Annotated in this window: 58 protein-coding genes (2 of these 58 running past the window's edge); 49 read left to right on the plus strand and 9 right to left on the minus strand. The window is 35.4% G+C overall.

What is annotated here, in order from left to right:
• Both QA612_RS03320 and QA612_RS03325 read right to left on the minus strand, forming a co-directional pair.
• Window positions 1–84, minus strand: partial view of a Na(+)/H(+) antiporter subunit B gene (locus QA612_RS03320; protein WP_278282333.1) — the 5' end (the start) only. The gene continues 342 nt to the left of window position 1, outside the view; the window shows 84 of its 426 coding nt (coding positions 1–84); it begins with the start codon at window positions 82–84; its stop codon lies beyond the left edge, outside the window.
• Complete coding sequence (locus QA612_RS03325) at window positions 81–2,480, minus strand: Na+/H+ antiporter subunit A (RefSeq protein ID WP_278282334.1); 2,400 nt, start codon at window positions 2,478–2,480, stop codon at window positions 81–83. Before QA612_RS03325 ends, QA612_RS03320 begins: the two co-directional genes overlap by 4 nt.
• A 572-nt stretch (window positions 2,481–3,052) precedes the next feature.
• Between QA612_RS03325 and QA612_RS03330 the strand changes: the two genes are divergently transcribed.
• The gene (locus tag QA612_RS03330) at window positions 3,053–3,292 is read left to right on the plus strand and encodes a hypothetical protein (RefSeq protein ID WP_278282335.1); all 240 of its coding nucleotides are present in this window, start codon (window positions 3,053–3,055) and stop codon (window positions 3,290–3,292) included.
• Window positions 3,293–3,411: 119 nt separating this feature from the next.
• Here the strand turns inward: QA612_RS03330 and QA612_RS03335 are convergent, their stop codons facing one another.
• Window positions 3,412–3,552, minus strand: a complete 141-nt coding sequence (locus QA612_RS03335) for a sporulation histidine kinase inhibitor Sda (protein ID WP_278282406.1) — start codon at window positions 3,550–3,552, stop codon at window positions 3,412–3,414.
• A gap of 552 nt (window positions 3,553–4,104) precedes the next feature.
• Between QA612_RS03335 and yqeH the strand changes: the two genes are divergently transcribed.
• The 7 genes from yqeH to QA612_RS03370 are packed head-to-tail and all read left to right on the plus strand — an operon-like array spanning window position 4,105 to window position 8,700.
• Window positions 4,105–5,223, plus strand: coding sequence for a ribosome biogenesis GTPase YqeH (gene yqeH, locus QA612_RS03340; protein ID WP_278282336.1), 1,119 nt, complete (start codon window positions 4,105–4,107; stop codon window positions 5,221–5,223).
• 57 nt (window positions 5,224–5,280) lie between these two features.
• Complete coding sequence (gene aroE / locus QA612_RS03345; protein ID WP_278282337.1) at window positions 5,281–6,120, plus strand: shikimate dehydrogenase; 840 nt, start codon at window positions 5,281–5,283, stop codon at window positions 6,118–6,120.
• A gap of 4 nt (window positions 6,121–6,124) precedes the next feature.
• Window positions 6,125–6,418 carry a ribosome assembly RNA-binding protein YhbY gene (yhbY, locus tag QA612_RS03350; protein ID WP_278282338.1) on the plus strand — a complete coding sequence of 98 codons (294 nt, stop codon included), beginning with the start codon at window positions 6,125–6,127 and terminating at the stop codon, window positions 6,416–6,418.
• A 12-nt stretch (window positions 6,419–6,430) separates the two neighbouring features.
• The gene (locus tag QA612_RS03355) at window positions 6,431–7,009 is read left to right on the plus strand and encodes a nicotinate-nucleotide adenylyltransferase (protein WP_278282339.1); all 579 of its coding nucleotides are present in this window, start codon (window positions 6,431–6,433) and stop codon (window positions 7,007–7,009) included.
• Window positions 7,002–7,574 carry a bis(5'-nucleosyl)-tetraphosphatase (symmetrical) YqeK gene (gene yqeK / locus QA612_RS03360; protein ID WP_278282340.1) on the plus strand — a complete coding sequence of 191 codons (573 nt, stop codon included), beginning with the start codon at window positions 7,002–7,004 and terminating at the stop codon, window positions 7,572–7,574. Before QA612_RS03355 ends, yqeK begins: the two co-directional genes overlap by 8 nt.
• 7 nt (window positions 7,575–7,581) lie before the next feature.
• Window positions 7,582–7,938 carry a ribosome silencing factor gene (gene rsfS, locus QA612_RS03365; RefSeq protein WP_278282341.1) on the plus strand — a complete coding sequence of 119 codons (357 nt, stop codon included), beginning with the start codon at window positions 7,582–7,584 and terminating at the stop codon, window positions 7,936–7,938.
• A 30-nt stretch (window positions 7,939–7,968) separates the two neighbouring features.
• Window positions 7,969–8,700 (plus strand): class I SAM-dependent DNA methyltransferase, encoded by a 732-nt coding sequence (locus QA612_RS03370; RefSeq protein WP_278282342.1) that lies wholly within the window; start codon window positions 7,969–7,971, stop codon window positions 8,698–8,700.
• Window positions 8,701–8,817: 117 nt separating this feature from the next.
• On the opposite strand, the gene comER is transcribed toward QA612_RS03370, so the two are convergent.
• On the minus strand, window positions 8,818–9,696 hold the full coding sequence (gene comER, locus QA612_RS03375; protein ID WP_278282343.1) for a late competence protein ComER: 879 nt from the start codon (window positions 9,694–9,696) through the stop codon (window positions 8,818–8,820).
• 65 nt (window positions 9,697–9,761) lie between these two features.
• On the opposite strand from comER, the gene QA612_RS03380 reads away from it, so the two are divergent.
• The gene (locus QA612_RS03380) at window positions 9,762–10,379 is read left to right on the plus strand and encodes a helix-hairpin-helix domain-containing protein (protein ID WP_278282344.1); all 618 of its coding nucleotides are present in this window, start codon (window positions 9,762–9,764) and stop codon (window positions 10,377–10,379) included.
• Between the two features lie 519 nt (window positions 10,380–10,898).
• On the opposite strand, the gene QA612_RS03385 is transcribed toward QA612_RS03380, so the two are convergent.
• Window positions 10,899–11,117 carry a hypothetical protein gene (locus QA612_RS03385; protein WP_278282345.1) on the minus strand — a complete coding sequence of 73 codons (219 nt, stop codon included), beginning with the start codon at window positions 11,115–11,117 and terminating at the stop codon, window positions 10,899–10,901.
• 145 nt (window positions 11,118–11,262) lie between these two features.
• Between QA612_RS03385 and QA612_RS03390 the strand changes: the two genes are divergently transcribed.
• Window positions 11,263–11,826: a ComE operon protein 2 gene (locus QA612_RS03390; protein ID WP_278282346.1), complete on the plus strand. Its 564-nt coding sequence runs from the start codon at window positions 11,263–11,265 to the stop codon at window positions 11,824–11,826.
• A 218-nt stretch (window positions 11,827–12,044) separates the two neighbouring features.
• Entirely contained in the window at window positions 12,045–14,333 is a 2,289-nt protein-coding gene (locus QA612_RS03395) for a DNA internalization-related competence protein ComEC/Rec2 (protein ID WP_278282347.1), read from the plus strand.
• Between the two features lie 104 nt (window positions 14,334–14,437).
• On the opposite strand, the gene QA612_RS03400 is transcribed toward QA612_RS03395, so the two are convergent.
• Window positions 14,438–14,575 (minus strand): YqzM family protein, encoded by a 138-nt coding sequence (locus QA612_RS03400; RefSeq protein ID WP_278282348.1) that lies wholly within the window; start codon window positions 14,573–14,575, stop codon window positions 14,438–14,440.
• A 319-nt stretch (window positions 14,576–14,894) separates the two neighbouring features.
• On the opposite strand from QA612_RS03400, the gene holA reads away from it, so the two are divergent.
• Window positions 14,895–15,923, plus strand: coding sequence for a DNA polymerase III subunit delta (gene holA / locus QA612_RS03405; protein ID WP_278282349.1), 1,029 nt, complete (start codon window positions 14,895–14,897; stop codon window positions 15,921–15,923).
• Window positions 15,924–16,096: 173 nt separating this feature from the next.
• Here holA and rpsT read toward each other — a convergent pair whose 3' ends face one another.
• Window positions 16,097–16,363 (minus strand): 30S ribosomal protein S20, encoded by a 267-nt coding sequence (rpsT, locus tag QA612_RS03410; protein ID WP_278282350.1) that lies wholly within the window; start codon window positions 16,361–16,363, stop codon window positions 16,097–16,099.
• A gap of 155 nt (window positions 16,364–16,518) precedes the next feature.
• On the opposite strand from rpsT, the gene gpr reads away from it, so the two are divergent.
• The 13 genes from gpr to deoC all read left to right on the plus strand — a co-directional run bounded on the left by gpr (window position 16,519) and on the right by deoC (window position 32,112).
• Window positions 16,519–17,649, plus strand: a complete 1,131-nt coding sequence (gene gpr, locus QA612_RS03415; protein WP_278282351.1) for a GPR endopeptidase — start codon at window positions 16,519–16,521, stop codon at window positions 17,647–17,649.
• Between the two features lie 571 nt (window positions 17,650–18,220).
• Window positions 18,221–19,408 (plus strand): stage II sporulation protein P, encoded by a 1,188-nt coding sequence (spoIIP, locus tag QA612_RS03420; protein WP_278282352.1) that lies wholly within the window; start codon window positions 18,221–18,223, stop codon window positions 19,406–19,408.
• Entirely contained in the window at window positions 19,408–19,839 is a 432-nt protein-coding gene (locus QA612_RS03425) for a hypothetical protein (protein ID WP_278282353.1), read from the plus strand. Before spoIIP ends, QA612_RS03425 begins: the two co-directional genes overlap by 1 nt.
• A gap of 239 nt (window positions 19,840–20,078) precedes the next feature.
• Window positions 20,079–21,908 (plus strand): translation elongation factor 4, encoded by a 1,830-nt coding sequence (gene lepA / locus QA612_RS03430; RefSeq protein WP_278282354.1) that lies wholly within the window; start codon window positions 20,079–20,081, stop codon window positions 21,906–21,908.
• 86 nt (window positions 21,909–21,994) lie between these two features.
• On the plus strand, window positions 21,995–23,131 hold the full coding sequence (hemW, locus tag QA612_RS03435) for a radical SAM family heme chaperone HemW (protein ID WP_278282355.1): 1,137 nt from the start codon (window positions 21,995–21,997) through the stop codon (window positions 23,129–23,131).
• 119 nt (window positions 23,132–23,250) lie between these two features.
• On the plus strand, window positions 23,251–24,279 hold the full coding sequence (gene hrcA / locus QA612_RS03440) for a heat-inducible transcriptional repressor HrcA (protein ID WP_278282356.1): 1,029 nt from the start codon (window positions 23,251–23,253) through the stop codon (window positions 24,277–24,279).
• A gap of 176 nt (window positions 24,280–24,455) precedes the next feature.
• On the plus strand, window positions 24,456–25,031 hold the full coding sequence (gene grpE / locus QA612_RS03445; protein WP_278282357.1) for a nucleotide exchange factor GrpE: 576 nt from the start codon (window positions 24,456–24,458) through the stop codon (window positions 25,029–25,031).
• A 34-nt stretch (window positions 25,032–25,065) separates the two neighbouring features.
• Entirely contained in the window at window positions 25,066–26,907 is a 1,842-nt protein-coding gene (gene dnaK, locus QA612_RS03450; RefSeq protein WP_278282358.1) for a molecular chaperone DnaK, read from the plus strand.
• Between the two features lie 229 nt (window positions 26,908–27,136).
• Window positions 27,137–28,267 carry a molecular chaperone DnaJ gene (gene dnaJ, locus QA612_RS03455; protein ID WP_278282359.1) on the plus strand — a complete coding sequence of 377 codons (1,131 nt, stop codon included), beginning with the start codon at window positions 27,137–27,139 and terminating at the stop codon, window positions 28,265–28,267.
• A 47-nt stretch (window positions 28,268–28,314) separates the two neighbouring features.
• Window positions 28,315–29,256, plus strand: a complete 942-nt coding sequence (prmA, locus tag QA612_RS03460; RefSeq protein ID WP_278282360.1) for a 50S ribosomal protein L11 methyltransferase — start codon at window positions 28,315–28,317, stop codon at window positions 29,254–29,256.
• A gap of 9 nt (window positions 29,257–29,265) precedes the next feature.
• Window positions 29,266–30,018 carry a 16S rRNA (uracil(1498)-N(3))-methyltransferase gene (locus QA612_RS03465; RefSeq protein WP_278282361.1) on the plus strand — a complete coding sequence of 251 codons (753 nt, stop codon included), beginning with the start codon at window positions 29,266–29,268 and terminating at the stop codon, window positions 30,016–30,018.
• 5 nt (window positions 30,019–30,023) lie between these two features.
• Window positions 30,024–31,370 carry a tRNA (N(6)-L-threonylcarbamoyladenosine(37)-C(2))-methylthiotransferase MtaB gene (mtaB, locus tag QA612_RS03470; RefSeq protein ID WP_278282362.1) on the plus strand — a complete coding sequence of 449 codons (1,347 nt, stop codon included), beginning with the start codon at window positions 30,024–30,026 and terminating at the stop codon, window positions 31,368–31,370.
• Between the two features lie 67 nt (window positions 31,371–31,437).
• Window positions 31,438–32,112, plus strand: coding sequence for a deoxyribose-phosphate aldolase (gene deoC / locus QA612_RS03475; protein ID WP_278282363.1), 675 nt, complete (start codon window positions 31,438–31,440; stop codon window positions 32,110–32,112).
• Between the two features lie 45 nt (window positions 32,113–32,157).
• Here deoC and QA612_RS03480 read toward each other — a convergent pair whose 3' ends face one another.
• Window positions 32,158–33,090 (minus strand): Na/Pi symporter, encoded by a 933-nt coding sequence (locus tag QA612_RS03480; RefSeq protein ID WP_278282364.1) that lies wholly within the window; start codon window positions 33,088–33,090, stop codon window positions 32,158–32,160.
• A gap of 187 nt (window positions 33,091–33,277) precedes the next feature.
• Between QA612_RS03480 and rpsU the strand changes: the two genes are divergently transcribed.
• From rpsU to QA612_RS03505, 5 genes are all read left to right on the plus strand, one after another.
• On the plus strand, window positions 33,278–33,451 hold the full coding sequence (gene rpsU / locus QA612_RS03485; RefSeq protein WP_013488195.1) for a 30S ribosomal protein S21: 174 nt from the start codon (window positions 33,278–33,280) through the stop codon (window positions 33,449–33,451).
• 17 nt (window positions 33,452–33,468) lie between these two features.
• On the plus strand, window positions 33,469–33,912 hold the full coding sequence (locus tag QA612_RS03490) for a GatB/YqeY domain-containing protein (protein WP_278282365.1): 444 nt from the start codon (window positions 33,469–33,471) through the stop codon (window positions 33,910–33,912).
• Between the two features lie 258 nt (window positions 33,913–34,170).
• A complete protein-coding gene (locus QA612_RS03495) occupies window positions 34,171–35,514 on the plus strand; it encodes an NfeD family protein (protein ID WP_278282366.1) in 1,344 nt (447 codons plus the stop codon).
• A 30-nt stretch (window positions 35,515–35,544) separates the two neighbouring features.
• Complete coding sequence (gene floA / locus QA612_RS03500; RefSeq protein ID WP_278282407.1) at window positions 35,545–36,531, plus strand: flotillin-like protein FloA; 987 nt, start codon at window positions 35,545–35,547, stop codon at window positions 36,529–36,531.
• A gap of 68 nt (window positions 36,532–36,599) precedes the next feature.
• Window positions 36,600–37,106, plus strand: coding sequence for a hypothetical protein (locus QA612_RS03505; RefSeq protein ID WP_278282367.1), 507 nt, complete (start codon window positions 36,600–36,602; stop codon window positions 37,104–37,106).
• A gap of 83 nt (window positions 37,107–37,189) precedes the next feature.
• Here the strand turns inward: QA612_RS03505 and QA612_RS03510 are convergent, their stop codons facing one another.
• Window positions 37,190–37,705, minus strand: coding sequence for a hypothetical protein (locus QA612_RS03510; RefSeq protein WP_278282368.1), 516 nt, complete (start codon window positions 37,703–37,705; stop codon window positions 37,190–37,192).
• Between the two features lie 604 nt (window positions 37,706–38,309).
• Here QA612_RS03510 and yqfC point away from each other — a divergent pair.
• The 19 genes from yqfC to QA612_RS03605 all read left to right on the plus strand — a co-directional run.
• Window positions 38,310–38,588: a sporulation protein YqfC gene (gene yqfC / locus QA612_RS03515; RefSeq protein WP_278282369.1), complete on the plus strand. Its 279-nt coding sequence runs from the start codon at window positions 38,310–38,312 to the stop codon at window positions 38,586–38,588.
• A gap of 24 nt (window positions 38,589–38,612) precedes the next feature.
• Window positions 38,613–39,800, plus strand: a complete 1,188-nt coding sequence (gene yqfD / locus QA612_RS03520; protein WP_278282370.1) for a sporulation protein YqfD — start codon at window positions 38,613–38,615, stop codon at window positions 39,798–39,800.
• A 5-nt stretch (window positions 39,801–39,805) separates the two neighbouring features.
• Window positions 39,806–40,789: a PhoH family protein gene (locus QA612_RS03525; protein WP_278282371.1), complete on the plus strand. Its 984-nt coding sequence runs from the start codon at window positions 39,806–39,808 to the stop codon at window positions 40,787–40,789.
• Window positions 40,790–40,827: 38 nt separating this feature from the next.
• The gene (locus tag QA612_RS03530) at window positions 40,828–43,089 is read left to right on the plus strand and encodes an HD family phosphohydrolase (protein WP_278282372.1); all 2,262 of its coding nucleotides are present in this window, start codon (window positions 40,828–40,830) and stop codon (window positions 43,087–43,089) included.
• Complete coding sequence (gene ybeY / locus QA612_RS03535) at window positions 43,082–43,552, plus strand: rRNA maturation RNase YbeY (protein ID WP_278282373.1); 471 nt, start codon at window positions 43,082–43,084, stop codon at window positions 43,550–43,552. The genes QA612_RS03530 and ybeY overlap by 8 nt, the downstream gene beginning before the upstream one ends.
• A complete protein-coding gene (locus tag QA612_RS03540) occupies window positions 43,536–43,925 on the plus strand; it encodes a diacylglycerol kinase family protein (protein WP_278282374.1) in 390 nt (129 codons plus the stop codon). Before ybeY ends, QA612_RS03540 begins: the two co-directional genes overlap by 17 nt.
• A 22-nt stretch (window positions 43,926–43,947) precedes the next feature.
• Window positions 43,948–44,346 carry a cytidine deaminase gene (locus QA612_RS03545; RefSeq protein WP_278282375.1) on the plus strand — a complete coding sequence of 133 codons (399 nt, stop codon included), beginning with the start codon at window positions 43,948–43,950 and terminating at the stop codon, window positions 44,344–44,346.
• A gap of 7 nt (window positions 44,347–44,353) precedes the next feature.
• A complete protein-coding gene (era, locus tag QA612_RS03550; protein WP_278282376.1) occupies window positions 44,354–45,247 on the plus strand; it encodes a GTPase Era in 894 nt (297 codons plus the stop codon).
• A gap of 365 nt (window positions 45,248–45,612) precedes the next feature.
• Window positions 45,613–45,759, plus strand: coding sequence for a YqzL family protein (locus QA612_RS03555; protein WP_278282377.1), 147 nt, complete (start codon window positions 45,613–45,615; stop codon window positions 45,757–45,759).
• Window positions 45,760–45,800: 41 nt separating this feature from the next.
• On the plus strand, window positions 45,801–46,544 hold the full coding sequence (recO, locus tag QA612_RS03560) for a DNA repair protein RecO (protein WP_278282378.1): 744 nt from the start codon (window positions 45,801–45,803) through the stop codon (window positions 46,542–46,544).
• A gap of 391 nt (window positions 46,545–46,935) precedes the next feature.
• Window positions 46,936–47,829 (plus strand): glycine--tRNA ligase subunit alpha, encoded by an 894-nt coding sequence (gene glyQ / locus QA612_RS03565; RefSeq protein WP_278282379.1) that lies wholly within the window; start codon window positions 46,936–46,938, stop codon window positions 47,827–47,829.
• Window positions 47,822–49,915, plus strand: a complete 2,094-nt coding sequence (glyS, locus tag QA612_RS03570) for a glycine--tRNA ligase subunit beta (protein WP_278282380.1) — start codon at window positions 47,822–47,824, stop codon at window positions 49,913–49,915. Before glyQ ends, glyS begins: the two co-directional genes overlap by 8 nt.
• Before the next feature lie 81 nt (window positions 49,916–49,996).
• Window positions 49,997–50,647: a transcriptional regulator CcpN gene (gene ccpN, locus QA612_RS03575; protein WP_278282381.1), complete on the plus strand. Its 651-nt coding sequence runs from the start codon at window positions 49,997–49,999 to the stop codon at window positions 50,645–50,647.
• Window positions 50,648–50,723: 76 nt separating this feature from the next.
• Window positions 50,724–51,533, plus strand: coding sequence for a pyruvate, water dikinase regulatory protein (locus QA612_RS03580; RefSeq protein ID WP_278282408.1), 810 nt, complete (start codon window positions 50,724–50,726; stop codon window positions 51,531–51,533).
• Between the two features lie 677 nt (window positions 51,534–52,210).
• Window positions 52,211–52,678, plus strand: a complete 468-nt coding sequence (locus QA612_RS03585; protein WP_278282382.1) for a YaiI/YqxD family protein — start codon at window positions 52,211–52,213, stop codon at window positions 52,676–52,678.
• Window positions 52,679–52,741: 63 nt separating this feature from the next.
• Window positions 52,742–54,556 (plus strand): DNA primase, encoded by a 1,815-nt coding sequence (dnaG, locus tag QA612_RS03590; protein ID WP_278282383.1) that lies wholly within the window; start codon window positions 52,742–52,744, stop codon window positions 54,554–54,556.
• A gap of 47 nt (window positions 54,557–54,603) precedes the next feature.
• Window positions 54,604–55,719 carry an RNA polymerase sigma factor RpoD gene (gene rpoD / locus QA612_RS03595; RefSeq protein WP_278282384.1) on the plus strand — a complete coding sequence of 372 codons (1,116 nt, stop codon included), beginning with the start codon at window positions 54,604–54,606 and terminating at the stop codon, window positions 55,717–55,719.
• A 750-nt stretch (window positions 55,720–56,469) separates the two neighbouring features.
• Window positions 56,470–57,207 carry a glycerophosphodiester phosphodiesterase gene (locus QA612_RS03600; RefSeq protein WP_278282385.1) on the plus strand — a complete coding sequence of 246 codons (738 nt, stop codon included), beginning with the start codon at window positions 56,470–56,472 and terminating at the stop codon, window positions 57,205–57,207.
• Between the two features lie 150 nt (window positions 57,208–57,357).
• On the plus strand, window positions 57,358–57,671 hold the 5' portion of the coding sequence (locus tag QA612_RS03605) for a c-type cytochrome (RefSeq protein WP_278282386.1). 61 nt of this gene lie beyond the right edge of the window; the window shows 314 of its 375 coding nt (coding positions 1–314); it begins with the start codon at window positions 57,358–57,360; the stop codon falls past the right edge of the window.

Below are 57,671 nucleotides of genomic sequence, written 5' to 3' on the forward strand. Positions count from 1 at the left end.
AAAAAATAGAAAGATGGAGAAGGAAAGAATGATAAATGAAACGACTCTAGTAATTGTATGAAGCATTAAATAGTTCGTTTTCATATGTCTTGCCCCTCCTTCATTTTCAACTTAATTAGAGCAACGATACCAAGTGCTGCAACTCCCAACACTAATACCTCAAGCATAGTATCAAGTCCACGGAAATCAACAAGAATAACATTTACCATGTTGTAACCACCAGCAAGTGGTACGGAGTTTTCTACAAAGTACTGAGAAATAGGTTCAAAGCTTAAACCATGTCTTGCTGCATGTGCACTAAAAGCAATAAGTGTAACAATAGCTCCCATACCTACTGATATGATAAGGTTTGTCATTTTAAATCTAGCTTTAAAGGACTCTTTGCGTAGCTCTGGTAAGTGGTAAAAGCATAGTAAGAACAACACTACCATGACCGTTTCTACAAGAAGCTGTGTTAACGCTAGGTCAGGTGCTCGGAAAACTACGAAAAGGAGTGCAATTAAAAAGCCAATAACTCCAACGACAATGATAGCTGTAACACGATGCTGAATAAACGGAACACTAATTGTAGCTGCAATTAATGCTAAGGTAATAATCCATAAATATGGAGAAATCTCAGAAACATCAACAAAGTTAAATGCCACAGCATCGTAACGGAAGAACGTCCAACCTAGTAACAAGATCATAAAAACCATCATATAAGCAAAATAGTCTCTTAATAATCCTGTTAACTGTAAGTTTGTCACACGTTGTGATCCAGCTACGAGACCTTCTAATCCACCATCATAGAATCTGTTTAATGGATCTCTTTCATGAAGGAAGAAGGTAGTTTCTTGCCAACGTTTTAAATTTAAAAACACGACTGTACCAAAAAGTACAACACCGATGGTCATAAATAATTCAGCATTAAAACCATGCCAATGATAAATGTTGATGTAAGGATCAGACACATACGGTAATACGGACTGCATTGCAGGTTCAATTATTGTATAAGAAAGCATATTTGGGAACAATCCAAAGATAACCACAAGTGATGCAAGAACAATCGGTGATATTAATAAACCAATTGGTGCTTCATGTGCCTTCTTTTCAAGTTTTTCTGGCTGATATTTTCCTGTAAATGTTTTAAAGAACATAATCATACAATAAGCAAAAGTGAAAACACTAGCTATCCATGCCACAATTGGAAAAATGAAGCCTAATGTTTGCACATTAAAGATGTTTAAGGTAGTTGCTTCTAAAACACCGGTAAAGAACATCTCCTTACTCAGGAACCCATTAAATGGTGGTAAGCCTGCCATAGAGGCAATACCAATAATGGAAATGGTAAAGGTAATAGGCATGATTGCCATTAACCCACCTAGCTTCCGAATATCCCTTGTGCCAGTTTCATGGTCAACGATACCAACAACCATGAAAAGACTTCCTTTAAACGTTGCATGGTTAATTAAATGGAAAATAGCTGCAATGATTGCTACCTCTGCAACATTATCGATAAAGGAAGCAGAACCTAGTCCTAGTAAAGCCATAATTAATCCTAATTGACTTATCGTTGAGAAGGCTAAAATGGCTTTTAAGTCTACTTGCCTAATCGCTGAAATAGAACCCCAAATTAATGTGAGGAGACCGAAGCTCGTAATAATCCAAAACCATTCTGGTGTTCCTCCAAATACTGGGGTAAATCGGGCTACTAAATAAATCCCCGCTTTTACCATTGTTGCTGAATGAAGATAAGCACTTACAGGTGTTGGTGCTTCCATTGCATCTGGTAACCAAATATGGAATGGAAATTGTGCAGATTTCGTAAATGCTCCAAGCAAAATAAGGATCATAGCAGGTAAAAATAATGCTTCATTAAAGATTGCGCCACTTTCTGCAAAGAACGAAATGATTCCTTGAATACTGAAAGTTCCAGTCATGATATACAATAGACAGAAACCTGCAAGCATTGCAAACCCACCTGTTACAGTGATAAGCATTGATTTTTGAGCACCATAACGAGATTTTTCTTTGTGGAACCAATAAGCGATTAAAAGTGAGGAAGCTAAACTTGTTAACTCCCAGAATACATAAATGACAATAAGATTGTCTGATAAAACAACTCCAAGCATGGCTCCCATAAACATTAGTAAGTATACATAGAAGTTATTTAATGGTTCGTCTTTCTTATTTGCTATGTAGAAGATGGAATAAAGAACGACTAATGTTCCTATACCAGTAATTAAAAGAGCAAATAATAAACTTAAACCATCAAGATAAATGTTAAAGCCAATACCTAATGAAGGAACCCAATCCATTGTTTCTTTTACCACTTGTAATGGTTCCCCTATTGGAATAAACCGCAAAAGGTAAATAAATAATAGTAATGGAAGTGCTAAAACAAACCACCCTGTATGAATACGACGAAAGCCTTTATAAAAAAAAGGAACGAATATCGCCATAATAAAAGGTGCTAATACTAATAAGTGAAGCGTTGACAAATGATTTACCTCCTTTATTTTTCTAAAAATAATTACACGTCCTGAAAATAACTTCTATCCTTTTCCTTATAAACGCAAATAAAATTATAATATAAATTACATAACCTTGCATCTTTCGTACAATTAGCCTTTGCAAATATTTAAGAATTTATTAAATATGTAGAAACTCAACTTTTATACATAAAAAATTTTTTTTGAAAGACGATACTTTTTTAACTTTTTATGAATTTTTGTTGCTTTGTATAGGGGATTACTCCTATAAAATTCATGGAGTTTTTAATTATAAAAATTATATATTGATAATATTTGTTTAACTGTTTTATGTTTTCTATCCTGTAAATAAGTATTGGTTCAATAGTGAAGGGTGACGACTCCAGTGGGATCAGCACGAGGGCGAAAATCCCTTAAAAGCTTACTGTGTAAGTTTTAGGAAGTTGAGGCCGTGCCCTACGGAAAGCGACATTACTATAAGTAAAGAGACTGAGACATCTTACTTTTTTCTTTGAATTTATTAAGTATAAGTATAAAAAAAAGAAAACCGTATCATCCTTAATAATAAGGTGGTGATACGGTTGAAGAAAAAATTCTCTTATACAGTTTCCATGTTCATTTTCCTTTTAATGGTTTTAATGGCGTTACCATTTCACCAGGATTCAACAAACAGAATTATTGAAAGACAAAATGTTAATCAAGAAATTGGTGGTTTTTTTCTTACTGAAGATCAAAAAAGAGAAAAACGATTTAAGCCACGAGAATATATTCATAAGCAAGAACAGCTACAACCTAATATAATTGAAGACATAGAGGAATGATAAAGTATAACCTTTATTCACTTAGCTTCGTGTTTTAAAGTAGAGAGAACGTAATAAGGTTAAATAAATACATTCGTATATAATTCTATTCTTATTTTGAGTTCTCTCGATTTTTCCTATTAGGATGTTATTTGATCATTATTTAAGTGTGATCTTCTATTTATTTCTTGTTTAATTAAAGAAATGAAATCCTCACTTAAATCTAGTTCTCGAGCTTTATAATAGGTTTCCAAAAGCAAGGCATCCGACAAATATTTCATACCTCCTTGCCGCCCCATGGCAGCTCCACCTCCTTTTGTTTATCCATATTCAACTAGAAGGTTAAAAAAATGAATAGTTACATTCGACAGGACAATTCAATTTTATATACGTTCAAAAATTTTGTAGAAAGTAGTTTTTATTTACTTTCTATTTGCTTGAGTAGATGATAACACGTAACAGAAAGGTTCTCAACGCGTCTTTTTTCCACAGAGAACAGTGGATAAGTTGTGGATATACTGTATATAAAAATGGGAAAAGTAGACAGGTTATAGGTGGATATGTGTATAATGTTATCCACAATTGTTTGTGAATGGTAAAATTTGTCGAAAAATTTTTATCATATTTAATTAATTACCTAGTAAAGGGGAATAAGAGAATTAAAATGTAAACATAGAATCGTATAAGTAAGCAATAATACACCTTTGTTTAAGTTTGAAATCATTGATAAAATAAATGTATGATAGATAGGAATATCTTACCTATTAAATAAGCTGTCTTCATAGAGACTTGTATTGAGAATTTTTATTTATATTAAGAGAGGATTGTTTGAAATGGATGAATTTGAAGAACGTTCCGTTATTTGTTCCGGTTGTGGAATTAAGATACAGACGAATGACCCCAAAAAGATAGGCTATACACCAAAATCAGCTATAAATAGAGAGGTAATTATTTGTCAACGATGCTTTAAGTTAAAGCATTACAATGAAGTTCAAGATGTTTCATTAACAGATGATGATTTTTTAAAAATATTAAATGAATTAGGTAAAAAGGATGCATTGATTGTAAAAATAGTAGATATCTTTGATTTTGATGGTAGCTGGTTACCTGGATTAAATCGTTTTGTAGGAAATAATCCGGTTTTATTAGTTGGAAATAAAGTTGATCTACTACCAAAATCAGTGAAACGTACAAAGCTCATTAACTGGATGAAACAAGCAGCCAAAAATTATGGACTGAAAACGGAAGATGTTCATTTAATGAGTGCAGAAACTGGTGAAGGTGTAATAGAGACAGCTAATTTAATTGACCAATTTCGAGGTAATAGAAATGTGTACATTGTAGGAAGTACAAATGTGGGGAAATCAACGTTTATAAACCGATTACTAAAGGAATTTGGTGCTGAGGATGAATTTTTAATTACAACATCCAATATTCCAGGTACTACGTTGGATATGATTGATGTACCACTTGAAGACGGTGCATCGTTATTTGATACACCTGGAATTATTAATCACCATCAAATGAGTCATTTATTAGATAAAAAGGAGTTAAAGACTATTTCTCCTAGAAAAGAGATAAAACCGAAAGTATTTCAGTTAAACTTAGGTCAAACGTTGTATTTCGGGGGAATGGCAAGAATTGATTTTGTGGAGGGGGAACCTCAATCCTTTGTCTGTTATTTTTCAAATGACTTACAAATTCACAGAACCAAGATAGAAAAAGCTGATGAATTATATACAAATCATCTAGGTGAGCTACTTTCGCCACCAATGAAAGAAAACGCAAGTAACTTTCCTTCATTAGTAATGCAAGAATGGCAGTTGAAGCAAGAGAAGACTGATATCGTTATTTCAGGGTTAGGATGGATCACTATACATGGCAAAGGGGCAAAGGTACGGACGTATGCTCCAAAAGGAGTCCATGTCATTCGTCGCGATTCTATTTTTTAAACAGTAATTATATCCTTCATCGGTAAAAGATGAATTGGTGGAGAGGAGAGAACCAAAATGAATATGGTTATGGGGGTAATCGGCTATCCAATAAAGCATTCCCTTTCACCTGAAATGCATCGTTCAGCATATAAAAATTTACATATAGACTATGCCTACCATGCATTTGAGGTTTCACCTGCTAATCTCAAAAATGCAATAGATGGAGTGCGGGGATTGGGGTTAAAAGGCTTGAATGTGACAATTCCACATAAGGTAGAGGTAATGGCGCATTTAGATGAAATTGATGATTTAGCAGTTGAAATAGGTGCTGTAAATACGATCGTTAACGTAGATGGTAAACTAAAAGGATATAATACAGATGGAGAAGGGTATTTGAAATCCTTAAAGGAATATGTAAACAAGGATATTCGCAATTTGAATACGCTAATTATTGGTGCTGGTGGAGCTGCTAGGGCAGTTGCATTAACATTAACAAAAGATGGTGTAAACAATTTAGTAATTACAAATCGAACTTTATCAAAGGCTGAAGATCTTGCAGAAAGGTGTGCTAAGTTTTCTGAAGCTACCGTACAAACGATAAAGGACATAGAAACGAATTTACAGGATTTTGATATTATTATTAATACAACTTCAATTGGAATGTCACCGAATATTGATGAGATGCCAATAAAATTAGATAATTTGAAAGAAGGAACCTTTGTAAGTGACCTTATTTACACCCCCTTTAAGACAAAATTACTCATTGAGGCTGAAAATAAAGGCGGTAAGGTGTTAAATGGATTAGATATGTTTGTTTATCAAGGAGCATTGGCATTCGAAAAATGGACAGGATTACAAGCTCCTACAGACATCATGAGAAGTACAGTATTAAACCATTTGAAAGGAGTCAAATGAATATATGTTAACTGGAAAACAAAAGAGGTTTTTAAAGAGTAAAGCGCACCACTTAAAGCCAATATTTCAAGTTGGTAAAGGTGGTGTAAATGAAAACCTAATAAAACAAGTAGAAGATGCATTAGAAGCACGTGAACTAATTAAAGTTAGTATTTTACAAAACTGCGATGAGGATAAAGATGAAGTGGCAGATGCACTATCATTTGGAGCAAAAGCAGAAATTGTACAAATCATAGGGAATACGATTGTTTTTTATAAAGAATCAATAAACAAAAAAACGATAGAATTACCTTCCTAAGAGGTGCAACTTATGAAACGTATTGGAATACTAGGAGGTACGTTTGATCCTCCACATATAGGGCATTTATTAATGGCTGAAGAATCCCGTATAAAAATGAACTTAGATGAAATATGGTGGATGCCAAATAGAATTCCTCCCCATAAAGAAACGGCTACCGATTCACTATTAAGAGAAAGATTAATGATGGTACAACATATGACAGATTTGCATGAAAAATACATCCTATGTGATGTTGAATTAAAGCGTAATGGACCATCCTATACTGTGGATACTATGGAGTTGTTAAATGAAAAATATGCTCACTATGAATTTTTCTTTATCATTGGAGAAGATAGTTTACAAACATTAGATAAGTGGCATAGAAGTGATTACTTAAAATCACTTGTTTCATTTATTGTGATTCGTCGTCCAGGCTACGAACATGAGATGGAGAAAGCGAATAATGGTATATTATTTATAGAGGGTCCAACAATTGATGTTTCATCTACAGATATTCGAAAAACTCTAAAAGAAAAAAAAGAAGTTAATCGTTTTTTATTAACGAAAGAGGTTTATGAATTAATAAAGGAGCACCAATTGTATGAATGAAGACCAAGCATTAGCTGCAGTAGAGAAAAGTTTAAAGAAAAGAAGGTTTGAACACACGCTTCGAGTTACAGAGGAAGCAGAAATATTAGCTAGGCGCTACAATGTGGATGTAAAAAAAACAAGACTAGCAGCTATCCTTCATGATTATGCAAAATATCGCCCAGTTGATGAAATGAAAGAGACTGTAAAACAAAATGGACTGTCACGTTCACTTTTAACTTATAGTGATGAAATCCTTCATGCTTTCGTTGGTGCATTTTATGTTGAAAAAGAATTACATGTAACAGATAGGCAAATATTATCTGCAATACGTTACCATACTACAGGTAGAGCAAACATGACACCGATAGAAAAAGTAGTCTTTTTAGCAGATTATATTGAACCTGGAAGAACATTTAACGCAGTAGAAATAGTAAGGGACATGGCTAAACTGGACTTAGACAGGGCTTGTTTCTTTGCACTAAAAAATATTATACAATTTATCGTAAGTAAGGATGAAGCTGTTTATCCAGAAACGTTTGAAGCGTATAATGACTTTGCTTTATTATTACAAAGGAGGATTTGAAACGTACATGCAAAAAAATGAATTGTTAGATTTAGCTGTAAGAGCTGCAGATGACAAAAATGCAGCAAACATTATTGTATTAAATATGGCTGGAGTATCCTTAATTTCAGATTATTTTGTTATTTGTCATGGGAACTCTGAAAAGCAGGTTGAAGCTATTGCTCGGGAAATAAAAGATCGAGCTCAAGAAGAAGGTATTGAATTAAAGAGGTTAGAAGGTCTTCAAGAAAGTAGATGGGTATTGATTGATCTCAATGATGTTATTGTACATGTTTTTCATAAGGATGAAAGACAATATTATAACTTAGAAAAGCTTTGGGGAGATGCTCCTACAATTTCTGTTGAACAAGTATTAAACTCTTAAATGAAGGATAGATGAATAGGAGAAAGATATATGAATGAGCAACATTTTGCGAACATTTATGATGAATTAATGCAGGATGTGCCGTATGAAAAATGGGTTAGTTATACGAAAAAGTATATACAAACCGGGAGTAAAGTGCTTGATGTTGCATGTGGGACAGGTACTTTTGCTATGGCTCTTCAAAGAAATGGTTACAATGTACAAGGAACAGATATTTCACAAGACATGCTAACAATTGCAGAAAATAAAATGAGAAAAGAAAATATAACATTTCCTCTATTTAAACAAGACATGAGACAATTATCAGGTTTTTCTAGCCTAGACGGTGTGACACTATTCTGTGACGGGTTAAATTATCTATTACAGGAGGGGGATGTTCAAGAAACCTTTCAACGAATAGGGCGTATTTTACGTCCAGGTGGTGTGTTTTTATTCGATGTTCACTCCATTTATAAAATAAAGACAATTTTTAATGACCACTTATTTGGCGAAAATAACGAGGACATATCTTATTTATGGTTTTGTACTCCTGGCGAATATTCTAATAGTGTGGAGCATTGTTTAACCTTTTTTGTGAAAACTGAGGATCAAACTTACGAACGGATGGATGAAGAACACGAACAACGTACTTTTTCACCTCACCAATATTGTAGCTGGTTAAAGGAAGCTGGTTTTTCTGATATTGAAGTAACGAGTGATTTTGGACGTACTTCTATCAGTGAAACGGATGAACGGATTTTTTTAAAAGCTATAAAAAAATAAAGCAGGATTTATTTGATTTATGACGAATACGAATAAAGAGCATATGGAAACATGCTCTTTATTCGTTCAGTTAAAATGGTTTTCATTACATTAATTTTTTCTATAATACGGTTTCTCCTATTTCCCCTTACTCTGACTATTCATTATTTTTTCTTGGTCTTCTAATTGCCTCTTTACTAAAAGTCGATCTTCATCGAATTTTTCGTGGGTTTTTTGAAACAACAAATTAAATTGGTCTTCAACCTCATTTCTTAAAACATTTAATCCTATCCCTGTAACCCCTCCAGGAACAGTAACCTTTTCTCTTAATGATTCAAGTGTGAAAACCTTTTTCTTCAGCAGTTCCCCGTACCCTATTAACATAGACTCCATAATATTCGTTGCTTCTTCTTTTGTGATATTCGTCTCTTTAACTGCGGCATCAATCATTTCTTCAATCAAAAAGGTTACAAAGGCAGGTCCGCAACACCCAATATCAGAAGCTACTCGTGTAATATCATCTCCTATAATTTCAGGCCTAGAAATAAATTTGAAAAAGCTCAGCAGTTCTTCCTTTTCTTCATTAGAAAATTTTTTTCCAAATGTGACTAACGAAGGGCCATTTAGGGCGCGATTTACAATACTTGGTATAAATCGTACAACGGATAGGTTGGTGATTTTTTCTAACTCGTCAACTAATATTGGACTGGTAATAGAAATGATGGTTTTATCCTCTGAAAGTGTATCCTTAACTTCCTCTAATAATGGAATCATTTGAAGAGGTTTGACACAAAGAAAAATCCAATCACTCTGCTGAATGACTGCTTTTGCATCCTTTACAACATGAATCCCTTCGTATGATGTTGCTAAGTCGAATGCTTTCTCAATCGTTCGATTCGTAATAGTCACATTATTTGGGGTGATGGCACTAGCATCAAGAAATGATTCAATTAAGATCTTTCCCATGCTTCCAGTACCGATGAAGCCTATTCTCTTCAACCGTTCCCCCTCCTTCATATACATATACTCCTTACATTGTATGATTAAAAAAATTGATTATGATTTTTTATGAGGTGATGTTCATGCAATTATTAAATTTAAACCGAAAAATAGTTATCATTGTATTATGTTTATGTTTTTTCATCGTAGGAAGTGTTGTCTCTATGTTTTTACAAAGTATGTGGTCTTCGTCAAGTGATGAGGAGTGGGAAATTCCTTGGATGATGAATGAGAATGAAGAAGACCTAAATAATGATAACGAAAATAATATAGTGCAAACCATCTATGTAGATATTAAAGGGGAAGTAAAGTTCCCAGGTATCTATCAATTAAATCTCGGAGATCGAGTGTTTAATGCAATCGAAATGGCTGGCGGATTTTCAGATAATGCACAAAAAAATGCCATTAACTTGGCTGAAAAATGCTATGATGAAATGGTGATTTATGTTCCATCATTTGATTCTGACAATGGAGAGGGTTTGAGCTACACACATTCTCAAGGAGACAGTAAAATAAGAATTAACCAGGCTTCTCTTTCAGAATTAACGGAATTACCTGGAGTTGGTCCTGCTAAAGGCGAGGCGATAATTCGTTATCGAGAGGAAAACGGTCCTTTCTCCACAGTAGATGAATTAACTCAAGTCCCTGGAATCGGAGAAAAAATGCTAGAAAATATAAGAGATTATATACGCATTCCATGAAAAACAATATATATTTTTATAATACAAAATTTGTTTGACGAAGGATAAGTACTTTGACTACACTGAAAAGAAGGTTTTCCATACTATAAGAGTTTCTTCAATAGAGGACACCTTCGGAAAATAAAATGTTTTAGTAGTGTAGAAATCATTTGCAAGCAAAACTTGTACCATGGGGGATGAAAATATTCTAACTAAGAGGAGTTCATCCGTTGCAGGCGAACACTTTCCACGGTGGAACGAATGATTAACATAACCTTTATTTGTTAATACTGCTAAGTTCGATAACACTTATTTTCAGGGTAGACCGCCGATGCAAGTGAAGATTTGCACCATGGGAGATGAAAATATTTCTATCTAGCGGCTTCATTCTCACCGTATATTCGTTTTTCCACCGTTTGTGGGAACAAAAGCGGCTTCATTCATCCCGCATTTTTGTTTTTCCACCATTTGTGGGAACAATAGTGGCTTCATTCATCCCGCATTTTTGTTTTTCCATTATTTGCGGGAACAAAAGCGGCTTCATTCTTCCTGCATTTTTGTTATTCCATCATTTGCGGGAACAATAGTGGCTTCATTCATCCCGCATTTTTGATTTTCCATTACTTGCGGGAACAATATCGAGTCTTCTTTCGTATTTTCAGGGTAGACCGCACATGCAAGTGGAAATTTGCACCATGGGGGATGAAAATACTCATCAAGTAGTTCATCCGTTTTAGGTGAACGCTTTCCCTGGGGCACGGCCTCAACTTCCTAGCGCTTACTCGGTAAGTGCTAGGGGATTTTCGGACTCGTGCTGATCCCACTGGAGTCGTCACCCTTCACTCCTGAACCGTTCTTATTTTCAGGGTAGACATATAAATTATAAAAAAGGAGGAATAGATTCGTGGAAAGATTATCATGGCATCAATACTTTATGGCACAAAGTCATCTACTAGCACTTCGAAGTACATGTACTCGTCTTATGGTAGGTGCAACAATTGTAAGAGATAAACGAATAATAGCAGGAGGTTATAACGGTGCAATTTCCGGAGGAACTCATTGTTCAGATGAAGGCTGTTATGTAATAGATGACCATTGTGTGAGAACGATTCATGCAGAAATTAATGCTTTACTTCAGTGTGCAAAATTTGGTGTTGCTACAGAAGGGGCTGAAATATATGTTACACATTTTCCGTGTCTTAATTGCTGCAAGGCCCTTATTCAAGCTGGTATAAAAACGGTGTATTATGCAACTGACTATAAAAATCACCCCTATGCAGAAGAATTATTTGAACAAGCAGGAGTTAATTATGAACAAGTGGAATTAGAAGAAATGATTCTAGATTTAAATAATAAAGAAAAGCTTAGTTTTACAGCAGAGCTTTTATCTAAACTAGATCAGCTTGGTATTGAAACTTCAGAACTTCAAAAATTAAAAGAAAAAGCAAACAAACTCTACACTTCTTAAAAAAAGAATAGTTTCGAATATCTACATAAACCTTCGTGGGAGAATGAACAGGTAGGAGCCTGTTGTCCTTGTGTTCATTCTCCTCCTCCTATATACTCCTGAGCAATTCTGTTACCTTTCATAGTGAACAATTAGTTTCTACATATATAATCTTTATTACCTAGATCGACTGCTGTAAAAATATGTGTGCTTAAGTACATAGTCAAGGGGGTTAGTTATTGTTAAAACGAATATATTGTTATTCATTACTATCTATCTCTGGACTGCTATTTGCATTTATCGGAACCTCAATTTGGAGTTGGTCCTTTACTGTTCTTGGTTTTTTACCTTTAATAATTTCTATAAAAAATCGAAAAGATTGTTTATCTTTATTATTTGGATTTTTCATTTTGGGAGTTTTTTATTTGTATGGACAATGGAGTATAGATCAATCTAAGTCTTCCTATTACGGAGATGAATTGGGCTTTATAGGCAAAGTTATTACTGAGCCAATGATTACTACAACAGGCAATTGGTCATATGAAATAAAAGAAAAAAGTGGAGAAAAGTTACAAGCGTTTTCCCGTACTGACTTAGGCCCCCCTTTATTTGGTGAAACTTGCTATTTTGAAGGAGAATTACAGACACCTTCTCCAACTCGAAATCCTTATGGCTTTGAATACGATATATATTTAAAACAAAAAGGCATACATTGGATTTTAAATACGAAAAATCTACAGTGTTCCACTTACCTAGAACCTAAGAAATGGAGTATTGACACCACACTTCGTAAATTAAGAATAGCGGGAATAGATGGAGTAATGGACATTGATACTAACAATGAAGCTTCTTCCATTATTGTTGCACTTGTTTTTGGTGAAAGACAATTTCTAACGGATGAACGTATTACTAGTTATAGGCAATTAGGTGTATTACACCTCTTGGCTGTTTCTGGACTTCATGTTGGACTAGTTATATTTGCTATTAATTATATTTTGAGTCGTTTTGGGTTGACTAACAGAATGACTAGTATTATTCTCATCCTATTTTTGCCATTATATATCGTTATTGCAGGAGGTGCCCCGTCAGTTATACGAGCATCTCTCATGAGTATGACTTTCCTTATTGTATCTACTGTTAGATGGAAGCTTAAAGGAATTGATGTTATATCATTAATTTGTATTGCTCTTCTCTTGTACGATCCATTTTTAATTTTCCATCTAGGTTTTCAGTTATCGTTTTTAACAAGCTTTGCACTAATTGTTTCTAGTAAGTTGTTCCTAGTAAAGAATCCTTTTAGGTTACTTATGAAAGTAACCTTCGTAGCACAATTAATCTCATTACCGTTAACGCTATACCACTTTTATGAAATATCCTTACTGACTTTACCTGTAAATTTAGTATTAATTCCTTTTATCTCTTTATGGATTCTTCCTCTTTCATTTCTTACGGTCATTCTTCACTATACTATTCCACCTTTGACAGTTTTACCTTATCATTTCATTTCTTTTAGTTTAAAAGTAGTTCATTATATGATGGATAGTATTGTTAGCTGGAATTGGGATATGGTTGTTTTTGGAAAACCGTCTAATTGGATGACAATCATACTTTTTATAACAATCATTCTATATTTTATTGTCTTAGAGTCTAATAAAAGGATAAATAGTATGCTTATAGGCGCATTATTAACGTTTCTTTTATTTTTTCAATTGTTAACTCCATACTTTCGTACATATGCCACTATAACTGTTCTAGATGTAGGACAAGGTGATGCAATTGTAGTGGAGTTACCGAGAAGAAAAGGGGTGTATTTAATTGATACTGGAGGTGTAATTCGTTGGGGAGAAGTGGAGGATGCAAATTCGTCTGGTCCTGGAAAAAGAGTAATTGAACCATTTTTAAAAGGGAATGGTGTTAGTAAGATAGATAAGCTAATTTTAACTCATGGTCATCAAGACCATATTGGTGAAGTGTGCGTGATCGTAGAAGCGTTTAAAGTGGAGACTGCATATTATCCACTGTCAAATGATATTCCAGAAGAAGCTAGATCAAAATTAGAATGTATATTGGAGAAAGGTATTCCTTTGGTAAGAATGAAGGAAGGGGATAATTGGATGGTAGGGGGACAACGTTTTGTTGTCATTCACCCACAAGGGCACGAAATGGAGGAAAATGAAAGGTCCATTGTTATTTATGCGAGGATAGAAGGAATTACATTTTTATTTACTGGAGATATTGAGGTGGAATCGGAGAAAAGAATTGTAAGGGATTATGCTACTTTAGATGTAAATATATTAAAGGTTAGTCATCATGGGAGTAGGTCCTCCTCTAGTGAAAGCTTTCTAAACCTAACGAACCCAAATGTTGCTGTTATTTCAGCAGGTAGAAATAACATTTTTGGCCATCCCCATTCGGAAGTAATAGAAAGGCTGCATAGCAAAGGGATAATAATATATAGAACAGACCAAAATGGAGCAGTACAAATGAAAATAAAGGAAAAGAAGCTAAAGATAAACACGTTACAATAAAAGAAAAAGTATTAATTTAAAAAAATAACCAGTAAAAGGTTATTTTTCCTATAAAAAGAATAAAACACGCATCCGATAGGAAGCGTGTTTTTATGTAATATGTCCTACCGTGTTCCAAAAAATTCGATTACTTGAGCAATGATGAAGATAGTCATAAAGAACCCGAAAGTGACAATAAAGCCAACAGCACTATCAATGGCGTCATTTCTCTTTGTTTGAACTTCCTTTTCAAATTCATTCATCATAAATCCCCCCTGTCACACATTTAGTATACGGCAATAGTGTAAAAAAATCCACAAAAAAGTCATGTCTCAAATGATTCAATAATTATGACTGTAAAGAGTTGTCACCTATATTGTTTAACTGCATAGGATATGATAACGAATAGAGAGAAAATAATAAGCAAAAAACAAATGGTTGATCATCGCCATGGTGAAGGATCCTAGGTACTTTACAATGGCGTTTATCATAAATGGGGAGGGAACATATACTGTTTTCCTCCCCTCTTACTTTATTTATGGTAAACTACATAAATAAAGTATACTGAAGGGGGAATAAACCTTGGCGTACATAGATATTATTAAACGCATTAAGAAAGGATCCCTATCTCCTGTTTATCTACTTTCTGGAAGTGAACAATATTTGATCGAAGATACAATCCATCAATTGATTGATCATACCTTAGCAGAAGGGGAACAGGAATTTAATTTAACGAAATACGATATGAAAGAATATCCAATAGAAGTGGCAATAGAAGATGCATACACATTTCCCTTTATGGGAGGTAAACGTGTTGTGATAATAAATGATGCGTACTTTTTTAGTACTGTTAAGGAATCAACAAAAATAGAGCATGATCTAAAAAAGCTAGAGAATTACTTGGAAAAGCCAGCACAAGAAACAGTTTTTATAATACATGCTCCATATGAAAAATTAGATGAAAGAAAAAAAATAGTGAAGCTTGCAAAGAAAAGTGGAGAGTATTTAGATGGTTCTCCTTTGACAGAGCAAGAATTAAAACGTTGGATCGAGGAGAGAGGTAAAGAAAGCAATATCCAGCTTCAAGATGATGCAACAGAAAGTCTATTGATGTTAACTGGTGGTAATTTAATGCTTTTATCATCTGAATTAAAGAAGATATTTGTTTTTGTAGGTGAAAATGGTGTGGTTACCTCAGAGGTGGTAGAAAGTCTTGTACCACGTTCACTAGAGCAAAATGTTTTCACCTTAGTTGATGGTGTGGTGAAACAAGATATTAATAAAGCTTGGAAAATATATTTAGATTTATTAAAACAAAAAGAAGAACCTATAAAAATTATTTCATTGATGGTGAGGCAGTTTCGCATTTTATATCAAGTAAAACAAATGACACAAGAAGGATACGCACAAAAGCAAATAGCAGCACAATTAAAACTTCATCCTTATGTTGTCAAGCTAGCCATGGGCCAAACTAGAAATTTTCAAGATGAAGAGCTTCTTCTTTTATTAGATCAACTAGCAACGATGGACTATGAAATTAAAACGGGGAAAATTGATAAAAATCTGGCAGTTGAATTATTTTTCTCTAAACGTAGCAAAGCTAATGTTTGAATCGAAATAAAAGAAAATGAACAAATAGTCCATTTCTTATGAATGGGCTATTTTGTTTTTTTTTTTTGAAAAAAACCATCCTATCTAATGAATATAACGACGTTGCTTTAGTAAAAGCTACTAAAAATGCAAGAAAAAAGGCATTCAACCTTTACAGTGAATGCCTGTCTGCTTTATGCAGATACTTCGTTTAAACGTTTTTGTAAGTTAGACTTTTGACGGTTTGCTGCGTTTTTATGAATAAGCCCTTTGTTAGCAGCTTTATCAATCTTTTTGGTTGCCACCAAGAATGCTTGCTTAGCACCTTCAACGTCGTTGTTCTCAGCTTTTGAATTAAATGATTTTACCGCTGTACGAAGATCTGATTTAAAAGCAGCATTTTGAGCGCGTCGCTTTTCACTAGTTTGAACACGTTTGATAGCAGATTTAATGTTTGCCATCCGATTCACCTCCTTGATGCAACCTTATGCGTAATAACGTTTCATTTTCCGTGCAACAATAAGGATTGTACCAAAAGCGTTTTTAAAAAGCAATAGAAAATATTAAACGTGTCAAGTTAAAGTACTTTATAATACAAAAATTGAGGTGAAAGATCATGTCACAAGAATTAGACTTAAGCCAATATCAAGTTAGGACAGACCTTGCTGTCGAAGCTCATGAAATGGTATTAGAACAAGAAAAACAAAAGGAAGCAGAAAAACAGCAAGAAAATCAAAGTGCTATTGATGGTGTTGTAGTAAAGGAGCAGGAACTAGATGGTATCACAATTACAAAAGTTGATATTTCTGAAGAAGCAACAGAAAAAATTGGAAAAAAAGCAGGTCAATATTTGACTTTTGAAGCTCAAGGTATAAGGCATAAGGATACAGAGTTACAAGATCGTGTATCGGAAGTGTTTGCGAAGGAATTTAGCCAGTTTTTAAAAGACCTAGGAGTTAGTCCTGATGCACGTTGTTTAGTAGTAGGCTTAGGGAATTGGAATGTTACCCCGGATGCATTAGGTCCACTTGTAGTGGAGAATTTATTAGTTACTAGTCATCTTTTTGAACTTCAGCCAGAAAATGTAGAGGAAGGATTTAGACCTGTAAGTGCCATTACCCCAGGTGTAATGGGAATAACAGGAATTGAGACGAGTGATATAATTAATGGGGTTGTGGAAAAGGTTAAACCGGATTTCATTATTGCAATAGATGCTTTAGCATCACGATCTATCGAACGGGTAAATACGACCATACAAATTTCTGATACAGGTATTCACCCAGGTTCTGGAGTAGGGAATAAGAGGAAGGAACTATCGAAAGAGGTGTTAGGAATACCTGTAATTGCTGTTGGTATTCCTACAGTAGTTGATGCTGTTTCCATTACGAGTGATACAATTGATTTTGTTTTAAAACACTTTGGAAGAGAGATTAGAGAAAAAGATTCTCCAAAAAGATCTTTAGTTCCTGCAGGTATGACATTTGGAGAAAGACGTAAATTAACTGACGAAGATTTACCTGGAGAACAGGAGAGACAACAATATTTAGGGATAGTTGGCGGTCTAGAGGATAATGAAAAACGTCAGCTTATCCAAGAAGTTTTATCACCTCTAGGATATAATTTAATGGTTACACCTAAAGAAGTGGATGATTTTATTGAGGATATGGGCAATGTCTTAGCTCAAGGATTAAACGCCGCATTACATGGAAATATTGATCAAGAAAATGTTGGTGCATATACGCATTAACATAAACATGCTTTAGCAAAAGCTTAAATACTCCCATGTAAGTGAAAATTTGCACCATGGGGTATGAAAATTTTCTTTTCATGGGGCTTCATACGTTTCAAGCGGTCGCTTTGCTTCACAGGTATAAGCAACATCTGTTTATGCTTCACAGTGTCTTCTTCACTACGGGCAACGCTAGACTCCACACTTCGTACTGATGTACTGAAGTGTGGAGTCTTCACCTGTTACATTCCCCTATGGAGTCACCGCACTTCACTCGTGAAGGTTTTTTATTCTTAGGGAACCCCAAAGACATGAAAAAGAATCGACTTTGTAGGTCGATTCTTTTTTTATTTATTGAGAGAGAATTTATAAATATTTTTCTAACGATGTCTAGGAGTCAGGACGACGATGAATTAGCCGTTGCCCACAGGACGTGGACAATGGTGTATTTGGGGCGCCTTTCGCTTTTCTATTATCAAAAATTCTAATCATCTCGTTCTAGCTTGTCCTTTTCTAGCATACATATGGTCAAAGAGAGAATGACGATATATATATACTTTGCCTATAGTTAGGAAGGATGAAATAAAAAATGAAGAAACACCGTATTCGAAACAAAAGGAGAATCAACCAATGGAATAGGACAAGCATAAAAAGTGGCGTTTTTTCCACTGTATTTGGAGTGATTGGGCTATTTTTTTTAATAGCGTTGTTAACGGCTTTTGGACCTAGCTATTCCTTGTCCTCTGCCTCCATCAATGAGGCTAGTAGAAATTTATCAAACGAAATGTTCGTTTATATGATGGGGATGGAGAATCAGTACTTTACTCAATCTCTTCCTGAAGATGCATCGCCGCCTTCTATAACTGCAACTGCCTTTCAGTTAGCAACAAGCATAAATCCTCAGGATCATCGAAGCTTACTAGGGAGGGAACTGCCTGGATTTGCTCTGTTTGATGGTAGAATAATCGTGGCAGGAGAAGGGGTAGATTATACACAAATGCCAATCGAGTCTGCTCCACCAATGGAAGTATTATTAGCAGAGAGAGAGGCAGCTGAGGAACGGTTAGAAGAAATGGACAAGCTAAGAGAGGAAATGGCTAATCAGGAGGAATTAGATAATGTCGTTCATATAATGCACTCTCACAATCGTGAATCCTTTTTTCCTGAGTTGAACATAGATGATGATTCAAATGCTAGTTTAGCCAATCATGGTTCAGTAAATATAACTTTAGCAGGAGAAAGGTTAGGGATGGAGCTTGCAAAATACGGAATAGGCTCTATCGTGGATACGTCAGATATTAGTTCAAAGCTAAATGACAGGGGCTGGCAATTTGTTGACTCTTATAGAATGTCTAGACAGGTTCTTGAATCGGATATTGAGGAGCATGGAGGTTTTGAGTTTTACTTTGATCTTCATCGGGATGCACAACGAAGAGAAACGACAACAGTAGAAATAAATGGAGAAATGTATGCAAAAATACTGTTTGTTGTAGGGAGTAATAATCCTAATTATGAGCAGAATGAACAGGTAAAGAAAGAGTTGCATAGCCGAATTGAAGAAGATTATCCTGGTTTAAGTAGAGGTGTATTTGATCCTGTGAAGGCTGGGGGAAATGTTAATGGAGTGTATAACCAAGATATGTCTCCAAACTCTATTCTCGTTGAATTTGGTGGTGTCGATAATTCTTTGGAAGAAGTGTATCGTTCCGTTGAGGTATTTGCAGAAATATTTAGTGAATACTATTTTGAATTAAAGGCTACGGAGGATGAAGGATAATGGGACATATTTTGAGTAGAGGCTTTATCTTAGCTTTCATACTTATGTTTGGGTTTATTTTAGGGATTATTTATTCTAATCATTTTTCGCTGAACGATGAAAGTAGTAATCGGGTACTACAACGAACGGAGGATGAGCTAGATAGTAAACAAGAAAATATTGACCAATCGTCACCATATAGTGGGTTAATCAAACAAGAAGAGAATATTATAGAAATGGAAGATGGAGAGGGTCTTGTTATTTATAACCATGGTGATGAAAAAATACGCGAAGAATTGATAGAAGAACCTGATTTGAAAAGAGACTTACTTGATAAACAAATGTATTCGGCTGAAGATGGGCAAAACTTATTCTCTCAAACGGGTATTAGAACAGCAGATGCATTTGAAAGTTTATTTAAAGGGTTTTTCTCCATATTTGCCCTTAATTAAATGTTAAAATTAATCCCAGAAAAGCTTGGCTTAATGCCAAGCTTTTCTGTTGTATTGCCATGTAATGATAAAGTTGAAAAAAGTTTCAAAAGAATATTTGATGATGTAGCAAACTTATTGCTATAATAATTGTTAGTGTATTTCTCGGATAATACAATTTAATTTTTTTTTAGCCTCCATTTTAATCTTTTAGATTGAAAATAGGTGAGTTTCTTGAGAATAGTAGGAGTGATAGCGCTATGAAGCCTGAAGATCGTATAAAAAGAAGAGAAAAGATTCGTAATTTCTCAATCATTGCCCATATAGATCACGGAAAGTCAACATTAGCAGACCGTATTTTAGAAAAAACAAGTGCTTTAACACAACGAGAAATGAAGGATCAAATTCTTGATGCTATGGACTTAGAACGTGAACGAGGTATTACAATCAAATTAAATGCAGTTCAATTAAAATATAAAGCAGAGGATGGGGAGGAATATATATTCCATTTAATTGATACCCCAGGTCATGTTGACTTCACATATGAAGTATCTAGAAGCCTTGCAGCCTGTGAAGGGGCATTGTTAATTGTTGATGCTGCACAAGGGATTGAAGCACAAACTCTAGCAAATGTTTATCTCGCTTTGGATAATGATTTAGAGATAATTCCAGTTATAAATAAAATTGATTTACCTAGTGCTGAACCTGAAAGAGTTAAACAAGAAGTAGAGGACGTTATTGGATTACCACAAGAGGATTGTGTGTTAGCGTCTGCGAAAAATGGTATTGGTATTGAAGGGATTTTAGAAGCTGTTGTGGATAAAGTACCACCACCATCAGGTGATCCGTCAGCACCATTAAAGGCTATGATTTTCGACTCTCTATATGATCCATACAGAGGCGTTATCGTTTATATAAGGATCGTTGAAGGAACGGTAAAGCCTGGTGAAAAGGTAAGGATGATGGCTACTGGAAAGGAATTTGAAGTTCAGGAATTAGGGGTATTTACTCCCAAGCCAGATATTCGTGAAGAGCTAACGGTTGGAGACGTAGGATTTATGATTGCCTCCATCAAAAATGTAGGTGATACAAGAGTAGGGGATACGGTGACTAGTGCTAAGAATCCTACAACGGAACCACTTCCAGGGTATCGTAAATTAAATCCAATGGTGTTTTGTGGATTATATCCAGTAGATACAAATGATTACAATGATTTAAGGGAAGCATTAGAAAAGTTAGAGTTAAACGATGCATCACTACAATACGAAGCAGAAACTTCTCAAGCATTAGGCTTTGGTTTCCGTTGTGGATTTCTTGGGTTACTTCATATGGAAATTATCCAAGAAAGAATTGAACGTGAATTTAACATTGATTTAATCACAACAGCCCCAAGTGTAATATATAGCGTTCATTTAACGGATGGTGACATTCTTACGATTGATAACCCATCCAAAATGCCTGATCAACAAAAAATAGAACATGTTGAAGAACCTTATGTTAAAGCACAAGTAATGGTACCAAATGATTTTGTCGGTGCCGTGATGGAGCTATGTCAGAAAAAACGTGGAGATTATATTGATATGCAGTACATGGATGAAAACCGTGTAACCATAACATATGAAATCCCATTATCTGAAATCGTATTTGATTTCTTTGATACATTGAAATCCACTACAAAAGGTTATGCTTCCTTTGATTATGAACTAATTGGATATAAGGAAAGTCGACTTGTTAAGATGGATATATTATTAAATGCTGAACAAATTGATGCCTTATCTGTAATTGTTCATCGAGACAGTGCTTTCCAACGTGGTAAAGCCATTGTAGAAAAACTAAAGGAACTCATTCCGCGCCAACAATTTGAAGTTCCAGTACAAGCGAGTATTGGTCAAAAGATAATTGCTCGTTCTACAATTAAAGCTATGCGAAAAAATGTTTTAGCAAAATGTTACGGTGGAGATATTTCTCGAAAGCGTAAGCTTCTTGAAAAGCAAAAAGAAGGAAAGAAGCGAATGAAAAGTGTAGGTAGTGTTGAAGTTCCACAAGAAGCATTTATGTCAGTTCTTAGTATGGACGAAGGAAATAATTAAACGTGTATGGCAAATAAAACTACGGATATTTATCCGTAGTTTTCCTTTTAAAAGATTTACAAACTTTCTCTTGGAGGTGAAACCAATTGAATACAAGAGCAGTATATATACATGTGCCATTTTGTGAGCAAATTTGTCACTATTGTGATTTTAATAAATTTTATATAAAAAATCAGCCAATCGAAGAATACCTTGACCTTTGTGAAAAAGAAATGGCTAATACGATAGAACGATTTCCCACTTCTGAAGTAACATCAATTTATGTTGGAGGAGGAACGCCTACTTCTTTATCAACAGAACATTTATCAAAGCTCCTACGTGCTATTAGGACACACTTTCCTATTAGAGATGACTATGAATGGACAGTTGAAGTGAATCCAGGAAGTGCAGATAATAAAAAGCTAGAGATGATGAAGGAAATGGGAGTAAACCGCCTTAGCATCGGTGTTCAGACATTTGATCAAGAACTTCTAAAAACCATTGGACGTGATCATAACCCTGAGGATGTATCAAATACAATAAAGTTAGCTAGAAATAATGGATTTAGCAATATTTCATTAGATCTAATGTTCGGATTACCTAATCAAACGATGGATCAATTTAGAGAAACTCTCGAAAGAACCATGGATATGCAAATTGAACATGTTAGTGCTTATTCCTTAAAAATTGAAGCAAAAACAGTTTTTTATCAACTCATGAAAAAAGGGAAACTTTCTCTACCCTCTGAGGATCTAGAAGCTGATATGTACCATGTGTTGAGGGAACAGCTTGAAAAGGCTAACTTACAACAATATGAAATAAGTAACTTTGCGAAAAGAGGTTTTGAAAGTAAACATAATTTAACATACTGGAATAATGAAAGCTATTTTGGAATTGGTGCAGGATCCCATAGTTATATTAATGGTGTTCGGCGAGCAAATTATGGCCCACTTCCTAAGTATATGAAGGCTGTTCAGTCATTAGGATTTCCTTATATAGAAGAGCATGAAGTAACGTTTAAAGAGAAGATGGAAGAAGAAATGTTTATGGGTTTAAGAAAGATTTCTGGTGTTTCATTTAAGACATTTCGGGAAAAATATGGGATGGAGATAGAAGATACATTCAAAAATATCATACCTCCATTAACGGAAAAGGGTTTATTAATTAATGACGGTACTTCCATACGGTTATCAAATAAAGGATTATTTTTAGGGAATGAGGTTTTTGAAAAGTTTTTGATGTGACTTCTTATTTGGAAGTGTTTTCATTAATTGTCTTGATTGACAACAACATTCCTAATTTGGTAAGTTATTATATAGATTTAGCACTCGACAATAGAGAGTGCTAACAGGAGGGGATGCATATGTTGACAGAACGTCAGTTGCTCATACTAAATGCAATAATTGATGACTATATTACTCATGCTGAACCTGTAGGATCACGTAGTGTATCTAAGAGAGAGGATATTGAATTTAGCCCAGCTACGATTAGAAATGAAATGTCTGATTTAGAAGAGTTAGGTTTTTTAGAAAAACCACACAGCTCAGCTGGTCGGATCCCATCTCAAAAGGGATATCGATATTATGTTGATCATCTACTCTCTCCGAAAAAACTAACGAAAAATGAAATTCATGGAATACAATCCGTTTTTCGGGATCGATTTAGTGAAATGGAACAGGTTATTCAGCAATCGGCTAAAATTCTTTCCAGTTTAACAAGTTATACTTCTATTGTCTTAGGACCAGAAGTATTTGAATCAACATTAAAGCAAATTCAAATAATACCGATTTCTCATGAATCTGCGGTAGCCATCATTGTTACTGATATGGGTCATGTTGAAAATCAAACAGTACCACTTCCAGAAGGTATAAATATAAATGAGCTTGAAAAGGTTGTTAATATTTTAAATGAAAAGCTAAAAGGCGTTCCACTTATCCATTTGCGCCATAAGCTATCAACAGAGATTGGGAAAGTACTTGAAAAATATATTGATCACTACGATTCAATGATAACTCTTTTAAACCAAACATTTCTTTCACAGCAAAGTGAAAAAGTGTTTTTTGGTGGGAAAACCAATATACTAGCACAACCAGAATTCCATGATGTGGAAAGGGTAAAACGATTGTTTAATATTCTTGAAGAGGATGCCTTAGTTTCAAAATTATTTCGATCCGATTATAAGGGGATAACGATAAAAATAGGACAAGAAAACCGATTTGAGCCTTTTGATGACTGTTCTGTTATTACAGCCACTTATTCTGTAGATGGAAAACACATGGGGACAGTTGGTATATTAGGGCCTACGCGAATGGAATATCCACGAGTTATTGGGATTTTGGATTACCTTTCAAAGGATTTGTCTAAGCTGTTATCAGCCCGTTATCAGAAATAACTACTATGAAATAATACATTTTCATTGACAAAATTTATAATACACTTTATTCTGCTTATTTGTGAATGGAAAACTCTTTCTCTAATTATACTATCAAAGATTATTCTAGTATCGGTGGGAGAGAGTCTTTCCTTACTGATTTTTTCTACGTTTCCGTTTTTGAGGAGGTGAAAGTGATGGAAAAAAACAACAATACAACAACCAATGAAGAGATAAATGAAGAAGTAATAGAAGAAAATCAGGAAGTTGTTGAGGAAACAAATACTCAAACTGATGAGGAAGCTTCAAACGTTGAGGATGAAATATCCCCACAACAGGAATTAGAGCAAAAGCTAGAAGAGACTACCAATCGACTTCTACGTACTCAAGCTGACTATGAAAATCTCCGCCGCCGTACAAGATTAGAAAAGGAAGCGGATGCTAAATATAGATCACAACGCCTTGTTGAGGAGTTGTTGCCTGCCATTGATAATTTTGAAAGGGCACTTATGATAGACGCAGAATCAGATGAAACAAAGAATCTATTACAAGGTGTCGAAATGGTTTATCGTCAAATAAAGGAAGCATTGAGCAAAGAGGGTATTGAAACGATTGAGACAGTTGGTCACTCGTTTGATCCTCATATTCATCAAGCTGTTATGCAGGTAGAGACGGATGAATATGATAAAAATGTTGTGGTGGAAGAGCTTCAAAAGGGCTATAAACTAAAAGATCGTGTTATTAGACCAGCTATGGTTAAAGTAAATTCCTAAATTACATAAAGGAAAAGAATGGAGGCATTTTAAAATGAGTAAAGTTATTGGAATAGACTTAGGAACAACAAACTCTTGTGTAGCAGTTATGGAAGGTGGAGAAGCTACAGTTATTTCAAACGCAGAAGGGGCTAGAACAACACCTTCAGTTGTTTCATTTAAAGACGGAGAACGACAAGTAGGGGAAGTAGCTAAGCGTCAAATGATTACTAACCCTAATACAATTGTGTCTATTAAACGTCATATGGGCACGGACTACAAGGTAGAAGCGGAAGGGAAAGAATACACTCCACAAGAAATCTCTGCTATTATCCTACAAAAGTTAAAAGAAGACGCGGAAAGCTATTTAGGCGAAAAGGTTACAAAAGCAGTTATTACAGTACCAGCTTATTTTAACGATTCACAACGTCAGGCAACAAAAGATGCAGGGAAAATTGCTGGACTTGAAGTAGAAAGAATTGTTAATGAACCTACAGCAGCTGCTTTAGCATACGGTCTTGAAAAAGAAGAAGATCAAACTATTTTAGTTTATGACCTTGGTGGTGGTACGTTTGACGTATCGATTCTAGAACTAGGTGATGGCTTCTTCGAAGTAAAAGCAACTTCAGGTGACAATAAGCTTGGTGGGGATGATTTTGACGAAGTTATTATTGATTACTTAGTGGCTGAGTTTAAAAAAGACAATGGTATTGACTTATCACAAGATAAAATGGCATTACAACGCTTAAAGGATGCTGCTGAAAAAGCCAAAAAAGATTTATCAGGAGTTTCTCAAACACAAATTTCACTACCGTTTATTACGGCTGACGCATCAGGCCCTAAACATTTAGAGCTAAATCTTTCCCGAGCTAAATTTGAAGAGTTATCTTCTGACTTAGTTGAAAGAACAATGGGACCTACTCGTCGTGCTATGCAAGATGCTGGTCTTTCAGCTAGTGAAATTAATAAAATTGTCCTTGTTGGGGGTTCAACAAGAATTCCTGCAGTACAAGAAGCAATTAAAAAATTAACTGGAAAAGATCCTCATAAAGGTGTAAATCCAGATGAAGTAGTAGCACTTGGAGCTGCAATTCAAGCTGGTGTTCTTACTGGTGATGTAAAGGATGTAGTATTACTTGACGTTACTCCACTTTCCTTAGGTATTGAAACAATGGGTGGTGTAATGACGAAGTTAATTGATCGAAATACAACGATTCCTACGAGTAAGTCACAGGTATTCTCAACTGCTGCTGATAACCAACCTTCTGTTGACATCCATGTTTTACAAGGGGAACGGGAGATGGCAGCTGATAATAAAACATTAGGGCGATTCCAGTTAACGGACATTCCACCAGCACCACGTGGAGTACCTCAAATTGAAGTGTCCTTTGATATTGATGCGAATGGTATCGTTAATGTCCGTGCTAAAGACTTAGGTACGAATAAAGAGCAATCAATCACGATTACTTCTTCATCAGGATTATCTGAAGAAGAAATTGAAAAAATGGTAAAAGACGCAGAAGAAAATGCAGAGGCAGACAAAAAGCGTCGTGAAGAAATAGATCTTCGTAATGAAGCTGATCAGTTAGTTTTCACTACGGAAAAAACGTTAAAAGATCTTGGAGAAAATGTAGATGCTGCTGATAAAGAAAAAGCAGAAACAGCAAAAGATAAAGTGAAAACTGCCTTAGAAGGTCAAGATATTGAAGCAATTAGAACTGCAAAGGACGAATTGCAAGAAGTTGTACAACAGTTATCAACAAAGCTTTATGAGCAAGCAGCACAACAAGCCCAAGCACAACAAGAAGGGCAAGGTGGCGCACAGGACGGTGCACAGGGAAATGACGACGTTGTAGATGCAGAATACGAAGAAGTAAATGATGACGAGAAAAAGTAATATTTAAAAATTTTCTCATTGATAAGTCAAAGTCAGGTTGCCCTTGGCTTTGACTTTTATCATTAAACAGGAAAAAAAGGATATGAGGAATGATTAAGGAGAGGGGAAATACCTTATTATCCTCTAAGAAATAGTAGAATATAAAAGCTATTACCTTATTCTTAACCTTGCCTGTTTAACACGAGGATGTTAACATATTCGTTATGGATTAAAATCGGGAGTGGATATAATGAGCAAGAGAGATTTTTATGATGTACTAGGTGTGGAAAAAGGTGCATCAGAAGCAGAAATAAAAAAAGCTTATCGAAAGTTAGCGCGTCAATACCATCCAGATGTCAATAAAGAAGCAAATGCTGAAACAAAATTTAAAGAAGTAAAAGAAGCTTACGATACCTTAAGTGATTCACAGAAGCGTGCACATTATGACCAATTTGGCCATACAGATCCTAACCAATTCGGTGGTTTTGGTGGTGGTGCTGGTAACGGTGACTTCGGTGGCTTTAGTGATATATTTGATATGTTCTTTGGTGGTGGTGGAAGACGTGATCCGAATGCCCCAAGGCAAGGTGCAGATCTACAATATACAATGACATTAGATTTTAAAGAAGCAGTCTTTGGGAAAGAAACGGATATTGAAATTCCACGTGAAGAAACATGTGATACTTGCAATGGATCAGGAGCAAAGCCAGGTACGACACCTGAAACATGTAAGCATTGTGGAGGTTCTGGTCAATTAAATATTGAACAAAATACACCATTTGGTCGGGTTGTAAACCGACGAGTATGTAATCACTGTCAAGGAACTGGTAAGGAAATCAAGAATAAATGTAGAACTTGTGGCGGAGAAGGTAAGGTAAAGAAACGAAAGAAAATACACATTAAAATACCAGCTGGTGTAGACACCGGACAACAAATTAGAGTTTCTGGTCAAGGTGAACCTGGTGTAAATGGAGGTCCTTCAGGGGATCTATATGTGGTGTTCTCCGTTAATTCACACGAGTTCTTTCAACGTGATGGAGATGACATCTACTGTGAAATGCCTATTACCTTTGTACAATCGGCATTAGGGGATGAAATTGAAGTACCAACGTTAAATGGTAAGGTTAAATTGAAAATACCTGCTGGCACACAGACAGGCACTCATTTCCGATTACGTGGTAAAGGTGTACCAAATGTTAGAGGTATGGGGCAAGGAGATCAGCATATACAAGTAAGGGTTGTAACGCCGAAAAAGCTTTCTCAGAAGCAAAAAGACTTACTCAGGGAATTTGCTGAAATTAGTGGGAATGAGGCACCGGACGAACAAAATGATAATTTTTTTGCAAAGGTAAAACGGACATTTAAAAGCTTTGGAGAATAAATCAGCTTGGTGACAGGAATGATCTGATCGAAAGGGAGTTGGTCTGTGTGAAATGGTCGGAAATATGTATTCATACGACGCAAGAAGCGGTTGAACCAGTAAGTAACATTTTGCATGAAGCAGGTGCATCAGGTGTTGTAATAGAAGACCCTCATGACTTAGTAAAAGTTTGGGATACTAATTTTGGAGAGATATATCAATTATCTCAAGATGATTACCCAGAGGAAGGTGTACTTGTAAAAGCTTATCTACCTATGAATAGCTTTTTAGGTGAGGCAGTAGATGCAATTAAAGAGTCCATTAACCAACTCCTTTCATTTGATATTGATTTAGGGCATAATACAGTCTCCGTGAGTGAAGTTAACGAAGAGGAGTGGGCCACAGCTTGGAAAAAATATTATAAGCCTGTGAAAGTTTCCAATTTAATAACGATAACACCTACATGGGAAGACTATGAAAAAGTACACGATGATGAATTAATCATTGAGTTAGATCCCGGGATGGCTTTTGGTACAGGAACTCATCCTACAACAGTATTATGTATTCAAGCACTAGAAAGATATCTTACTACTGGAGATGCTGTCATTGATGTAGGAACAGGTTCTGGCGTACTAACTATTGCTGCTGCAAAGCTAGGTGCATCTCATATACTAGCATTGGATTTAGATGAAGTGGCAGTAAATTCAGCTAAAATTAATGTAAAGCTAAATAAAACACAGGAGTTTGTAACAATTAAGCAAAATAATTTATTAAAAACGATAGATTATACTCCTAATTTAATCGTTGCAAATATCTTAGCTGAAGTTATTGTTCAAATGACGGATGATGCATTCTCATTGTTACAAGCTAGAGGTAAGCTTATTACTTCCGGGATAATAAAAGGTAAAAAAGAAGAAGTGAAAAATGCACTAGAGAATAGTGGATTTACTATTATAGAGACGATTGTAATGGAAGATTGGTTAGCTATAATAGCAGAGAAACCAGAATAGGTGACAAAGATGCAACGTTATTTTATTCAAAAGGAATATTTTAATAAAGATCATGTAACGATTACTGGTGATGCATCTAAGCATATTCGCCGTGTGATGAGAATGAAAAATGGTGATCAAATTATTTGTTGTACTGAAGAAGGTACGTGTTATGTTTGTGAGCTTGAAGATATTACAGATGAATCAGTAAAAGGGAAACTAGTTAAAGAAGAATTGAAAAATGTGGAGTTACCTATTCATGTTACGATTGCCCATGGTTTGCCTAAGGGTGATAAATTTGAGTGGGTTATTCAAAAAGGAACAGAGCTTGGTGCTTCACAATTTATACCATTTGAAGCAGAACGTTCTATTGTAAAATGGGATGAACGAAAATCAGTAAGGAAATTAGATCGTTGGAATAAAATTGCTCTTGAAGCTGCAGAGCAATCCCATCGTCAATTTTTACCTACGGTTTCTAATGTACATTCCCTTACACTTTTTCTAAAAGAGTTTAGTCGTTATGATCAAGTGATCGTAGCTTATGAAGAAGCTTCTAAAGTGGATGAGAAAAGCCAATTATTTTCCGTTTTAAATAAGATGAACGTTGGAAATACTCTCTTATTTATTGTTGGACCAGAGGGTGGTTTTTCTGATCGGGAAATAAAGTTAATGGAAGAGCATGGAGCTATTATTTGTGGATTAGGACCACGGATTCTTAGAAGTGAGACAGCTCCATTATATGGCTTAGCAGCCATTTCCTATCATTTTGAATTAATGGGGTGATGAATATGCCAACGGTTGCTTTCCATACATTAGGATGTAAAGTAAATCATTATGAAACAGAAGCCATTTGGCAGCTGTTTCAAAAAGCGGGTTATGAAAAAACGGAATATGAAAATAGTTCCGATGTTTATGTTATAAATACTTGTACAGTTACAAATACTGGGGACAAAAAAAGTCGTCAAATTATCCGTCGTGCTATACGAAAAAATCCAGATGCTGTTGTTTGTGTTACGGGATGTTATGCACAAACATCTCCTGCAGAGGTTATGGCGATTCCTGGTGTAGATATCGTTGTTGGTACTCAAGATCGTCATAAATTACTACCATACATTGAACAGTTTCAAAAAGAACGGGAGCCAATCAATGGGGTAGGAAATATAATGAAGGCACGTGTATATGAAGAACTAGATGTACCTCAATTCACAGATCGTACACGGGCATCATTAAAAATACAAGAAGGCTGTAACAATTTTTGTACGTTCTGTATTATTCCTTGGGCACGTGGATTAATGCGTTCTAGAAAGCCGGAGGATGTAATTAAGCAAGCGGAGCAGCTTGTAGAAGCAGGATATAAAGAAATTGTATTAACAGGTATTCATACAGGTGGTTATGGGGAGGACATGAAGGATTATAGTCTGTCCCATTTATTATTAGATCTTGAAAAGGTAGAAGGGCTAAAACGTATTCGAATTTCATCCATTGAAGCTAGTCAAATTACCGATGAAGTAATTCGCGTAATTGATCAGTCTGAGAAAATTGTGAATCATTTACATGTTCCATTGCAATCTGGCTCTAACAGTGTGTTAAAAAGAATGAGAAGAAAGTATTCCACAGAGTTCTTCTTTGAAAGAATTGAAAAATTAAAGATAGCACTACCTGGTTTAGCTGTAACTTCTGATGTTATCGTTGGCTTTCCTGGTGAAACAGAGGATGAATTTGAAGAAACGTATGAGTTTATACGAAAAGTCGGATTTTCAGAACTTCATGTTTTTCCATATTCAAAGCGTACAGGAACACCTGCAGCTAGAATGGAAGACCAAGTGGATGACGATGTTAAAAATACACGTGTCCATAAATTAATATCATTATCTAATCAATTAGCAAAAGAATATGCATCTAGGTACGAAGGTGAAGTTTTAGAAGTAATACCTGAAGAAGCTGATAAGGATAATATAGAAAAAGATTATTTCATTGGCTATTCGGATAACTATTTAAAAGTTAAAGTTCCTGCAAATGAAAGTTTGATTGGGGAAATTGTAAAGGTTAAAATAGACAAGGCTGGTTATCCATATAATTTTGGAAGCATTGTTAGAGTTGTAAAAAATGAAGTAAAGCAAGCAGCAAATGGTTAAGAAAATTTTGAAAAAATAATAATTATTAAACTCCCAGTCTGATGGTAAGTTTGAGAGGATGAGAAAAATGACTTCAGAATTAGCTCGAATGATTGACCATACGTTATTAAAGCCTGATACTACAAAGGAACAAGTAATTATTTTAGCGAATGAAGCAAAGGAGTACAGCTTTGCATCCGTATGTATTAACCCTGCATGGGTAAATACAGCATATGAAATTTTAAAGGAGTCACCTGATGTAAAAGTATGTACTGTTATAGGATTTCCATTGGGGGCATCAACTCCTGAGGTAAAAACATTTGAAACGAAAAATGCAATCGAAAATGGTGCAACAGAAGTGGACATGGTAATAAATATAGGGGCACTTAAAGATGGGGAAAATGATCTTGTTTTAAGGGATATTGAAGCAGTTGTTAATGCAGCAAAAGGGAAAGCATTAACAAAAGTTATTATTGAAACCTCTTTATTATCAGATGAAGAAAAAATAAGAGCCTGCGAACTTTCAGTAAAAGCAGGAGCTGATTTTGTAAAAACATCTACTGGTTTTTCCGGTGGAGGAGCAACAGTAGAAGATATTAAACTAATGAGAAAAACAGTAGGACCAAATATAGGAGTCAAAGCTTCGGGCGGTGTCCGTGATCGTGAGACTGCAGATGCAATGATAAAAGCAGGAGCAACTCGTATTGGGGCTAGTTCTGGTATTGCCATCGTTCAAGGGGTTAAAGGCGAAGGAGACTATTAAAAATAATTTTTATTGAAAAAACCAGGTGAATTAACTACCTGGTTTTTAGTCTATAGATGTTTTATGGATCCACTGAACAAAGACTGCGAAATGGTTTATAAAAGGAAGAAAAATAGTAGAACTTATGACATTAAAGGCTAGTGCAGCATGTGCAAGTTGTTGAGAAGGAGAAATTGCTAATCCTTCTATTACCGCAGAGAACAAACTGATAAATGGTAGAAAGAGTACTATTCCAATTAAATTCACCCAAATATGAGTATAGGCCGTAAGCTTTGCTTCTTTACTTCCTCCAAGACTAGCAAGCCATGCAGTTACGCAAGTACCTAGATTAGCACCAAGCATGATGAGGATAGAGGAGGTTAAGATTAATAAATTTTCATTCATAAAACTCATTGCAATGGCAGTGACAGCTGAACTAGATTGGATGATTGCACTTAATATTACACCTGCTGAAAGAGCAACAATGTTATACTCATTCGTTGATAGTAACCACTCATAAACGATAGTTAAAGATGAAAGTGGATATGCTAATGTTTCAAAACCATGCATTGCAATAAGGATACAACTAAATCCGAAAAAGAAGCATCCTATGCAAAATAAAACTTGTTTTTTTGTGAATAATAAGGGTACTCCCAGTATTAAAAATGGGAATATTAGCCATGTTAAGTCGAATGCTAAAATCTCTAATGTTACCACAGTTCCTATATTTGCTCCTAAGATAATTCCAATAGAATGACGAAAATATATAAAGCCTGCTGAAACCAACCCTATTGTAATAATCATTACTGCTGAGCTGCTTTGTAGAATTGCTGTTACAATTATCCCGACTCCAAAACCTTTAAGAGGATGATTGATAGTATTATGTAGCCATTTCTTCATACGTTCTCCTTGGATATGGAGAAGCCCTTGACGCATGACGGTCATTCCAAATAAAAATAATGCAATATAGATTGCGAACATAGATAAAATGTGGTTCATGAATGTCTCCTCCTCTCTTTTTATATGTATGGGAGAAATAGGACGAGGATGACAAGCAATTATATATACATAAATTTATACTCTTTTATGAGATAAAAGTTGACCGATAGACGTCATTCGTTTATAATCAACAAAGACATGCAAATAAGTGTGTCTTCGATTGGTTTTTTGGAGGGAGGGATATAGAATGGCAGAAACACGTGTACGTAAAAATGAATCCATAGATGCTGCTCTTCGTCGCTTCAAGAGAACCATGTCAAAAGAGGGCACGTTGGCAGAAGTTCGGAAGCGCAAGCATTATGAAAAACCGAGTATTAAGCGTAAGAAAAAGTCTGAAGCAGCTCGTAAGCGTAAGTTCTAAGGAGAGGGTGTAGTTCCTTGAATCTTCTTGATCAATTAAATCAAGATATGAAGGATGCGATGAAGAAAAAGGAGAAGCAACGTCTAACTGTTATCCGTTCACTAAAGTCAGCTTTACAAAATGAAGCAATTGACTTAGGGAGAGAATTATCAGATGATGAAAGCTTAACTGTTCTAAGTCGTGAAATGAAAAAACTTAAAGAATCCCTCCAAGGATATGAACAAGCCAATCGTGAAGACCTAGTGGAAAAAACGAAGGTTGAGATTGAATTAGTAGAAGTTTATATGCCATCACAGCTTTCTGACGAAGAGTTGGAACAAATCGTTAAAGAAACAATTAGCGAAGTTGGTGCAACCTCAAAAGCAGACATGGGGAAAGTGATGGGAGCCATCATGCCAAAGGTTAAGGGAAGAGCAGATGGTAAAAAAATTAATCAACTTGTTCAAAAATTGCTAACGTAATATGAACGCCTTGCAAAAGCAAGGCGTTTTTTATATACATAACGAAGTAAGCATTAATAGTAACTAGAAATTAATTGTATTCTTACTTCATCGTTTTAAATTTTGAGCTTTATTAGTATAATATATAGGTGGGACGAGTAAAACATACTTATATATGGGATGCTGTAAAATCGTTCTGAAAATATTTATTGAAACTTTATTTAAGCCCTTTCGTATTTACAAGTAAGGTTCATTCCCTAGAAAGGAGGAAAGTTTATAATGAAACGCTTAAGAGTTGGGTTCTTTTCCTTTTTACTTCTTTTTAGCTTAGTGTTATCTTTACTACCTACACAAGCAGACGGAGGTGGGGAAGGGAGACTAGTCTATTATATCCCAGTTGAACAGGCTGTAGAACGAGGTTTGTTAGCTTTTTTAGAACGATCAGTTGATACAGCCATTGAAGAAGGGGCAGATCACATTGTTTTTGAAATTAATACTCCCGGTGGACTCGTAGATGCAGCAGGTGAAATAGCTTCATTAATTGGGGATTCACCAATACCTACCACTGCATTTATTGTTAGACAGGCAATGTCTGCAGGAGCATATATATCTCTTTATGCTGACAATATCGTAATGAAACCAGGTACAGAGATGGGGGCAGCACAAGTCATTGATGGATCTGGTACAGCAGCTGATGATAAAGCTCATTCTGCATGGCTTGCAAGCATGAGGAATGCTGCAGAGCATAACGATCGTGATCCAGTATACGCTTTAGCTATGGCAGATCCATCTATTGATTTGCCAGATTATAATGCACCAGCAGGTGAGCTATTAACTTTAACATCTAGTGAAGCACTGGAGGTTGGTTATGCAGAAGCAGTTGTACAGGACCGAGCTGAGCTTCTCCAATATTTAGGACTTGAAAATGCAGAAGAACGGGATATGGAAATAAGTTTTGCTGAACAAATTGCTCGTTTTGTAACAAGTCCAATTGTCATACCGATATTACTATCTATTGGTAGTATGGGACTCGTCCTAGAATTATACTCACCAGGATTTGGAGTTCCTGGTATTATGGGCTTATCTGCACTTGTTCTGTTTTTCTTTGGACACCTTGTTGCCGGCTTTGCTGGTATGGAAACGTTTATCTTGTTTGGAGTAGGAATTGTTCTATTACTTATAGAAGTTTTTGTGCCAGGCTTTGGAATTTTTGGTATTATAGGTATTGGGTCCATTATCGGCAGTATGGTTCTTGCATCCTATTCGACAACTACTATTTTGTTTTCTTTATTATTAGCTACAGTTTTGACAATCATTATGTCCATTATATTCTTTAAGTACGTAGGCTACCGAGGTCCGTTAAAAAATGTTATTTTAAAAGATGCAACAAAAACGGAAGAAGGATATGTCTCTAATGTGACAAGAGAAGAAATTCTGGGGAAAACTGGCGAAGCTTTAACGGTATTAAGACCATCAGGAACAGCAATTATAAACGATGAACGATTTGATGTAGTATCTGAAGGTGGATTTATCGAACAAGGAAAACTAGTAAAAGTTGTTGCAACTGCAGGATCTCGTATTGTTGTTAGAGAAGTAAGTAATAAGACTAATAAAAATGATTAAAAGGAGGAATTTAAATTGAATAATGAAATAATGCTGATAATAATAATAGGTTTGGTTATTATTGCGTTCGCAATTTTATTCACATTTGTACCAGTTGCACTTTGGATTTCAGCATGGGCAGCTGGCGTAAGAGTCGGTATTTTCACATTGGTAGGGATGAGGTTACGTCGCGTTATCCCTCACCGTGTTGTTAATCCTTTGATTAAAGCTGTGAAGGCAGGTCTAGAAATAAATATTAATAAACTTGAGGGTCACTACCTTGCTGGGGGAAATGTGGACCGTGTTATCAATGCTTTAATTGCTGCCCAGCGTGCAAACATTGATTTAACCTTTGAACGTGCAGCAGCTATTGACTTAGCTGGTCGTGACGTTTTAGAGGCTGTGCAAATGAGTGTTAATCCTAAAGTAATTGAAACGCCATTTATTGCCGGTGTTGCGATGGACGGTATTGAGGTAAAAGCGAAAGCACGTATTACAGTTCGTGCTAACATCGATCGACTAGTTGGGGGTGCTGGAGAAGATACAATTATTGCCCGTGTGGGTGAAGGTATCGTATCCACTATTGGTTCAGCAAAGACACATAAGGAAGTATTAGAAAATCCTGATATGATCTCCCAAACTGTGCTTAAAAAAGGGCTAGATTCAGGAACTGCATTTGAGATTCTATCCATTGATATTGCAGATATCGATATCGGGAAAAACATTGGTGCAGGATTACAAACGGACCAAGCTGAAGCAGATAAGAAGATTGCGCAAGCAAAAGCAGAAGAACGCCGTGCAATGGCCGTAGCACAAGAGCAAGAAATGAAAGCAAGAGTTGAAGAAATGCGTGCGAAGGTTGTGGAAGCAGAAGCAGAAGTACCTCTTGCAATGGCAGATGCGTTCCGTTCTGGAAACATGGGTGTCATGGATTACATGAACATGAAAAATGTAATGGCTGATACCGATATGAGAGAATCTATTGGTAAAGCGACAGATGACGGAAATGATGAAAACACAGATAGACGTAAAAAATAAGATAGTCTTCCTTAAGTAATGGCTATATATGTTAAGAGAGCCTAACTAATAGAAAGGGGACGATTAGAATGAATTTAATTGAATCGTTATTAGGAAACCCTTTCCTTCTATTTTTTCTCATTGCTGCCCTATTGAGCTTTTTCCAAGGATTCGGGAAGAAGAAAGAGGATCAACAACAATCCGGTAATAAAGGTCCACAAGAAAAACCTAAAAAAGAAGAAATAGACTGGCGAGAAATCTTTAAGCAGGAACAGGAGCCACCTAAGCAAGAACCAAAAAGACCTCCAAGTCAACCAAGAAGGCAGGAAACGTATACGGCTTCTATTGATGTTGAACATGAATTGAATAAAGGTAACAAAGAGCTTAATGATCGATATGAAAAAGCGAAACAGCGTAAAAGAGAGGTATTAGAGAGTACTGCTGATCTAAGTGATTCTCCTATCATTAAAGGAGATATTACGAAAAGTAGTTCTAAAATTGATTTAAGCTTTAGTAAAATATCTCGAGAAGAAGCTGTGAAGGGGATTATTTGGTCAGAGGTATTAGGAAAGCCAAAAGCAAGAAAACACTCATAGTTTCAATTAGAACAAGGATGATTCGTTCATCCTTGTTTTTTTATTTTTGTGATGAGATGACGTCTTTTCTGTTCTTATATGATCTAGAAAACAGTAAAGAAGTATAGTGCAGGAAGATAGAAGACCTCCAATGACCCTGCAAGTGGGAAAAAGGAGATTGCAGGTGTATGGAAGGTGGCCAATAAGCCTGCAAATGGGAAAATGATGATGCAGGCATATAGAAGGTGGCCAATAAGCCTGCAAATGGGAAAATGATGATTGCAGGCACATAGAAGGTGGCCAATAAGCCTGCAAATGGAAAAAGGAGATTTGCAGGCATATAGAAGGTGGCCAATAAGCCTGCAAATGGAAAAAGAAGGATTGCAGGCATATAGAAGGTGGCCAATAAGCCTGCAAACGTGAAAAAGGAGATTGCAGGCACATAGAAGCGAGCCAATAAGCCTGCAAAAGGAGAAAAGCGGGATTGCAGGCACATAGAAGCGAGCCAATAAGCTTACAAAAGCAAAAAGAAGAAGTGGTGAAACATTTGTTGAACTATTATTAATTGGAATAAGAATCGGGCAGTTTTTGCTCGGGTGTTCTTTTTGAGAGTTGGTCATCCTTGCCAGTGAAAACTTCCACCATATGGGTTGAAGATACTCATCAAAGAGGTTCACCCGTTACAGGTGACAGCTTTCGCCACAGGCATAAGTACGACATCTATTCTTTCTTCACAGTGTCTTCTTTACTGTGGACACGACCTAAACTTCCTAAAACTAACATATTAGCTATAGAGGATTTTAGGTTTGTGCTTTTCCAACTGGAGCCACCGCATTCCACTCCTGAACCAATACATATTTTTAGGGTAGATCGCCAATGCAAGCAAAAATTTACACCATGTGGAGATGAAAATGCTCATAAAAGAAGTTTATCCGTTCTATACGTAATGTCTCCGGCCTGGCTCTGCAACGCCTCAGCCTCCACATTCACACTATACATTGCTAAAGTACATTAGCCTGTCTCTGACTCTACAGGTGTTGCTCTGTAGTTATTGGCATCGAGACAACTCGAAGTTTATTGGTGAAGCATATGCTCGTCGCTGGAGTCACCGCATTCACTCCTGAACTACTTAATTTTCAAGGTAGTCTTCTTATAAATTTTAACTACTTTTCAGTGATAGGTATAGAAGATCTGTCATACATATGAGTTGAAAGGGGGTTCGTCATGAAACAGCTTAGAAAAAAAATGAAAAGATGGATTACTGATCAAATGGACTTACCACCAGATGTCATGATGGACTTACCGAGAGTTACATTAATCGGTAATTTTCACATATACATTGAAAATCATAAAGGAGTTATCCGCTTTACTAGAAAAGAGCTACGTCTTCGATTAACGGAAGGTGAATTATTAATTGTTGGTGATGAGTTTGTTATTAAAAATATTTTACCAGAGGAAATGCTTCTTGAAGGAGTTATAGAAGACATTCGATTTATAAAATAAGAAGGTATAGGGTAGGGGATAAAAATGAAAAACCAATGGTTGCATAAAGTGACAGGGTATGTACGTATTAAGATCTCAGGACCATACCCTGAGAGTTTTATTAATCAATGTATTAATGAGGGGATGAACATATGGAATATTCATTATGCAGGAAAGAATGTTCTCATATGTTCAGTATTATTGGACGAGGTATCGTATTTGAGGAAGCTAGCGAGGAATTCTGATTGCAAGATTAGATTCATTGATAAAAAAGGATATCCATTTGTTTTACAAAAGTTTTGGAGAAGAAATGGAATAATATTTGGTTGTGTAGCCTTTTTCCTATCATTATTTATTTTATCCAACATGGTCTGGAATGTGGATATTGAAGGTGCTTCTCCTACTGTGGAGAATAAACTTGAACAAGCTGTATCTGAAATTGGAATTAAAAGAGGTGCGTTTCAATTCTTTTTACCTCCCCCAGAGGAAATACAATCCATTGTAACAGATGTGATTACTGATGCTACATGGATTGGTGTGACTAGAAAAGGTACAACCTATCATTTTCAAGTTGTAGAAAAAGACATTGCAGAAAGAGAGCCTGCTGAGGCACCAGGACATATTGTAGCTGCGCATAAAGCGGTTATACAGGATTTATTTGTTGAAGAAGGATTACCGATGGTGGAACTAAATCAAGTTGTAGAAAAAGGGGACTTGCTTGTATCGGGCTTAATTGGCATAGAAGGAAATGAACGACAAGTATCAGCTAAAGGAACAATTTTTGGAGAAATGTGGTATGAGGCTGAAATCAGTGTGCCACTAGAAAGAACACTTTATGCGGTAACTGGTCAAAGCTATAGGAGACATAACCTTCATATTGGAAATTGGAGTATACCAATTTGGGGATGGAATCCTCCAAATTTTGAGCATACTAAAAGGGAAGTGTTTGAATCAAATTGGACAGTATTTGGGTATGAATTACCTTTTCATTACGGTTATTCCGATTACATGGAAGCAGAAGTAATAGAGATGGAATCAGCTGTAGATGAGGCAGTAATAGTAGCGAAGGAAGAAGGAAAAGAAAAGCTTAAAGAACAATTTACTAAAAATGCAGAAATCACTGGAGAAAAAGTTTTGCACCCCAAGGTGGAGGATGGTAAAGTTATAGTAATCATTCACTTTCGTATAGTGGATGAAATTGGTATGAAACAACCCATTATTCAAGGAGACTGAGACGATTGACAGAATTGAAATATACAATGCAACTTCCAATTCAAAATGCTAATGAAGTACAAGCTCTTTTTGGACCGAATGATCGCCATTTAAAGCGTTTAGAGGAAGCTTTTGACACGACGATTTTAACAAGAGGGGAAGAGGTTTCTCTCATTGGTTCAGAAGAAAAAGTAAAAAAAATTGAAGAGATTTTAACAACACTCCTTCAGCTTATTCGTAAAGGAATTCCTGTTCAAGAACGGGATGTAGTGTATGCTACCCAACTTGCTGAAAGAAATATGTTAGATGAGCTTCCAGATTTATTTGAAGATAAAATTACTGTTACTGCAAAAGGAAAACCTATTTTAGCAAAAACATTAGGCCAAAGACACTATGTAAAAGCGATTCGAAACAGAGATATTGTTTTCGGTATAGGTCCTGCAGGAACTGGTAAAACATACTTAGCGGTTGTTATGGCTGTCCATGCACTTAAGGAAGGGTATGTAAAACGAATTGTTTTAACACGTCCAGCTGTAGAAGCTGGAGAGAGTTTAGGGTTTTTACCTGGAGATTTAAAAGAGAAGGTAGATCCTTATTTAAGACCATTGTATGATGCACTTCATGATGTTTTAGGTGTTGAACATACAGAACGCTTAATGGAGAGAGGAACCATTGAAGTAGCGCCCCTTGCATATATGAGAGGACGAACGTTAGATGACTGTTTTGTTATTTTAGATGAAGCACAGAATACAACTCCTGAACAAATTAAAATGTTTTTAACAAGACTTGGTTTTGGGTCAAAAATGGTTGTAACTGGAGATCTTACACAAATTGATCTTCCAAGAGGAAAAGTATCAGGTCTCCATGTAGCTCAAAACATTTTGAAAAAAGTAGAAGGAATTGCATTCTTACATTTAGAGTCTTCTGATGTAGTAAGACATACGTTAGTAAAACGAATTATTGATGCATATGAAAAAGAATACCACGAGAATGATCAGAAATTAAAATAAAAAAAAGATTTCTGTAAGCTTGATGAGGTGGAAAACTAATGGGGAAACGACCTTCAATTGAACATCAAAAATGGTGGCAAAATATTAAAGATCATCGGTATATTCGTTTTATTTTGTTTGTTCTAATTGGTGTATTTACGTATGGGATTATGGTCAGTAATGTAATTCCAGAAACAGTTGAAATTGACACTGGTACTATTTCAGAACAAGATATTCGATCTCCAATAACGATTGAGAATAAGGCGGAAACGGAAAGATTAAGGCAAAATGCTTATGAATCTATTGAACCAGTTTATTCAAAAAATAGTCGCTATGCTCAAAATCAAATTGAACGAATTAATGATATTTTTAATACGATAAAACAAGTTCAACGTGAAGCGTTAGATAGGGAAGTTGAAATTGAAATAATTGAACGTCAATTAGAGGAATCTGAGCTAAACGAGGAAGAAAACAACAATGAAAATAATAATGAAGAAAATACTGTTTTAAATTTAGAAATTCCGGAAGAAATAACTATTGAAGAACAGCTCGAGAGAGTTCGAGATATAATAACTCCACAAACCATTGAACAAATTTCTGATGAAACCATTATCACTTTATTGGAATCATCAAGGGATAATATAGAAATAGCACAGGAAACTACAACGAATGCAGTACACGATGTCATGAGTGAAGAAATTCAAATGGATGACGTTGAGGAAGCTAGAAATGAAGCAGAACGAAAAGTATTAATTACGACATTTGATTCTAGTTTAAATCGTTCTATGATTGAAATTGCGCGCTTTGGTATAACCGCAAATTATTTACTAGATGATGAAGCAACTGAAGAAGCACGACATGATGCAGTAGAGAGTATCGATCCGGTTATGGTTAGAGAAGGACAATTACTAGTAGAAGAAGGACAATTGATCACTTCAGAAATTTCTAATCAATTAGCTTTAGTGGGATTGTTGGATGATCATTCTAATTTATATCCGTATATTGGCTTAGCTTTATTAGTTATTTTATTAATTGGTATGCTTGCTTATTATTTAAGTGATGCCAAAACATCAATTCAAACGAATAATTCTCATTTACTAATGTATGCCATTATTTATATTTTAACTCTTACTATTATGAAGATTATAAGTTACGGTGAAATAATCGATGTTGTTGGACTAACCTATATTGTACCTGTAGCTACAGGAACAATGCTTATTACAATGCTTTTAAATTCCCGAGTGGCACTTTTTACATCTATGATCTTTGCTATTATTGCTAGTGTAATTTTTAATGCTCAAACAACTGGGATACTAGACTATTCGCACGGAATTTATGTCTTTTTTAGTTCAATTGCTGGTGCATTCTTTTTAAGTAAATCTCACCGAGTTATTCGAATTCTTCAAGCAGGTATTTTTGTAGGTGCATTAAATGTACTTGTAATTGTTTCATTAATATTACTGAAAAATGTTCAATATGGTTGGGTGGAAATAAGCTTTAATGTTGGCTTTGCTGCTTTATCTGGCTTTATAGCAGCTGTTTTAACCTTGGGTCTGTTACCGTTCTTTGAAGCTGGTTTTGGTGTTCTTTCACCAACAAAGCTAATTGAATTGTCCAATCCAAATCATCCTTTATTAAGAAAAATATTATTAGAAGCTCCCGGTACGTATCATCATAGTGTTATTGTAGCAAACTTAGCAGAGGGAGCATGCGAGGCAGTAGGTGCTAATGGACTGTTGGCCCGTGTAGGTTCCTATTATCATGATTTAGGAAAAACGAAACGTCCACATTTTTTTATTGAAAATCAAATGAAAATAGATAATCCACATGATAAAATATCGCCACAGTTGAGTAAAACGATTATAATTGCGCATCCTTATGATGGAGCAGATATGTTAAAAGAGTATAAAATGCCTAAGGAAATTATTGGAATAGCAGAACAGCATCATGGTACAAGTCTTCTTAAATATTTTTATCACAAAGCTAAAAACGAATCGGATAAAGAAGTAACAGAGGAAGAGTTCCGTTATCCAGGACCGAAAGCACAAACTCGTGAATCTGCTATCGTTGGTATTGCTGATTGTGTAGAAGCAGCAGTTCGTTCAATGAACAAGCCTACGCCAGCTAAAATAGAAACCCTTGTTAAGAAAATCATCAATGAACGATTAGAAGATGGTCAATTTGATGAGTGTGATTTAACACTGAAAGAGCTAAATAATATTGCTAAATCAATCTGTGAGACATTACAAGGGACATTTCATACTAGAATAGAGTATCCTGAAGAAATTTCTGAAGAAGATGGTGAAAAGAAGGATGAATAATAATCAAATAGGGTTAATTGATGAAACGAATGAATTATCTGAAGAGATGATGAACCTTGTAGGTAATGTCGTGAGTACTGCAATAACGGTAGAAGGAATTAACAGAAATGTAGAAGTATCTATTACATTTGTTGATGATGAAAGAATACAAGAGTTGAATAAAGAATATAGGATGAAAGATCAACCTACTGATGTTTTGTCTTTTGCACTTAACGAAGGGGATGAAGATGAACCTTTTGTTACGGAGGGTATTCCTGAACTATTAGGCGACGTTATTATTTCGGTTCCACGAGCAGTCGACCAAGCAAAGGAATATGGACACGATTTGAAACGAGAACTTTGTTTTCTAGCTGTACATGGTTTCTTGCACTTGATTGGTTATGACCATGATACAGAGGACCGAGAGAAAAAAATGTTTAATAAACAAGAGGAAATTCTTCAAAAGCATGGGATCAAAAAATAAAAATCCCTTTATATCGTGGAGCCGATTAAAAAAAAGCTTTGTTTATGCTTCTAGTGGGATCATTCATACCTGGAAGCATGAGCAAAATTTTCGGATTCATTCATTACTTACTATAGTTATATTTATATTTGCACAAATTCTAAATGTACCAATGAAAGAGCAAGCCATATTAGCGATTGTAATTGGTGGTGTACTAGCATTGGAATTAATTAATACAGCATTAGAACATTGTGTTGACTTAATTATAGAAACCTACGATATTCGTGCAAAGATTATTAAAGATGCCGCTGCAGGTGCTGTTTTTGTTTTTTCAATAACAGCAGTAGTTGTTGGCGCAATGATTTTTATTCCCAAAATTTTGGAGTTATTTTAGTGGAACCTATAGAGGTGAGATAATGAATAAAGACGTGTTAATTTCAGAAGCAAAAAAGGCGATGGAAAAAGCATATGTACCTTATTCTTCCTTTCCTGTTGGAGCAGCACTTCTAGCGGAAAATGGGAAGATATTTCATGGTTGTAATATTGAGAATGCTTCGTATGGTCTTTGTAATTGTGCAGAACGAACAGCCATTTTTAAAGCTGTTTCAGATGGGGTTCGTTCTTTTAAGGGGATGGCTATTGTGGCTGATACGGAAGGACCAGTGTCTCCATGTGGAGCCTGTAGACAAGTGATCTCTGAGATGCTTCCTCATTCGGCAAAAATTATTTTAACTAATTTAAAAGGTGATGTAGCAGAATGGACAGTTGAAGAGCTGTTGCCAGGTGCTTTTTCTCCGAGGGATTTAGAAAGGTGAGTTTAGCATGAAAAAATCAGGATTTGTAGCTTTGATTGGACGACCAAATGTAGGTAAATCAACTCTTTTAAATGAAATGCTAGGTCAAAAAATTGCCATAATGAGTGATAAGCCTCAGACAACACGAAATCGTATTCAAGGTGTGTATACGGAAGATAGGGGACAAATAGTTTTTATAGATACTCCTGGAATACATAAGCCAAAGCACCGACTTGGCGATTTTATGACCAAAATCGCACAAACGACTTTACGTGAAGTAGACGTCGTTCTTTTTCTCGTTGATGCGAAAGAAGGAAGAGGAAGAGGCGATGAATTTATTATGGACAAGCTTAAAAACCTAGAAACACCAGTCTTTTTAGTAGTGAATAAAATTGATGAAGTCCATCCAGATGATCTATTTCTTATAATAGATGATTATCGTAGTCGTTTTGACTTTACAGAGATAATCCCTATTTCCGCATTAAAGGGGAATAATATTTCTACCCTACTTGATCAAGTGTATCGATACTTAGAGGAAGGACCTCAATATTATCCTGCAGATCAAGTAACGGATCACCCTGAAAGATTTTTAATGTCAGAAATGATTCGAGAAAAAGCTTTACATTTGACTCATGAGGAAGTTCCTCATTCTATTGCGGTTGATATAGAGCAAATAGAGAGACGAAATGAAAATACAATCTATGTAGGTGCAGTAATTATTGTAGAACGAAGCTCACAAAAAGGAATTATAATCGGTAAGCAAGGCAAAATGTTAAAGGAGATCGGTCAAAAGGCTAGGGAAGATATTGAAAAAATGTTAGGATCAAAGGTTTTTCTAGAATTATGGGTGAAGGTAGAAAAAGATTGGCGTAATAAGGATAGATATTTAAAGGATTTTGGTTATCGACAGGATGAATATTAAAATTAGGGCAGTATAGAATTTTTAAAAAATAAGTCATGCACTGTAGAAACAATGGAAATAGAGGTGTTTTTATCATAGTTTGTACCTTATGGAATGTTTTAAAAATTATGATAAGTACAAGGAGGCCCATTGTTTTTTTGTAAAAAAAAGTCTATTATATCCTTAAGAAGGAATTTAATTATCTTGGTAATATAAACAATGATTTTTTAGCAAAAGTAAGATCAATCAATCGTTGTCACTTTATTTATACCAATATTATCTAGCCGAATTAATTGTCAAAAATTATATAACATGTTTAAGGCATTTGAGGTCAAGCTATTATTACATGAGGTAAATAAAGTCATGCTTGAAAGGTGGATATACTCATGATCGACTTAACGTGGAAAGTCTTCTCGATGACAGGCAATATTGACTCCTATTTGTTGTTTAAGGAATGTGAACGTGATGGAGCCTTTGTGAGAGAGAAAGAACGGGAATTTGAGTCAGAAGAGTTAGAACCTCCTATGCATTAATCGACCTCTTACTGCCGCCATACTAATTGGTGGTGAAATTGATGCTACACAAAGTTGAAGGATTGGTCATTCGAACGAATGATTACGGTGAAACAAATAAGATTGTAACTATTTTTACAAGGGAAAGTGGAAAAGTTGCGTTAATGGCACGTGGAGCAAAACGGCCTAAAAGTCGATTTGCGTCCAGTGCCCAAATTTTTATTTACAGTATTTTTGTATACCAACGATCTTCAGGAATTGGTACATTAAATCAAGCAGACCTTATTGATTCCTTTAAAAATATTCGAAGTGACCTTAAGCTAACTGCTCATGGAGCATATATTGTGGAATTATTGGATCGTCTTACTGAAGATAATGAACGTAATCCTTATTTATTCGAATTAGTTTATCAAACTCTAGTATTCCTTAATGAAGGAATAGACCCAGATATTTTGACTCGTATATTTGAAACTAAAATGCTTGAAGTAGCGGGTGTATCACTTCAGTTGCGACACTGTATGTTATGCGGAAATCCTGAGTACCCTTTCGTATTTTCAATGCGGCATTCGGGTCTTTTGTGTAATCAATGTAAATATGAGGATTCAAACCATATCAATATACAAGACAGTGTTATAAAATTATTACGTTTATTTCAACAAATTGATATAAATCGAATTGGAAACATTAACGTAAAAGATGATACGAAGCGGCAATTAAAAGACATACTACATCATTACTATGATGAATTTGTTGGCGTTCGTTTAAAGTCAAAACGATTTCTTGATCAAATTGATCATTTATATTAAATGAAGTTGACATGATGTTTTTTTTTGAGTAAGATTTGAATTAATTAAACATGATGCATTGATGGAAAGTAGTACTTAATCTCTCTGTATAAGTAGATAAACACAGCGAACCTAGGACAGTGGAAGCTAGGGATACAGATATTAAGGAAGGCGTTCTGGAGCATATTTTTTAAAGTGGCTTATATTTAATGTTATTACTAGATATAAGCAAATAGGGTGGAACCGCGGGTAATCTCGTCCCTATGTCAAATTTCTGACATAGTGTGATGAGATTTTTTTATTTGTTTTTTATATCCAAAGAAGGGGAGTTGTATAAAAAATTCAAAAGTTAGTTTCTACAAACTATGTGAATATTGCATGAGAAAGTACCAAATTTAATGGAGGGATAAAAATGAATCTGCAAGATATGATTTTGACGTTACAACGATTTTGGGCAAAACAAAATTGTTTAGTTTTACAAGCCTATGATGTAGAAAAAGGTGCTGGGACTATGAATCCCATGACTTTCTTAAGAAGTATAGGACCAGAGCCGTGGAATGTGGCATATGTGGAGCCTTCACGCAGACCAGCAGATGGTAGGTATGGTGAAAATCCAAATCGTCTATATCAACACCATCAGTTCCAAGTAATCATGAAGCCTTCCCCAGACAACATCCAGGAGTTATATTTAGAAAGCTTGAAAGAATTAGGGATAAACCCACAAGAACATGATATTCGTTTTGTAGAAGATAATTGGGAAGCTCCTACGTTAGCTGCATGGGGCTTAGGTTGGGAAGTATGGCTGGATGGTATGGAGATAACTCAGTTTACATATTTTCAACAGGTTGGTGGCTTAGATGCTAATCCTGTAGCCGTTGAAATAACTTACGGGTTAGAAAGACTCGCTTCTTATATTCAGGATAAGGAAAATGTATTTGATTTAGAATGGGTAAACGGGTTTACATACGGAGATGTATTTCTACAAAATGAATATGAACAATCAAAGTATTCATTTGAAGTAGCAGATAGCAACATGCTCTTTAATTTATTCTCAACGTATGAACAAGAAGCTATTAGAACATTAGAAGAAGGATTAGTTATCCCTGCCTATGACTACGTATTAAAATGTTCTCATACTTTTAACCTTTTGGATGCTCAAGGAGCAATTTCAGTAACAGAACGTACTGGCTATATTGGTCGTGTTCGAAACCTAGCACGACAATGCGCAAAGCAGTATTTTGAAATTAGAGAAGGGTTAGGATTCCCTATGCTAAAGAAGATGGAAGGAGATGGAGAAAATGAGTAAGGGGACATATTTATTAGAAATTGGGCTAGAAGAGATGCCTGCTCGTTTTGTAACGAATTCCATGAACCAATTGGCGGAGAAGGTTGAAAAATGGCTGAAGGAAAATTCTTTAAACTGTAATGAGATAAAGCGTTATTCAACACCGCGACGGTTAGCGATCATAATTGAGGGTTTAGATGAAAAACAAGCAGATATGGAAGAAGAAGCAAAAGGACCTTCAAAAAAAATCGCACAAGACAAAGATGGAAACTGGTCACAAGCAGCAGAAGGGTTCTCACGTGGTCAAGGAGTTTCTGTTGATCAATTATATTTTAAAGAAGTAAAAGGTGAGGAATACGTCTTTGTAAAAAAATATACGAAGGGGCAAGATACTGTCTCACTATTAACGGACTTAAAAGAAGTGGTTCAGAACCTACAATTTCCCAAAAACATGAAATGGGGCTCTTACCAACTTCGTTACGTAAGACCGATAAAATGGATCATTTCGTTGTTTGATGATGTTGTTGTTCCTTTTGAAATAACAGATGTACAAGCAGACAATAAATCTGAAGGACATAGATTCCTCGGAGAAAATGTGGTCGTTGAACATGCTCAAGAGTATTTGACTACTCTATTAGAGCAATTTGTTATAGTAGATCCTGTTGAACGGAAAAAAGGAATTGAATCTCAAATTAAGGCAATGGCTGAAAATGAAGGCTGGAGTATCCCAATAGATGAAGATTTGTTAGAAGAAGTAAATAATTTAGTAGAATATCCAACAGCCCTTTTTGGGAGCTTTGACGAAAGATTTTTAGGAATTCCTGAAGATGTGTTAGTAACATCTATGAGAGAGCACCAACGATACTTTCCAGTAAAAAATAAAGAAGGAAAGCTACTTCCACATTTTATTACTATCCGTAATGGGGATCATCGTCATTTAGAAAATGTTCAAAAAGGAAATGAAAAGGTTTTAAGAGCACGTTTAGCTGATGCTGAATTTTTCTATAAGGAAGATTTAAAAACACCATTAGAAAATCAATTAAAAAGATTAGAGTCTATTGTTTACCATGAAGAGCTAGGATCTATTGGAGATAAGGTGCGAAGAATAAAAGACCTTGCAGCTACTATTGGTAAATCTTTAAATCAAAGCACTGATGAATTAAAAAAAGTTGATCGGACAGCACAATTGAGTAAAGCGGACCTGGTAACGCTAATGGTAGGAGAATTTCCTGAATTAGAAGGGCGTATGGGAGAAGAGTATGCTTTAAAGTCTGGTGAAGACAAGGATGTCTCAAAAGGGATATATGAGCATTACCTACCGAAGCAATCTGGTGACAGCATCCCGACTACTACAAATGGTTCCATCGTAAGTGTCTCCGATAAAATTGATACAGTAGTAACAAGTTTCGGTATTGGTTTAGTTCCAACTGGTTCGCAAGATCCACATGGATTAAGACGACAAACAGCAGGTGTTTTACAAATTTTTAATGGAAAGTCTTGGACAATCGATCTTCTACAATGTTTTGATGAAGGATTAACAGTAGCTGAAAAAAGGGGATTACTTAAACGTGACAAGGAAGCTGTGAGGGACGACCTTATAGATTTCATAATGTTAAGGTTAAAAAACCTTTTACAAGAACAAGGAATTCGTTACGATGTTGTTGAGGCTGTTTTGAAAAATGATGACATTGGTCAGGTTCATACATTAGTGAAAAAAGCTAATTTCTTAAATAGTCAATTGAAAAAACCAGAATTTAAACAGGTTGTTGAAGCCTTCAGTCGTGTTACAAATATTTCGAAAAAAGCATCCCAGAATGGGGAATTTGATAAAGGTTTATTAAAAGAAAAAGAAGAAATTGCTTTGCTTGAGATTAAAGAGGATGTTGCTTCAAAGGTTAGGTCATTGTTGGGTGAAGGAAGCATTGAAGAAGCGTATAATGAGTTAAGAAGATTAGAACCATTCATTCATCAGTATTTCGATAATATTATGGTAATGGCTGACGATGCAGCAATTAAAAATAATCGTCTAAATCATATGAGAGATACAGCCTCATTAATTACGACTTTTGCTGACTTCCAATCGATCGTCTTTCACTCAGGAGAGTAATATTGACGATTTTCAAGAAACACTATTTCGGTTATAATAAAACGAAACTATCGTATCACATTTCCCTGTGAGAAGAGGGCGGTGAGAATCATCGAATTAAACAATAGACAAGAACATATTTTACAAATTGTAAAGGATAACGGGCCAATTACAGGTGAACAGATTGCAGATAAACTTTCCTTAACACGTGCGACTCTAAGGCCAGATTTAGCTATATTAACTATGGCTGGATTCTTAGATGCTAGACCAAGAGTAGGGTATTTTTATACAGGTAAAACAGGCTCACAGTTGTTTTCAGAAAAAATAAAGAAGTTCACAGTAAAGGATTTTCAATCGGTTCCAGTAGTAGTAAACGAATCTGCATCTGTTTATGATGCGATTGTAACGATGTTTCTTGAGGATGTTGGTACGCTTTTTGTAGTAAACGAAAATTCTCATTTAGTAGGTGTTTTATCTCGAAAGGATTTACTACGAGCTAGTATGGGGAAGCAGGACTTAGAATCAGTACCTGTGAGTATTATTATGACGAGAATGCCTAATATAACAGCATGTAATCAAAATGATCTTCTTATTGAAGTGGCTAAGCAATTAATCAATAAGCAAATAGATGCTTTGCCTGTTGTACGTGAAGTAACAGATGGTGAAAATTTAAAGCTAGAAGTAGTTGGTAGGATTACTAAGACGAATATTACAAGAGCATTCGTTGTGATAGGTACCGAAGAAATTTTTTGAAAAATAAGTATAAGGATTTTTCTCGAAAGGTGTCTTTACTTAAATTCGTTTATCGTGGGGAGGAGAAGAATTTTTGATGAATAACCATCCAGTTGTATATGTCGTCTCCGATTCAGTTGGAGAAACTGCAGAGTTAGTTGTAAAAGCAGCAGCTAGTCAGTTTAATGGCTCCAATATTGAAATTAGACGTATACCTTATGTGGAAGATATTGGTACTGTTAATGAGGTAATCGATCAAGCAAAAGAGACTAATGGTTTAATTGCATTTACACTAGTTGTACCTGAAATTAAAGAAAAATTGGAAAAAGAAGCATACAAAGCAAATATTCCTGTATATGATATCTTAAGTCCAATGATGCATTTACTGGAGTCACGTTTTAATAAGACGCCAAGAAATGAACCTGGTGTGATGCACACGTTGGATGAAGATTATTTTCGGAAAGTGGAAGCAATTGAATTTGCTGTAAAATACGATGACGGACGTGATCCAAGAGGGGTGTTACGTGCAGATGTTGTTCTAATTGGAGTTTCAAGAACTTCTAAAACGCCATTATCCCAATATTTAGCACATAAACGTTTAAAGGTTGCCAATATACCGTTAGTCCCTGAGGTAGATCCTCCATCAGAAATATTTGAGATACCAAGTAATAAAGTCATTGGATTAACAATAAGTCCGGAAAAGCTGAATACAATACGTACAGAACGATTGAGAGCATTAGGATTAAAAGAAGAAGCAAATTATGCTAATGTAAACAGGATTCAATCAGAGTTGGATTATTCAAATAAAATAATGGAGAAAATAGGATGTAAAGTGATTGATGTCTCTCATAAAGCAGTAGAAGAAACAGCTAACATTATCTATCACTTATATCAAAAAAGTAAATAACTTCATACATTACCTATTTAAAAGTATATGTAAGGGAAAAGTTCTCTTTCATATACTTTTTTTATTTCGCAATTTGACAACATACAAAAAGCTTATATTTAATTCGATCTCCGCTTCAGACGTGTAAATTACACCTAAGGGCAGCTCCCGTCCTGTGGACAACGGCGTAATGTCGACATCCTAGCTCCGGGCACGGCTTCAATCTCCACACTAGACATTTTGTATACAGCTAAAGCACTTGGTCCTGTCTCTGCCTCTACTTGTATTGCTCTGTTGTTATAAGCTTCGAGACAACTCGAAGCTTATTCGTGAAGCAAATGCTCATAACTAGAGTCCACGTCTTCCTCTCCAATCGAAAATAATGTTCGTCTTTTTCAACAAGTTTTCATTTATGAAATTCATTCAATGTAATAAAAAAAGTATGAATAAAGGAAAATAAAATTAATAAATAAGAGAATAGAGAAAAGTTCTAGCAAAAATCTAAAGGTTGCTTTATAATGAAATATTGTGATTTCATAATTTATTTATAAAAAATGGGCATAAACAATAAAAGAACAAATAAATTGTAAATGTCAAGACTTTTTCTCAGATTTTTGGTAAAGATAGTAAATGGGATAAATTCTGAATAGAAAAATACAGAAAGAAGGAATCTCGAAAAGGATGTAGAATACAGAAATATGGGAAAGAAAAATAGTAAATTATTTGTCGATGGCGATGCGTGTCCGGTGGTAAATGAAATTGTATTACTAGCAAAAAAGTATGATGTGCCAGTTATCTTTGTTTCTTCATATGCGCACGTAAGAAAAGAAAGCTTTCCATCTTTCGTAAAGCACATTTTTGTGGATCAAGATAAAGAGGCAGTTGATTTGAAAATTGCCAATGAAATTTCAAAGTATGACATGGCAGTAACAGAGGATCTCGGATTAACAAGCTTATTATTAGCAAAGGGGGTTCAAGTTTTAACCTCAAGGGGAAAATGGATAACTGCTCAGGAAATTGATTACTTATTAGATTCAAGGTATCAATCAGCAAAAAAGCGTCGATCTGGTGGTAAAACAAAAGGTCCAAAGAAACTAACAGATCAAGATCGACTTCTTTTTACAGAGCAGTTAGAAAATTTTTTGTCAAATTTGCAGGAATTTTGACGGAGAGGGCGAAATATTATAAGCCACCCTTTTATGTTATGTGGAAAGAAGGTTGGTATTGGGATGAGTTCCCGTATTCCTGAAGAAAAAATAGAAGAGATTAGAAAATCTGTTGACATTGTAGACGTAATTACTGAATATGTTCAATTGAAAAAGCAAGGTAGAAATTTAATAGGCCTTTGCCCTTTTCACGGTGAAAAAACGCCTTCCTTTTCCGTTTCACCAGAAAAGCAACTTTATCATTGCTTTGGGTGTGGTGCAGGAGGTAATGTATATTCATTTTTAATGGAGTCTGAAGGGCTTTCATTTATCGAATCTGTAAGTAAGGTTGCTTCTAGAGTAAATATTACTTTGCCTGAAATAGATGAAAAAGTAAATAATTCTTTAAACGAGAATAAATCATTAAAATATTGGTTTGACGGACATACACTTGCTGCAAAACTTTATCACCATGTACTGACTACAACTGATGAAGGTCGTGAGGGCAGAGAATATTTACGAAAAAGAGGGTTCACAAAAGAAATTATTGATAAATTTCAAATAGGTTATGCACCGAACTCTTGGGACTTTCTTACTTCCTTTTTGGAAAAAAGAAAATTTCCCGTGAAAGAAATGGTTTCGTGTGGTCTGTTAGCTGAAAGAGAATTTGATAATAAAGCCTTTGATCGTTATCGTGATCGTATTATGTTTCCTATATGGGATAAGCAAGGTAATATCATTGCTTTTGGAGGCAGAATATTAAAGGACGGTCAACCAAAATACTTAAACAGTCCAGAATCTGCTGTTTTTAATAAAAGTGAGATTCTATATAATTTTCATCAAGCAAGACCTGCAATGCGGAAAAAGAGAGAAGCGGTTCTCTTTGAAGGTTATGTGGATGTTATTTCTGCATGGCGTGCGGGTATAGAAAACGGAGTAGCAACACTAGGTACTGCATTAACAGAAGGGCAAATAAAGATGCTAAGTCGAAATGCTGACCAAGTGATACTTTGCTATGACTCAGATACTGCTGGACAAAATGCTACGTTAAAAAATGCACAACTACTAGAAGAAAAAGAGGTTTCTGTAAGAGTAGCGAGGCTCCCAGAAGGAATGGATCCAGATGATTTTATTCAAAAAAATGGATCGGAAAGTTTTAATCAAGATGTGATTGGTCAAAGCTTAACGTTGATGGCCTTTAAATATCAATTTTTAAGGCATGGTAAGAATCTTCAAGATGAAGGTCAACGGATGGAGTATATTTACCAGATTTTAAAGGAAATAAGCAAGTTAAAAAGAATAGTGGAACGTGATCACTATTTAAGACAATTAGCAGAAGAATTTTCTTTGTCTTTGGAAGCATTAAAGCAAGAACAAATACAAATATCTAAGACCGATATCAAAAAAGAGCAACGTGAAATAAAAGCTGCGGTTCAGAATAGTGTGAAATTAAAACAGCAAAAAAAGTTATTGCCTGCACATGAAAATGCAGAGAGGTTATTGCTAGCGTACATGCTACAAAATGATAATGTTGCTACACAGGTTCAACAACGAGTGGGAGCAACATTTAATATAGATGAGCATCAAGCTCTTGCTGCTCACCTTTACAGCTATTACAGTGAAGGTTTTGAACCAAATCCATCTTCGTTTATTGAACGATTAGAGGATGATAATTTGCGCCGTATAGCGACAGAACTTGCGATGATGACGATAAGTGAAGATTTGTCTGAGCAAGAGATGGACGATTATATTACATGTATAAGTAAATATCCAAAAAAGTTAGAAATTGAAAACCTTAAATTAGAACGAAAAAAAGCAGAAGAAGAAAAAAACTACAAAGAAGCTGCTGAAATCGGAATGAAAATTATTAAGATACAGCAGGAATTAAAAAAAGCATAATACAGAGGATGTAGAAGTTTTCTTGAATTATAGGAAGGAGGGGTCGTATGGCTGAGAAACCGTTGCGCCCGATGGCGGAAGGGGATTTGTCCATCGATCAAGTTAAGGAGCAATTAGTTGAACTGGGTAAGAAACGGGGGGTACTATCGTATTCAGAGATAACAGAGCGCCTTGCAGTTTTTGATCAAGATTCAGATCAGATGGATGAATTTTTTGAGTACTTAGGAGAACAGGGAGTCGAAATTTTAAATGAAAATGAAGGGGTTCCTAGCTTACCTCAAGTAGAAAAAGAAGAGGAATTTGATTTAAATGATTTAAGTGTTCCACCTGGAATTAAAATAAACGATCCGGTACGTATGTATTTAAAAGAAATTGGACGTGTACCATTACTGTCAGCAGCGGAAGAAATTGATTTAGCAAAGAAAATTGAAAATGGAGATGAGGAAGCAAAACGACGTTTAGCAGAAGCAAACCTTCGTTTAGTTGTAAGTATTGCTAAAAGGTATGTTGGTCGTGGTATGTTGTTTTTAGATCTCATTCAAGAAGGTAACATGGGGCTAATTAAGGCTGTTGAAAAGTTTGATTATAATAAAGGGTATAAGTTTAGTACGTATGCAACTTGGTGGATTCGTCAAGCAATTACACGAGCAATTGCTGACCAAGCAAGAACAATCCGTATCCCGGTTCATATGGTTGAAACGATTAATAAGCTCATTAGAGTACAACGACAGCTTCTACAAGACTTAGGTCGTGAACCATCTCCAGAAGAGGTTTCAAAAGAGATGGATTTAACACCTGAGAAAGTAAGAGAAATTTTAAAAATAGCTCAAGAGCCTGTTTCATTAGAAACACCAATTGGTGAAGAAGATGATTCACATCTTGGTGATTTTATTGAAGACCAAGAAGCGTTAGCTCCGTCAGATGCAGCAGCTTATGAATTATTAAAAGAACAACTTGAGGACGTCCTAGATACGTTAACAGATCGTGAAGAAAATGTACTCCGTTTACGATTTGGTTTAGATGACGGACGTACACGAACGTTAGAAGAAGTGGGTAAAGTCTTCGGTGTAACACGTGAACGTATTCGTCAAATTGAAGCAAAAGCATTACGTAAGTTAAGACATCCTAGTCGAAGCAAACGTTTAAAGGATTTCTTAGAATAGGGTAAGCATTAGCCTGGCAAATCTTTTTGTCAGGCTATTTTTATTTATTAGTTCTTTATCACATTGATTCTGGATTATTTATAAGAGGATGTTCAAAAAATCCAGGAAAAATATCTGTCGAGTCTCTGCGTTGGCTTGCTTTTCCGTTCCACACGTATTAAAAGCATACACTGCGGTACTCAAAGCTACGCCACCTTGATCTTTCGACGCACAGGACGTGCTAGTGTCGGCGTTGTAACAGGACGTTGTGACTTTAGCCGACTCGGCTATTTTTATTCTCCTTTTTGAACATGCACTATAATAATATATTAATTTTTCCTTTGTTTAACTTTGTGTATCCTAAATGATAGCGCTATCATTTATTTAATTTAATTTTACTCATTTTTCATGTATTTTGCAAATCCATTAACTAGGTCTAAAGTTATTATTGTAATAATGACTATGTAGAGTAATCCTAAGCAACTATACTCATTAAAGTAGCATTATTGCCTATTTGTATGTGGTGACAACACTATTTATGTTAGTTATTCTAATTGTAAGGTACCTATGATTGGAATATATTACCCTAGTTTTTTTATACTATATAATAAGCTTTGTTATATTCGTTCTTCCGTTAGCTTCTCGGAGGTTCCCTCAAACAAGATTCCTTTTTGTTAACAACGTACTTATTTTGGCATTGGGAAGCAACGTGAATTCTACAATATTGAATCTAGCTCATAAGTAATCAAAAAATATAAAGGAGTTATTCAGATGAAGATTGTTGCTCATCGTGGAAATAAACGTTATTGTCCTGAGAATACAATGGCATCATTTTGTTCTGCAGTTGCTTATCCCATAGACGGTATTGAGTTTGATTTACAATTTACAAAGGATAACATTCCTGTTGTCATACATGATGAAAAAATTGATCGAACGACAAATGGAAGAGGATATGTGCGTTCTTTTACTCTTCATGAACTGCGTCAATTTGATGCGGGAGTTTGGTTTCATAAACGTTTTATTGGAGAAAAGATTCCTACATTTGAAGAGGTACTAATTTGGTCGAAGGGACAAAATATAACCTTACATGTAGAATTAAAGCCACAAAAACAAAAGGTAATGGAACGTTTTTTAGATGTTTGCCTAGCTATGATTGAAAAACATAATAAGGTTGAATCGGTTATTATTAGTACTTTTTCTCAAGCCTATTTAGCTTATATCAAAAGTAAAAACCCTAAAATAAAAACAGCTTTATTGGCAAAAACGCCTCCCTTTAACGCAATAAAATATGCAAGTAAAATTGGAGTTGATGCCATTCATATACGCCATACTTATCAAGCGAGTCACTATTACAGGAGATGGATGTCAAAAGGGTTAGTAGTACGAGCATATAATGTGCATCGCCATAAGGATGCTTTAAAATGTAATCGATTAAATATTGATAGTATTATCACTAACGATCCGAAAAAGATGACAGAGGCATTTCAAAAAGAAGAGAAAACATCCTAACAGAAACTATCAAAAAGAGCATAAAAAAATAATTTGTTGATTCATCGATCACAAAGCTTTTCTATTATTAAATTTTAAAGTACAATATACATAGCTATGCTTAAGCATGCGTTGGGTGTATAGAGATATAATTAAAAGGAGGTACATAAAATGAAAGGGAAACCCCTTTATCCTTTTGCTATTACTGCTATTTTGGGGATAGGTTTAATTATCATTTTATCTTTTTACGGTCTCAATATTGATCAAAATATGGCTGGAGATAATGATGACGGTAATGAGCAAGAGTTTAGTGATCCAATCGAATTAGGTGAATACCTTTATGGTACGACAGGCTGTATTAGCTGTCACGGTGGAGATTTAGCTGGTGTCGGTTCTAATCCAGCAGTAAATGCTCTTGAAGGAAGATTAACTGTTGAGGAAATTGTGCAGATCATAGAGGATGGTCCTGGTTCCATGCCAGGAGA

The sequence above is a fragment of the Evansella sp. AB-P1 genome (genome assembly GCF_029688925.1).
Lineage (GTDB): Bacteria > Bacillota > Bacilli > Bacillales > Salisediminibacteriaceae > Evansella.

Excerpts from the sequence above, each read along its gene's own strand:
- QA612_RS03335 (WP_278282406.1), bottom strand. The coding sequence starts at position 3,552 with ATGAAATATTTGTCGGATGCCTTGCTTTTGGAAACCTATTATAAAGCT.
- yqeH (WP_278282336.1), top strand. The coding sequence starts at position 4,105 with ATGGATGAATTTGAAGAACGTTCCGTTATTTGTTCCGGTTGTGGAATT.
- aroE (WP_278282337.1), top strand. The coding sequence starts at position 5,281 with ATGAATATGGTTATGGGGGTAATCGGCTATCCAATAAAGCATTCCCTT.
- yhbY (WP_278282338.1), top strand. The coding sequence starts at position 6,125 with ATGTTAACTGGAAAACAAAAGAGGTTTTTAAAGAGTAAAGCGCACCAC.
- QA612_RS03355 (WP_278282339.1), top strand. The coding sequence starts at position 6,431 with ATGAAACGTATTGGAATACTAGGAGGTACGTTTGATCCTCCACATATA.
- yqeK (WP_278282340.1), top strand. The coding sequence starts at position 7,002 with ATGAATGAAGACCAAGCATTAGCTGCAGTAGAGAAAAGTTTAAAGAAA.
- rsfS (WP_278282341.1), top strand. The coding sequence starts at position 7,582 with ATGCAAAAAAATGAATTGTTAGATTTAGCTGTAAGAGCTGCAGATGAC.
- QA612_RS03370 (WP_278282342.1), top strand. The coding sequence starts at position 7,969 with ATGAATGAGCAACATTTTGCGAACATTTATGATGAATTAATGCAGGAT.
- comER (WP_278282343.1), bottom strand. The coding sequence starts at position 9,696 with ATGAAGGAGGGGGAACGGTTGAAGAGAATAGGCTTCATCGGTACTGGA.
- QA612_RS03380 (WP_278282344.1), top strand. The coding sequence starts at position 9,762 with ATGCAATTATTAAATTTAAACCGAAAAATAGTTATCATTGTATTATGT.
- QA612_RS03400 (WP_278282348.1), bottom strand. The coding sequence starts at position 14,575 with ATGAATGAATTTGAAAAGGAAGTTCAAACAAAGAGAAATGACGCCATT.
- rpsT (WP_278282350.1), bottom strand. The coding sequence starts at position 16,363 with ATGGCAAACATTAAATCTGCTATCAAACGTGTTCAAACTAGTGAAAAG.
- gpr (WP_278282351.1), top strand. The coding sequence starts at position 16,519 with ATGTCACAAGAATTAGACTTAAGCCAATATCAAGTTAGGACAGACCTT.
- spoIIP (WP_278282352.1), top strand. The coding sequence starts at position 18,221 with ATGAAGAAACACCGTATTCGAAACAAAAGGAGAATCAACCAATGGAAT.
- QA612_RS03425 (WP_278282353.1), top strand. The coding sequence starts at position 19,408 with ATGGGACATATTTTGAGTAGAGGCTTTATCTTAGCTTTCATACTTATG.
- lepA (WP_278282354.1), top strand. The coding sequence starts at position 20,079 with ATGAAGCCTGAAGATCGTATAAAAAGAAGAGAAAAGATTCGTAATTTC.
- hrcA (WP_278282356.1), top strand. The coding sequence starts at position 23,251 with ATGTTGACAGAACGTCAGTTGCTCATACTAAATGCAATAATTGATGAC.
- grpE (WP_278282357.1), top strand. The coding sequence starts at position 24,456 with ATGGAAAAAAACAACAATACAACAACCAATGAAGAGATAAATGAAGAA.
- dnaK (WP_278282358.1), top strand. The coding sequence starts at position 25,066 with ATGAGTAAAGTTATTGGAATAGACTTAGGAACAACAAACTCTTGTGTA.
- dnaJ (WP_278282359.1), top strand. The coding sequence starts at position 27,137 with ATGAGCAAGAGAGATTTTTATGATGTACTAGGTGTGGAAAAAGGTGCA.
- QA612_RS03465 (WP_278282361.1), top strand. The coding sequence starts at position 29,266 with ATGCAACGTTATTTTATTCAAAAGGAATATTTTAATAAAGATCATGTA.
- mtaB (WP_278282362.1), top strand. The coding sequence starts at position 30,024 with ATGCCAACGGTTGCTTTCCATACATTAGGATGTAAAGTAAATCATTAT.
- deoC (WP_278282363.1), top strand. The coding sequence starts at position 31,438 with ATGACTTCAGAATTAGCTCGAATGATTGACCATACGTTATTAAAGCCT.
- QA612_RS03480 (WP_278282364.1), bottom strand. The coding sequence starts at position 33,090 with ATGAACCACATTTTATCTATGTTCGCAATCTATATTGCATTATTTTTA.
- rpsU (WP_013488195.1), top strand. The coding sequence starts at position 33,278 with ATGGCAGAAACACGTGTACGTAAAAATGAATCCATAGATGCTGCTCTT.
- QA612_RS03495 (WP_278282366.1), top strand. The coding sequence starts at position 34,171 with ATGAAACGCTTAAGAGTTGGGTTCTTTTCCTTTTTACTTCTTTTTAGC.
- floA (WP_278282407.1), top strand. The coding sequence starts at position 35,545 with ATGCTGATAATAATAATAGGTTTGGTTATTATTGCGTTCGCAATTTTA.
- QA612_RS03505 (WP_278282367.1), top strand. The coding sequence starts at position 36,600 with ATGAATTTAATTGAATCGTTATTAGGAAACCCTTTCCTTCTATTTTTT.
- QA612_RS03510 (WP_278282368.1), bottom strand. The coding sequence starts at position 37,705 with ATGACCAACTCTCAAAAAGAACACCCGAGCAAAAACTGCCCGATTCTT.
- yqfC (WP_278282369.1), top strand. The coding sequence starts at position 38,310 with ATGAAACAGCTTAGAAAAAAAATGAAAAGATGGATTACTGATCAAATG.
- yqfD (WP_278282370.1), top strand. The coding sequence starts at position 38,613 with ATGAAAAACCAATGGTTGCATAAAGTGACAGGGTATGTACGTATTAAG.
- QA612_RS03530 (WP_278282372.1), top strand. The coding sequence starts at position 40,828 with ATGGGGAAACGACCTTCAATTGAACATCAAAAATGGTGGCAAAATATT.
- ybeY (WP_278282373.1), top strand. The coding sequence starts at position 43,082 with ATGAATAATAATCAAATAGGGTTAATTGATGAAACGAATGAATTATCT.
- QA612_RS03540 (WP_278282374.1), top strand. The coding sequence starts at position 43,536 with ATGGGATCAAAAAATAAAAATCCCTTTATATCGTGGAGCCGATTAAAA.
- QA612_RS03545 (WP_278282375.1), top strand. The coding sequence starts at position 43,948 with ATGAATAAAGACGTGTTAATTTCAGAAGCAAAAAAGGCGATGGAAAAA.
- era (WP_278282376.1), top strand. The coding sequence starts at position 44,354 with ATGAAAAAATCAGGATTTGTAGCTTTGATTGGACGACCAAATGTAGGT.
- QA612_RS03555 (WP_278282377.1), top strand. The coding sequence starts at position 45,613 with ATGATCGACTTAACGTGGAAAGTCTTCTCGATGACAGGCAATATTGAC.
- recO (WP_278282378.1), top strand. The coding sequence starts at position 45,801 with ATGCTACACAAAGTTGAAGGATTGGTCATTCGAACGAATGATTACGGT.
- glyQ (WP_278282379.1), top strand. The coding sequence starts at position 46,936 with ATGAATCTGCAAGATATGATTTTGACGTTACAACGATTTTGGGCAAAA.
- glyS (WP_278282380.1), top strand. The coding sequence starts at position 47,822 with ATGAGTAAGGGGACATATTTATTAGAAATTGGGCTAGAAGAGATGCCT.
- QA612_RS03580 (WP_278282408.1), top strand. The coding sequence starts at position 50,724 with ATGAATAACCATCCAGTTGTATATGTCGTCTCCGATTCAGTTGGAGAA.
- QA612_RS03585 (WP_278282382.1), top strand. The coding sequence starts at position 52,211 with ATGGGAAAGAAAAATAGTAAATTATTTGTCGATGGCGATGCGTGTCCG.
- dnaG (WP_278282383.1), top strand. The coding sequence starts at position 52,742 with ATGAGTTCCCGTATTCCTGAAGAAAAAATAGAAGAGATTAGAAAATCT.
- rpoD (WP_278282384.1), top strand. The coding sequence starts at position 54,604 with ATGGCTGAGAAACCGTTGCGCCCGATGGCGGAAGGGGATTTGTCCATC.
- QA612_RS03600 (WP_278282385.1), top strand. The coding sequence starts at position 56,470 with ATGAAGATTGTTGCTCATCGTGGAAATAAACGTTATTGTCCTGAGAAT.